The sequence below is a fragment of the Rhodoplanes sp. genome, assembly GCF_013377085.1.
GTDB lineage: Bacteria > Pseudomonadota > Alphaproteobacteria > Rhizobiales > Xanthobacteraceae > Rhodoplanes.
Map to the genome: position 1 here is coordinate 1 of NZ_JACAAX010000040.1, position 57,671 is coordinate 57,671.

The window sequence follows — 57,671 nt, forward strand, 5'->3', positions numbered from 1 at the left end:
GGCTGCCGCTCGCCGCCGCTGCCGCGGTCGTTGCGCTCGGGACGGTCGCCGCGTGCCTCGACCCGTTCCGGAGCGGGCGCATCGGCGGGGGCGGGGGCGCCGTCGGGCGTCGCGGCTTGCTCGCCGGGCTGGGCGCCCGGACGGCGGCCGGCGCCGCCGCGGTGATGGCGCTTCGGCCCGCGCCGCTCGTCGTGCGGCCGACCCGGCCGCCAGATCTCGATGAACTGCGGCTCCTCAACGGCCGGTGCCGCTGCGACAGCCTCGCCGGCCTCGCCGGCCTCGGCGCTGCCGTCCGCGTCGCCGGTGGCTTCGACGGCGGGCGCCTCGATCGCAGACTCGTCGGCCGCAGGGGCCTCGCCGGCGTTCGACTCGGCCGGCGTAGCCTCGACGGTCTCTTCGGCCTCGGGCTCGCCTGCCGGCTCCTCGGCCGCCGTCTCCGGAGACGTGACGGCCTCCTCGGCTGTGGTCTCGTCTGCGGCGATCTCCTCCGCAGGAGTCTCGTCCGCAGCGGGGTCCTCATGCTGCGCCTCGACGCCCTCGCCCTCGGGCTCCGGCGCGATCGGAACATGCTCGGCGGCGGTCTCGGCGCCGACCTCGGGCGCCGTCTCACCGTCGCCGACGGGTTCGCCCGCGGCCTCCACGACGGCCTCGGCAGCCGGCGTCTCGGTCCCCGCATCCACGGCCGTCGGCTCGGCAGCCGCCGGCTCGGCCGGCTTCGGCCGCCGCTCCACCCGATAGCCGAGCGCCTTGAGGATCGAGGCGAGATCCTCGCCGGACGAGCCGGTGAGCGACGTCATCGCCTGCGTCACCGTGAAGCCGCTGCCGTCGATGGCGCCGGCCGGCTTCTCGCCCGGGGCGTTGGGCCGCCAGCTCAGCGCCGGGCGGATCAGGTCGGCGAGCCGCTCCAGGATGTCGACCCGGACGGCGCGCTCGCCGCACACCCGGTAGCCGATGGTGCGATAGAGGGTGCGCGACACCGCTTTGTCGACCGCGAAGGACGTGCGGCCACTGGCGGCGAGGCGCTGCAGGTCGTCGATCCCCGAGGTGTCGACGTCGCCGTGCTTGAGGGCCCACAGCTCGGCGGCGAGCGCGCGGGGCGCAGGCTTGAGCAGGGCCGGCACATAGACGTGGTAGGCGCCGAACCGCACGCCGTGCTTGCGCAGGGTCGCGCGCTGCGACTGGTCGAGACCTTTCAGCTCCTCGGCGATCTTGAACCGCTCGAGCACGCCGAGCGCCTCGACGAGCTGGAACGCGATGCCGCGGCCGATGCCGGTGATGTCCTCGGCGGCGCCGAGCACGAACAGCGGCGCCAGCACCCGCTCCATATGGGTGCGGGTCCACAGATCGAGCCGCGTCTGCACGTGCTCGTGCGACGCCCCGGTGAGGTGCTCGTCGGCGAGGATCTTCACCCGCGGGCGCAGGATATTGTCGCCGGCCAGGAGCTTCGCCACCGGCTCGCCCATCCAGCGGATCAGTCCGTTGGAGGCCAGCACGAACTGCGAATCCGGCGCATGGGCGAGCCGCGCGGCGCGCGCGTCGATCTCGCCCGCCAGCGCCTTCTGGGCGGCGGCGGACAGCGCCTTGCTGTCGGTGCTGCCGGTGGTCGCCTCCGGCGCGAAGCGGAAGCCGTCGAGCCGGCCGATGATGTGGCCCTCGACGACGACCTCGCCCGTCTTGGTGATCTCTGTTTCCAACATCGCGTTCTCTCGCAGGCGGCGCATCAGCACGCTGGTGCGACGGTCGATGAATCGTTCGGCCAGGCGTTCGTGCAAGGCATCGGAGAGCTTGTCCTCGATGGCGCGAGCGACGCCCTGCCAGTGCTCTGGATCGCCGAGCCAATCCGGACGGTTGGCGACGAAGGTCCAGGTCCGGATGTGTGCAATTCGGGTAGACAGAGTATCGATACCGCCCTCGGTGTGATCCGCAAGGGCCACCTGCCGGGCAAACCAGTCGGTCGGTATCGTACCGTCGCGCGCCACAAAACCAAAGAGGGTGACGACCATCTCGGCATGGGCGGCCGGGGAGATTTTCCGATAGTCGGGAACCTGGCAGGCCTCCCACAGTCGCGCGATGTCGGCCGGACGGTTGGCGATGTCACGCACCGCGCTGTCGCGCATCGCGTGCTCGAGCACCAGGATGTCCTCGGCGATCGGCGCGCGGGTCAGGCCCGGCAGCGTCGGTGTCGTCGCCAGCGAGGCCGACAGCGCCCCGAGCGAGGAGAAGTCGAGGTCGGTGTTGCGCCACTGCAGGACCTTCACCGACTCGAAAGCGTGGCTCTCCAGCGCGTGGACCAGCTCCTGCTCGAAGGGCGGGCAGCGGCCCGTGGTGCCGAAGGTGCCGTCGCGCATCGCCCGTCCGGCCCGGCCGGCGATCTGGCCGAACTCGGCCGGGTTGAGCTGGCGGTACTGGTAGCCGTCGAATTTTCGGTCGGACGCGAAGGCGACGTGGTCGACGTCGAGATTGAGGCCCATGCCGATCGCATCGGTGGCGACCAAATAGTCGACGTCGCCCGACTGGTAGAGGGCCACCTGGGCGTTTCGGGTCCGCGGGCTCAGCGCCCCCAGCACCACGGCGGCGCCGCCGCGCTGGCGCCGGATCAGCTCGGCGATGGCGTAGACCTCCTCGGCCGAGAAGGCGACGATGGCGCTGCGCCGCGGCAGCCGCGACAGCTTTTTCTCGCCCGCGAAGGTGAGCTGGGAGAGGCGCGGCCGGCTGACGACGTTGGCGCCGGGCAAGAGCTTGTCGACCATGCCCCGCATGGTCGAGGCGCCGAGCACCAGGGTCTCCTCGCGGCCGCGGCGGTTGAGGATGCGGTCGGTGAAGACGTGGCCGCGGTCGAGATCGGCGCCGAGCTGGACCTCGTCGATCGCCACGAAGGCGACGTCGAGATCGCGCGGCATCGCCTCGACGGTCGACACCCAGAAGCGCGGATTGGCCGGCTTGATCTTCTCCTCGCCGGTGATCAGCGCGACGGCGTCCGGACCGACCCGATCGACCACCTTGTTGTAGACCTCGCGCGCCAGCAGGCGCAGCGGCAGCCCGATCAGCCCCGACGAATGGCCGAGCATCCGCTCGATGGCGAGATGCGTCTTGCCCGTATTGGTCGGCCCGAGCACGGCGGTGACGCCGGAGCCGCGGGCGCGGGCGTCGCGAACGGAAGGAGACGAGAAGCTGATGGGCATCGGATGTCTGGAAAAGCCGTCGTGTCAGAGCCTGGCGCAGCGGCAGGAGCGCCGGTGCGAGCGGCGGATTGCCGCCCCGGTTGCGGCGGTTCGAGGCGAAGCCTCGTGAGGCGGAAACTGGGGCGTCATGTCCGGGTCCGTTCCTGTCCGGGGCGGCGCGGTCGCGCCGGCCGTGCCCCCGCGGGGCGCCGGCCACCCGCGTGAGCCTGCGTCCTTCCACCGGGAGGCGTGCGCCGACGGTCTCTCTTAGCCGCTTTCCGCCGCACACCCAAGCCCGGCCTCGGCCCACTTCGCTCGCTCGTCGTCTGTTTCTGTCCCGAATTGCGACGCTTCGGCCACAACCGGGGGCCTCCCGTTAAGTCCTTGGAACGACTCCCGAACGAATCGCGCCCGAATCGCTGACTCGGGCCGAGTCGAGATTCGTTCTCGTCCACATCTCGGTGTCGGCCGACCGGGCCGCCCACATCGTGTGTCGGGCCGTCGGCAGCGCCCGGTTGTGCCGGTCGCCTTCGTTAACGGGACGGCCGCGGCCGTCGTTTTGGGTGTCAAGGAATTCGCGCGCTGGTCGGCGTGGGCCGGGTCGGGCCACCCGGGGTGGAGACGAACTGGGTGGCCTCGAGCACGCCCAGCCCGAACGGCGTCGGGATCACCATCTTGAAGGGGACCACCACGCGGGTCCCGGCGAGGGGCGCCAGCCACAGCTCGATGTCGCGCTGGCGGACCAGATAGGTGATCGCCGGCCGGTCCGGAATGTAGCCGGCGATCGGCATGAAGGCGACCGCGCAGACCGCCACGGGCCCCTCGTAGCCGCGCTCGGCCCGCACCATCTCCAGCCGCTTGAAGGCGAGCTGTAGGTCGAAGCGCATCCGTCCGTCGAAGATCGACAGGGTTCGGTTGCAGGCCTCCGGAGCGACGGTCTGACCGCTGCCCGGCACCCGCAGCAGCGAGGCGCTCATCGGATCGGTGACGCCGCGCCGGTGGGCGTCGGTCACCGGCAGCCGCTCGGGCTGCGGCGGCGACGGCGGCTCGACCGAGACGTCGCGGACGACGCCGTTCTGCAGCACGATGCGCAGCTCTTCCGACTTCTTGTCGGAGACCAGGTTGGAGGCATAGGTCGAGGGCAGCAGGTTGCCGTTCTTGACATAGCCGCGCGAGGCGCTCGACCCCTGCCCGCTGGCGAACAGCCGGACGATCCCGGTGGTGGTGCCGCTGGCTGCCGCCGTGTACTGGTCGTCGGCGATGTCGATCACCCAGGCGCCGCGGCCGATCGGAATGCCGGCGAGCGTCGCGGTGTAGCGGGCATCGAGCTTGCCTTGGGCGGCCGCCTGATCCGGAGCGACGCCGGCGCCGAGCAGCACGGCCAGGACGCACAGAAGCGAAGGGGTGGCGAGACGGCCGGACGACACGTGGTCGGATCCTCGCTGGCGGCGTTGGCGATGGGCGGCAGCAAGGCCCTGTGTCGAGGCCGAATACGTCGTTTCTATGATGTTTCCGGGGGCGCACCGCTTCCCCGGGATCGTCGCGCGGCGCCCGCACACGAGGCGCGCCTCCGCGCGCCTTGACGCCCCAGGCGGGTGTCTCTATACGTCCGCGGTCCCGCTCAAGCTCGCCTCGCGGCTCCGCCACGCGCGTGCGTGAGTCAGAGGTATTATAGAGATCATCGAGGTTTCCATGTCGCGACGATGCGAACTGACCGGAAAGGGGGCGCTCGTCGGCCACACGGTCAGCCATTCGAATATCAAGACGAAGCGGCGCTTCCTGCCGAACCTGGTCAACGTCACCCTGACGTCTGACGCGCTCGGCCGCGGCGTGCGGCTGCGCATCTCGGCGAACGCGCTCAAGAGCGTCGATCACCGCGGCGGCCTGGACGCCTTCCTGCTGAAGGCCGGCGACGCCGAGCTGTCGCCGCGCGCGCTGCTGCTGAAGAAGCAGATCGCCAAGAAGGTCGCCACCCCGGCCGTGGCCGCGGCCGCGAGCTGATCGGCGTCGGCGATCGAACCGGGACGATGCCGGGACGATCCTGAGCTCGACGAGCCTGCTACGATCCAGACGACGACGCCCCGGCGGTTTTCCGCACGGGGCGTTTTCTGTTTCTTGATACCGGTGTGCGTCTAAACGGCTTCGTTCCGCCCTCACCCTGATGAGCCCGCGCAGCCGGCGTCTCGAAGGGCCGGGCGCGGAGCGAAGTCGGGCCTGCCCGACCTCGGCATTCATGTGTGCACACGTCGGCTATAGCCGACTTGTGTGTTCGAGACGCGATCCTGCGGATCGCTCCTCACCATGAGGCCGAGATAGTCAGTGGAGTGGGCTTCGGTACGAGACGATTGTGGACGAACGCCCACGTTCCCGGGTTGATCGCTCCGCCGCTCCCGGATGTCAGAGCACCGCCGTACTCGTTTTACCGCCGCGGACGGGCGGCGGCGCGGACCGGAGCGGTGCGCAACCGCGCGGAATGGTCGTCCTCCGCCGTGCGGTCGAGCGAGACCGTCATGGTGGTGCCACCGGCGCGGATCACCCGACGGACGATCACCGGCTCGGGCTCGGGCGCAGGCGCAGGCGCAGGCGCAGCAGTGTCCGCGGCGCCGTCCGCAGCGGCCTCCATGGCGGTGTCGCTGTCGGCGCGCGTGGCGGCCCGTCGGCCGGCCCGGCGCGAGCCGTTGCGGCGCGGATCGAGGCGGCGGAACCATTCGCGCGACTTCAGGCCCCAGCGCCACAGCGGCACCACCGACATCGGCAGCACCAGGAACCAGTGCTCCAGGATGGCGAGCGCCATCAGGGTGGCGACGAAGGTGAGGCCGGCCGCCTGGTGCGGATCGGTCGCGGCGAGCGCGGACGCCTGATAGACCAGCACGGTGACGACCGCGGTCGCGGCCGTCACGGTCCACGGGAACAACCAGTTCATCGGCCGCTTGCGGAAGAAGCCCTTCATGTAGGCGAGATGATCGGGCAAAAACTCCTCGGCGAGATTGGGCACGCCGAGGAAGATGTTGAGCTTGGTCGAGAGCCGCATCAGCCACAGGATCACGAAGGTCCAGGTGCCGACCTGGTTGGGCTCGCCCCAGGTCACGGCACAGACCAGCACGGCCGAAACGACGATGCCGAGCTCGTGGTACAGGATCGTCTCGACCGCGTGGACGAAATGACGGAACCCCTTGCAGTCCGGCGGGCACGGCTGCGTGCGCGGGCCGGTGACCCAGCCCATCAGGAACGTGATCTCGTTGAAGCCCCAGACGATGATCCCGCACGTGAAGGTGCAGTAGGCGCCGAACACCGAGGCGTCCCGGCTCGACGCCGACATGCCCCACAGCGCCAGCCCGTACAGCACCGCCGCACCAGCGACGCTGAACGGGAAGGTTTTCCGCGGCAGCCCGTCGAGGAACATGATCAGGCCCGTGCTGAACCACCACACGAACAGCGTGTAGAGGATCGGGATGCCGTAATGGGCCACGCGCCGGACCTCCGGACCTAGAATGCGGGGGCGAGACTGACCCGCTCCGGCAAGGTATTGGGCTTGGTCGGCAGCAGATAGAGGCGCAGCAGCGTCCAGGCGCCGGAGATGCCGAGCCGGACCCGGTCGATCGCACCGCCGACGCCGCCGCGCGCGCGCGCCGCCGCGCCCTCCTCGGCGATCCGCCACAGCCTGTCGAAACCGGCGCGGAACTCCGGCCGGTCGATGTCGAGCTCGAGCGGGAAGACCTGGCGGGAGATCGCGGTGGTCTTGCGGAACACCTCGAAATCGTAGTCGGCGGGATCGACCCCGAGCGCCTTGTAGAACTCGGGCCGCATGTGGTCGCGCACATACATGGTGGCGAACACGGCGAGCAGGAAGAAGCGGATCCACAGCTTGTTGAGGCCGCTGATCAGGCTCGGCTCGGAGCGCATCAGCAGCGCGAAGGCCTCGCCGTGGCGGAACTCGTCGTTGCACCACTTCTCGAACCACTTGAAGATCGGGTGGAAGCGACGGTCCGGGTGCTTCTCGAACTCGCGAAAGATCGTGATGTAGCGCGCGTAGCCGATCTTCTCGGACAGGTAGGTCGCGTAGAAGATGAACTTCGGCTGGAAGTAGGTGTACTTCTTGGCCCGGCTGAGGAAGCCGAGATCGACCCCGATGCCGAAATCCTTCAGCGCGTCGTTGATGAAGCCGGCATGGCGCGCCTCGTCGCGGCTCATATAGGTGAAGAGATCGCGCACCTCGGGATTCTTGATGCGCTTCTTGATCTCGGCATAGAGCACGCAGCCGGAGAATTCGGCGGTCAGCGACGACACCAGGAAGTCGACGAACTCCTTGCGCAATCCTTCGGGAAGGGACGCGAGGTCCGCCTTCCATTCGGCGTCGCGGGTGAAGTGGCCCTTGTTGTGGTCGGCGCGCAGCTCTCCGAGCATCGCGTCCCACTCGGCGCGCACGCCGCTGACGTCGATGCGGTCCATCGCGGCGTAGTCGGTGGTGTAGAAGCGCGGGCTGAGGAGCGTGTCCTCCTTGGCCAATTCCGTCGTGGTCAGGTCCGTCTTGATCGGGTTTTGTCCCGCGCCGCCTTCCATTGGAATCATGGTGTCCTCCCAGGGGAAAAGCTGACTTCGTAGAGTTCGGTCAGCTCGAAGTAGCCGGCGAGGCGCGCCATCAGGCGCTCCAGCCGTCCCGCCAGGATCACGGTGGCCCGGCAATGGACGATGCTGCTTTCGCCGAACGGGATCGATGTCGGGGCGTCGTGGACGATCACCTCGTCGCCCGGCTCGATCTCGATTCCCTGAAGGTCCACGTGAGCGTGCAGGCTGTCCGCCGTCCGCTCGATTTCAACCGTGCACGGCACGACGATGACGCGCCGCCCGCTCGTCCATGATCCGATCATCGCGTCCCGTCCTGCCGCTTGAGGAGCCGGCCGAAAGATTCGGCGTTGGTTTGCCCAAAGGCCGACAGCTCGACATGGCGTCCGGTGGAGGCATCGTCGAGCGACAGGCGCCCGTCGGTCCACCCGGTCAGCAGGAACGGCGGCTCGGCGCCGATATCCTGGCGCCGGCGCTCGCGGGCGAAGCCGCGCAGCACCCCGCGCACGAAATTCTCTTGTCCGGAAGCGATCACCTCGATGACGCGCGCGTCGGCCGCATCGAGCACGGCGACGGTGCCGTCCGCCTGGTCGACGAAACGCAGGCCGCGGCTCGCCACCGCGGTCGCGCTCGCCGGATCGGGCGGCGCCCCGGTCGGCACGGTCCCGATTCCGCGGGACACGCCGATCGCGAGCAGCACGAAAGCCACCAGGGCCGCCACGCCCAGCAGCGGGCCACGCGGGAACGGCCGTCGCGGGAGGTCGCTCATCGAGGCGCTCCGTGTCACGCCGCAGCGCTCGAGGTCTGCGGCAGGTCAGGCGTATCGGTGGTCTCCTGGTCGGAGCCCGCAGCAGCCTGCGGGCGCTCGGTGCCGCGGCGCGCCAAGATGGCGCGGGCGAGGATCTCGGCGACATGCTTGGCGTCGGCGACGACGCGCAGCATCGGCTCGGTCCGCCTCACCCGCCACGGCCGGGCGTGCGGCCACAGCACCGGATAGGCGATCTTGGTGCCATCCGTGAGCGTGACCGGAATGTCGCCCGAGCCGTCGCGGTAGAGGCGCAGCGCCGCCGAGCCGATGTGCTTGAACGGCAGGTTCAAGGTCATCGGGAAGGCAACGCCGTATTGCAGGATGAGCCGGCGGGACGTGATCGTGTAGGTCGTCGTCCGCCGGACCAGCCAGGCGAACAGCCCCAGGATGCCGATCGCGGCGAGCGCGAGCGGCACCACCCACAAGGCCGCGACGAGCGCTCCCGTAATGGAGCCCTTGTCGACATACGTGGACGCGCCGAGCCACAGGACGAGCGCCGCGAAATAGACGGCGATCTTCCGGATGTGGAAGACGCGCACGGCCAGTGGCCAGGCGAGCGGCCCGGCCCGCCAGAGAATCTCCTCCCCTTCGGGAAGAGGCTCCGGCAGGGGCCGGGGAACCCAGGGCCGAGGCGCCATCACAGCAGCGGCTCCGCCCGCGCCGGGGTGGCGTACAGCTTGCCGCCGCCGAAATAGGCCGAGACCTTGTCTTCCTCGAGCGCCGTGATCTGGCTCCCGCTCTTGATCGACGGCACGCCGGCGAACTGGCTGGCCAGCACGGCGTTCACCGAGAGCTGCTTCTGGGTCGCGTCGACATAGGCGAACACGGCCGGCAGCATCACGCTCTTCTTGGCGCCGGTGAGCGCCACCTCGTAGTAGCGCACGATCGGCTCGGCCCGATCGATCCACAGCTCGGTCACCGTGCCGGCAACCTCGCCGTCGGCCGCGACGACCTCGTAGCCGCGCGGATCGGGATCGTTCTCGTCGACCCAATGATCGGTCGCGACGCGCAGCGGCACGATCCGAGCCTCACCGGCCCAGGTGAGGTCCGGCTTGTCGGCACGCAGGGCATAGGAGGCCGGGCCGACGCCGTCACGCATCGGATCGCCGACCGGCTCGAAGGGCGAGCCGAGATGCGGGCCGGGCTTCACCCGGGTCTCGGCCGGAACCGGCGCGCTCGACGGCACCGTCACGGTCTCGCCGTCGGGCAGCAGGTAGGTCTTGGGCGAAGGCGGCGTCGGCCAGCCCTGCACGGTGATCTGGCCGCCGGAGGCGACGGTGCGGTCGGAATCGAGCGGGTAGCCTTCCCGCTTGTCCTCGCGCCGGAGATAGAAGATCAGGCCGGCAAAAAAGATCCAGAAGGCGTAGAGAACGACTTGAGCGACGTCCATGTAGCCAGTGAAGGCGCCGGTTTGCATGAAAGACCTCCGCGCAATAATGGCTAGCCGGGAAATTCGGCCAGACCAAACTTCAGGGAAGATTGCCCCTTCTCGCCCGCTGGTCGAACGAGCGGTCCGATGGCAATCAGGGTGATGAACAGCAGTCCAATTTCGATGTGGTAGACGACGCCGTAGGCGGCCGAGACATCGGAGAGCGCCGCCCCCAGCACGCCCTGCGCCGAGAGGCTGCCGACGACGTCACGGATCGCCCCGCCGAGCGCGATGGCGACGCCGGAAGACGTCGCCTGCACGGCCCCCCAGGCGCCGAGCGCGAGCCCGCTCTCGCCCTCGCGGCCGAGCGCCATCGCGGCCGTGAGGGTGCCGACCGAGAACAGTCCGCCGCCAAAGCCGATCAACGCCGTGCCGATGCGGAACAGCACCGGCGATTCGGTCGGCGCCGAGAACACAACGGCCGAGAAGGCGACAACGCCGGCGACTGCGCCCCAGCCGGCGAGCCGGTAGGGATCGACACCGCGCGAGAGCAGGCGGGCGGCGAGCGCGAAGCCGACCAGGCTGCCGGCCGACATCAGCGCGGTGAGCAGCGTGGTGGCGCCGACAGACAGATGCAGGACCTGCCCGCCATAAGGCTCGAGCAGGATGTCCTGCATGCTGAACCCGGCGGTTCCGCAGCCGACGGCGATCAGCATCCGGGTCGATCGTCCGCCCTGGCTGAACGCCTGCCAGGACTCGCGGAACGACGGCTCCTTTCCCTCGAGACGAGCATTGCGCGAGGGATCGCGCGGCTCCTGTTTCCACAGCGCCACGCTGTTGAGGATCATGGTGACCAGCGCGGCGCCCTGGATCATCTGGATCAGCCGGAACGGGCTGAACTCGGTGAGCCACTGGCCGTAGACGAGCGACGAGCCGACCATGCCGACCAGCAGCATCACATACAGGAAGGCGACGACGCGCGGCCGCTTGTCCTCGGGGGCGAGGTCGGTGGCGAGCGCCAGGCCGGCCGTCTGGGTGGTGTGCAGGCCGGCGCCGACCAGCAGGAAGGCGAGCGCCGCGCCGACATGGCCGATCCAGGTCGGCCCATGCGAGTCGCCGGTGAGGATCAAGAGCGCGAACGGCATGATGGCGAAGCCGCCGAACTGCAGCATGGTGCCGCCCCAGATGTAGGGGACGCGGCGCCAGCCGAGCGCCGAGCGGCGGTTGTCCGACTTGAAGCCGATCAAGGCGCGGAACGGTGCGAACACCAGCGGCAGCGACACCATCAGGGCGACCAGCCAGCTCGGCACGCCCATCTCGACGATCATGACCCGGTTGAGCGTGCCGTTGAGCAGCACCATCGCCATGCCGACCGACACCTGGAACAGCGACAGCCGCAAGAGCCGGCCCATCGGCAGCGCCTTGGTGGAGACGTCGGCGAACGGCAGGAACTGCGGTCCGAGCGTCCCGAGGATCCCGAGGAACGAGCTGCCGAGCTTTCCGGGTCGCTTTTGTTTCGTCATGTCGGCAGCAACTCCAGGGCTTGCGACGTGTAGAACCCGACCGCGATGCGGCGTGTCCGGCCCGGCCGCCAGCCGGCGAGCTCCGGCTCGGCCATGAGCAGCTCACGCAGCCGCTCCTCGCGCACCGGCTCGATCGACGGCGCCCGGTCGCCGCGCGGGAAGAAGCCGCCGACGAAATGCATCAGCGCCAGCGCCCTCGTGCGCGGCGCGAAGGTGAACACCACCGACTTGTCGGCCCGGCTGGCGAGGCCGGCAATGGCACGCGAGGCGTCCTCGGCGCGGTAGTGGATGATCGAGTCCATCGCGACGACGTGATCAAATCGGCCGAACGCCGGCGACAGCATGTCGCCGGCGATGAACTCGACCCGGCCGGCGAGATCCGGCGGGATGCGCTCGCGGGCGAGGTCGAGCAGGGTCGGCGAGAGATCGACGGCGACCACCTCGGCGCCGCGCCGCGCCGCCTCGATCGACAGCATGCCGGGGCCGCACCCCGCATCGAGCAGGCGGCGGCCGGTGAGATCGGCGGGCAGCCAGTCGAGCAGCGTGGCGCGCATGGCGTCGCGCCCCGCCCGCACGGTCGCGCGGATGCCGCTGACCGGCGCGTCCGAGGTCAGTCGCGCCCAGGCGGCGGAAGCCGTACGATCGAAATACGCTTCGATCTCGCCGCGTCGCTCCTGGTAGGTCTCGCCCTGCATCAGTCGAAGCCCAACAGATCGAAGATGTCGCGATCCTTCATCGGGATCGCCGTGAGCGGCTCTCCCCCGGCCCACAGGGCGGCGGCGAGCTTGAGATATTCATTCTGCACGGCCTCGATCTCGGGCGAGGGCTCCATCTCGAACAGGGTCGCCTTCTTGAGCCGGCTCCGCCGGATCACGTCGAGGTCGCGGATATGGGCGAGCGTCTTGAGGCCGACGACGCCGTTGAAGCGGTCGATCTCGTCGGTGGCAGCGCTGCGGTTGGCGATGACGCCTCCGAGCCGCACCTTGTAGTTCCGCGCCTTCGCCTGGATGGCCGCGACGATGCGGTTCATCGCGAAGATCGAGTCGAAGTCGTTGGCCGTGACGATGAGGGCGCGGTCGGCATGCTGCAGGGGCGCCGCGAAGCCGCCGCACACCACGTCGCCGAGCACATCGAAGATGACGACGTCGGTGTCGTCGAGCAGGTGGTGCTCTTTCAGGAGCTTGACGGTCTGCCCGACCACGTAGCCGCCGCAGCCGGTGCCGGCCGGCGGACCGCCGGCCTCGACGCACATCACGCCGTTGTAGCCCTCGTAGACGAAGTCCTCGACGCGCAGCTCCTCGGAGTGGAAGTTGACCTGCTCGAGCACGTCGATGACGGTCGGCATCAAGCACTTGGTGAGCGTGAAGGTGGAATCGTGCTTGGGATCGCAGCCGATCTGCAGCACCCGCTTGCCGAGCTTGGAGAACGCCACCGACAGGTTGGACGAGGTGGTGCTCTTGCCGATGCCGCCCTTGCCGTAGACGGCGAACACCTTGGCGGTGCCGATCTGCAGGCGCGGATCCATCTGGACCTGGACGCTGCCCTCGCCGTCCCCGCGGGATGGCGGAGCAGCCCCGGCAGTCTTGATGGGCTCGCCGGCGAGGTCCGACGGTCGCGGGATCACGGTCATGCGGCGGCTCCTTGGTCGACACCTTCCAGGCGGTCTTCGAGCTCCTCGCCCGCGCGCCGCAGCGCTTCGAGCGTCGCCTCGTCGGGAGCCCAGTAGCGACGCTCGTGGGCCTCGAGGAGGCGGTGTGCGACTTTCGCCGATGCGACCGGATTGAGGGCCGCGAGACGCCGCCGCATCGTTTCGTCCAGCATGAAGGTCTGGGTGAGCTGCTCGTAGACCCAGGGCGCCACCTGGCCCGTGGTCGCCGACCAGCCGAGCGTGTTGGTGACCTGCGCCTCGATGTTGCGCACGCCTTCGTAGCCGTGCGCGAGCAGCGCCTCGTACCATTTCGGATTGAGGGCGCGGGTGTGGGTCTCCAGCGCGACCTGCTCGGCGAGCGTGCGCACCGTGCCGTCGCCGCGGGTCTGGTCGCCGATATAGACCGACGCCGAGGTGCCGCGGGCCCGCTGCACGGCGCGGGTGATGCCGCCGAGCGTGTCGAAATAGTGATCGACCGTGGTGACGCCGAGCTCGACCGAGTCGAGGTTCTGGTAGGTCAGGTCGACGCTCTTGAGCACATGATTGAGCACCGCGTCCTGCCGGGCCGGCCGGCCGTTGACGTCGTAGGCGAAGCCCTTGCGCCGCACATAGGCCTCGGCGAGCTCGTCCTCGTCGTTCCAGCCGCCGGCGTCGATGAGCTGGTTGACGTTGGAGCCGTAGGCGCCGTCGGCGTTGGAGAACACCCGCAGCGCCGCCTGGGCGATGTCGCCGCCATTGGCCGCCTGATAGGCGAGCGCGTGCTTGCGCACGAAGTTCGTCTCGGCCGGCTCGTCGGCGCTCGCCGCCAAGAGCGCGGCTTCGGCGAGCAGCTTGGTCTGCATCGGCAGGAGATCGCGGAAGATGCCGGACAGTGTCACGATCACGTCGACGCGCGGCCGCCCCAGCTTTTCCAACGGCACGAGCTGCGCGCCGGCGACCCGGCCGTAGCTGTCGTGGCGCGGCTCGGCGCCCATCAGCCACAGGGTCTGGGCGATCGGTCCGCCCTCGGTCTTGAGGTTGTCGGTGCCCCACAGGACCATGGCGATGGTCTCAGGCGTCCCGTGGCCGTCGGCCGCGTAGCGGGCGAGCAGGCGGTCGGCCTGGCGGGCGCCGTCCTTGATGGCGAACGCGCTCGGGATGCGGAACGGGTCGAAGCCGTGCAGGTTGCGCCCCGTCGGCAGCACGTCGGTGGTGCGCATCAGGTCGCCGCCCGGGGCCGGCTGGATGTAGCGGCCGTCGAGCGCCTTGACGATCGCCGGCAGCTCGTGGTCGGCGGCGAGCAGCTTGTCGAGCTGGGCGAGCTTGTCCTTGTCGGTGACGCCGGCGGCCTCCAGCATCTCGGTGCGCTCGGGCGCGGTCGGCGGCGAGCCGACGACGTGCAGGCCGTGCGGGATCAGGGTGTATTCGAGCTCCAGCACCTTGTTGGCGAGCTTGGCGATCTCGGCGTCCGCGGCATCGCCCCAGGCGGGCTCGGCGGGCGCCAGGTTGACGGTCGCGGCCTGGGCCTGGACGAGCTGGGCCAGCGTCGCCCGCGGCTCGGCGTCGGTGTCGGGCTCCTGGGTCCGCCAGCGGTCGAGCGAGGACTTGAGGTCCAGCAGGCCGCGATACAGGCCCGCATTGGTGATCGGCGGCGTCAGATAGCTGATCAGCGTGGCGCCCGAGCGGCGCTTGGCCAGCGAGCCTTCCGACGGATTGTTGGAGGCGTAGAGATAGAGGTTCGGCAGGTCGCCGATCAGCCGGTCGGGCCAGCACTCGCCCGACATGCCGGCCTGCTTGCCGGGCATGAACTCGAGCGCCCCGTGCATGCCGAAATGCAGCACCGCATGGGCGCCGAAGTCTTCCTTGATCCAGCGGTAGAAGGCCGAGAAGGCGTGGGTCGGCGAGAAGCCGCGCTCGAACAGCAGCCGCATCGGATCGCCCTCGTAGCCGAAGGCGGGCTGGACGCCGACGAAGACGTTGCCGAAATGCTCGCCCAGCACGAAGATGCTGCGCCCGTCGGAGAGCGCGCGGCCGGGCGCCGGCCCCCACTGCTTCTCGATCTCGGGCAGCCAGCGCTCGCGGCGGACGTGCTCGTCGGCGCCGATCTTGGCCGCGACATTGGCGTCGGTGCCGTGGCGGGCGGAATTGCCCTGCAGGATGCGCTCCCGCAAGTCGTCGACCGTCGCCGGGACATCGACCGTGTAGCCGGCGTCGCGCAGCGCTTTCAGGGTGTTGTGCAGCGAGGCGAACACCGACAGGAACGCCGCCGTGCCGATCGCGCCGGCATTGGGCGGGAAGTTGAAGATGACGACCGCGATCTTGCGCTCGGCCCGCTTCGAGCGGCGCAGCGCCACCAGCTTGGCGACGCGGGCGGCCAGCATGGCGGCGCGTTCCGGATGGGCCGTCATCTCGCGCTGGCCCTCGACCGCGAGCGCCGAGCGTCCGCCGAAGGTCATCGGCCAGATGGCGCCGTCGAGCTCGGGGATCGCCACCATCATGGTGGCCTCGACCGGCAACAGGCCGCGCGGGTCGCTCTGCCACTGCTCCAGCGTCTGGAATTCGACCGGGTGGGCCGCGATATAGGGCACGTCGAGCGTGCCGAGGAGCTGGGTGGCGGCGTGCGCGTCGTTGTAGGCGGGCCCGCCGACCAGCGAGAAGCCGGTGAGCGACACCACCGTGTCGACGACCGGCTTGCCGTTCTTCATGAAGAACGCCTCCACCGCCGGACGGGCATCGAGCCCGCTGGCGAAGGCGGGGATCACCCGCAGCCCCTTCGCCTCCAGCGCCGCGATCACACCATCGTAGTGGGCGGCGTTGCCGGCCAGCACGTAGGAGCGCATCACCAGCACGCCGACCGTGCCGGCCTTGCCGGCGGACGGCAGGTCGGACAGCTTCTCGGTGACCCGGGTCTCGAGCCGCGGGTGGTAGAGGCCGGTGTCGGGGAACTCGACCGGCGGCGCCGCCTCGAGCGTGCCGCGCAGGCTCTTGCGCGGACCGTCGGCGTAACGGTTCACCAACAGCCGCACCATGTTGGCGACATTCTCGTCGGTGCCGGCGAGCCAGTAGCTCAGCACCAGGAAATAGGCGCGCAGATCCTGTGCCGTGCCGGGAATGAAGCGCAGCAGCTTGGGAAGCTGGCGCAGCATCTTCATCTGCCCGTGGCCGCTCGAGCCGGTGCCCGAGCTCTTGCCGCGCAGCCGCTTGAGCAGATTGAGGATGCCGACCGTCTCGCCCGACATGCTGAACTTGTTCATGCGAGTGAGGTGGACGACCTCGCCGGCCGACAGCGCGCACACCATCGCATCGCACGAGTCGCGGCGCGCCTGCAGGGCGGGCAGCACCGGACGGATGTGATCGTCCATGAACAGCATGGTCGCGACGACGATGTCGCCGGTGGCGATGTCGGCGATGCAGCGCTGCAGCTTGACCGGATCGGAGGCGAACTCGTCGGCCGAATGGATCGCCAGATCGAGGCCGGGCAGCTCGCGCGCCAAAGCGGCGCGCGCGCGCAGGACCGAGCCCACGAGATGGCTGTCCATCGTCACGATGGTGACGCGGATCGGGGTCTTGTCAGCGAGCGTAGTGCGCTTTCGCATCATACAGCGTCTCGACTGTGATCAGGGACACACCGCGATCCTGCGCGAAGCGCTCGGTGTTGCGGCGGGCTTTTCCACGCACGAAGAAGGGGATCTTGTGCAGTTCCTTCTCGGCGTCGGCGGCCCAGCAAAGCGGGGGTGAAACCGGCTGACCGCCTGCCGACGGCGCCGGTGAGTCTTGCACGGCGGTGCTCGCGGCCGGCGCGGCCGCGACGGGTCCGGCCATCGCGGCGACCGGTTCGACGACGGGGGTGGTCGGCGCCTCCGCCGCGAGCGGCGGGGCGTCGCCGCGCGCCGGCGCGGCATGCGAGCCGAGATGCGAGGGCGCCGCATCCGCGTGGAACTCGAAGTCCTCGCGGAACATCGCCAGCAGATGCTCCTCGAGCCCCATCATCAGCGGGTGCACGAAGGTGTCGAACACCACATTGGCGCCTTCGAAGCCCATCTGGGGCGAGTAGCGCGCCGGGAAATCCTGCACATGCACGGGCGCCGAGATGACGGCGCAGGGCACGCCGAGGCGCTTGGCCGTGTGGCGCTCCATCTGGGTGCCGAGCACCAGCTCGGGATGCAGCGCCGCGATCGCCTCCTCGACCTCGAGATAGTCGTCGGTGATCAGCGGCTCGACGCCGTATTTGGCCGCGGCGGCCCGGACCTCGCGGGCGAACTCGCGCGAGTATGTGCCCAGCCCCACCACCTCGAAGCCGAGCTCGTCGGCGGCGATGCGGGCGGCGGCGACCGCGTGGGTGGCGTCGCCGAACACGAAGACGCGCTTGCCGGTCAGATAGGTCGAGTCGACCGAGCGCGCATACCACGGCGCCCGGCTCGGCGCGCCGGCCAGCACCGGCGCCGGATCGACGCCGGCGAGGGCCGCCACCTCGGCGACGAAGTCGGTGGTGGCGCCGAAGCCGATCGGCACCGTCCTGGTCGACTTCTGGCCGAAGTTTTTCTCCAGCCACTGCGCCGCCTGGTAGCCGATCTCGGGATACAGCACGACGTTGAAGTCGGCCTCGCCGATCCGCGCGATGTCGGCCGGCGACGCCCCGAGGGGCGCGACGACATTCACGGTGACGCCAAGCCGGTGGAGCAGGCCGGTGACTTCGTGAACGTCGTCGCGGTGCCGGAAGCCGAGTGCGGTCGGCCCGAGGATGTTGCAGCGCGGGGCCTCGCCGGGTCCGCGCGCCGTCCGCTTGGAGCCGGGCGGCGGCGCGACGGGTCCTGCGAGCGTGCGGACGATCCGATAGAACGTCTCGGCCGCACCCCAATTTTCCTTGCGCTGATACGCAGGCAGCTCGAGCGGAATCACCGGCACCGGCAGACCCAGCGCGTGGGCGAGCCCGCCCGGATCGTCCTGGATCAGCTCGGCCGTGCAGGACGCGCCGACCAGGAGCGCCTGCGGACGGAACCGCTCGTACGCCTCCTTGACGGAGGTCTTGAACAGCTCGGCGGTGTCGCCGCCGAGATCGCGGGCCTGAAACGTCGTGTAGGTGACGGGCGGACGCTTCGCGGCGCGTTCGATCATGGTGAACAGCAGGTCGGCATAGGTGTCGCCCTGCGGTGCGTGCAGCACGTAGTGGACGCCCTCCATGGCGGTGGCGACGCGCATCGCGCCGACATGGGGAGGAGCCTCGTAGGTCCACACGGTGAGCTGCATGGCCCTAGACCTTCAGCCGGCTGCGGCGCACCAGCGGCCGCGCGAACAATTCGGCGAGATCCGCCGCCTGCTCGAAGCCGTGGACGGGCGTGAACAGAAGCTCGATCGACCATTTGGTCGCCAGACCCTCCGCCTCCAGCGGATTGGCGAGGCCGAGCCCGCACACCGTCAGGTCGGGCCGCGCCGCGCGGCAGCGGTCGAGCTGCTTGTCGACGTCCTGGCCCTCGCTCAGCATGGTGCCGGGCGGCAGCAGCGCCAGCTCGGCGGCGAGATGCGGCCGGTGCAGATAGGGCGTGCCGACCTCGACGAGCCGCATGCCGAGCTCGCGTGCCGCGAAGCGGGCGAGCGGAATCTCGAGCTGCGAGTCGGGGAAGAAGAAGATGCGGGTTCCGGCGAGCTTTTCGCGCGCCCGGGCGAGCGCCGCGCGGGCACGCTCGGCGGCCGGCGCGATCGCCGCGTCGAAGCGCGCCTCGTCGACACCGAATTCCTTGGCGGCAGCACCGAGCCAGCCGATCGTGCCCTCGACGCCGAGCGGGAACGGGGCCAGGAGCCGCGTGGCGCCGCGCTTCTCCAGAAGGCGCGCCGTCTCGGCGAGGAAAGGCTGCGCCAGCAAGAGCCGCGTCGCCGGCCCGACCGGCGGCAGATCGTCGGAGCGCCGCGGCGGGAAGAAGCGCACCCGATCGATGCCGAGCGCCGCGAACAAGCGGACGAACTGATCCTCGACCACCTCGGCGAGCGCGCCGACGACCAGCAGCGAGGGCGCGGCGTCGGCCGCCTCCTCGGGCATGCCGGGGACGAGCGAGGCGAGGCAGGCGTCCTCGCCCTGCGTGAAGGTGGTCTCGATGCCGCTGCCGGAATAGCTGAGGATCTTCACCGTCGGCGCGAACGCCTGCGACAACCGCTCCGCCGCGCGGAAAAGATCGAGCTTGATCACCTCGGACGGGCACGAGCCGACCAGGAACAGGAGCTTGATGTCGGGCCGGCGCTCGATCAGGCGGGTGACGACCCGGTCGAGCTCGGTGTTGGCGTCGGCGAGGCCGGCGAGGTCGCGCTCCTCGATGATGGCGGTGGCGAAACGCGGCTCGGCGAAGATCATCACGCCGGCGGCGGATTGGAGCAGATGCGCGCAGGTGCGCGAGCCGACCACCAGGAAGAACGCATCCTGGATTTTGCGGTGCAGCCAGACGATGCCGGTCAGCCCGCAGAACACCTCGCGCTGGCCGCGCTCGTAGAGCACCGGCGCATCGGCGCATCCGGCCCCGGTCGGGGCAATCGGCGGGATCGCGTTCATGGCGCCGCTCCGACCATGTCGGAGGCGACGGCCCGCGCCTGCTGCAGGCGCGCAGCCCGCAGCTTCAGCACGAACTGTGTGGCATTGACCAGGTAGGACGCATAAGCGGCGAGTGCGAGCGCCATCTGGGTGGTGACGGGGGCGTCGGTCGCCAGCGCGACCAGATAGGCCGTGTGCAGTGCCAAAACCAGCATGCTGAACACGTCTTCCCAGAAGAACGCCCGCGCGAACAGGTATTTGCCGAAGACCACCTTCTCCCAGATCGAGCCCGTGATCATGATCACATAGAGAACGAACGTCTTGATCACGACCGAGACTGTCGCCGCGAAGTATCCTTCTCCGGTCAGCACGAACCGCAGCACCAGGGCGAGGCTCACCAGGAAGACGAGAAACTGAAGCGGGGCAAGAATTCCCTGCACGAGCGTCCACGGTGAGGCATCGCGACGACGACGTTCCTCGGGCGTGTAGAGGCCGCCTGACGGAGGTTGCGCGCTGTCGTCTGAGGAAACCCGCATCGCACCAGAATCCGGTTGTCCCGACAATCGGTAATGACACGGACTGTCAACCGCCCTTGACGGACGAGACGCCGGGTGGTGCTGTGATTTTCCCGAAACGTCGCGCCCTGCCGCATCTTGCGTTGCAAGCGATGCAGACCGGACCGACCCTTCGGTGTCACCTTTTTGCATCGCGCCGCTCCTTGCGCGTGCCACTGTGAAAGGCAGCCTAGGATGCTTCCCCGACAGTGTCAACAATTCTGTACGTAAACTAAACTTGACTGTTCGTCCCCACGGGCTTTAACTTGTTGAGAGGGCGTGTCCATGGCCGAAGCGAGACCCCAATTGGCGGCGAGGGATTTGTGGGACAATACGAACGCCTACGTGTCGGGTGACGGCTCGGCCGCCGATCCGCACCATGCCGGCGAGCAATATCGATCGGCCGACCTGTCCCGCTTCGATCCGCACCGCATGGGCGAGGCCCATCGCACCGCATCGGGGACATCGCCGGTGAACCGCGCCGTCGAGTTCCACATCGTCCCGAAGCTCGTGCTGGCCCATACGGGCCGCTGCGACGCCGGCCCGCAGGCCCATCCGCTCGGGTCCGAGGAGGTCGCCGAGCTGACCGACCGCGTGCTCGCCGGCGACGACGCCGGGGCGCTTGCCTTCGTCGAAGCCGTGCTGGCCCGCGGCATGCCGGTCGAACGGATCTATCTCGACGTGCTGGCGCCCACGGCCCGCCGGCTCGGCCAGATGTGGCACGACGACGCCTGCGACTTCACCCAGGTGACGCTCGGCCTGTGGCGCCTGCACCGGGTTCTGCGCGAGTTCAGCGCCGCCTTCGGCAGCGAGGTCGAGCACCAGCAGGACGGCCTGCCGGTGCTGCTGGTGCCGGTCCCGGGCGAGCAGCACACCTTCGGCCTCGCCATGGTGGCGGAGTTCTTCCGCCGCGCCGGCTGGCTGGTGTGGGACGCCCCGGTCCCGGCCCGTGACGATCTCGTCACGATGGTGCGCTCCGAATGGTTCGCCGTGGTCGGTTTCTCCTTGAGCTGCGAATCCCGGCTGGAGGCACTCGCCTCTTGCATTCAGCTTGTTCGCCGCGAATCCTGCAATCGCTCGGTCGGCATCCTGGTGGGCGGCCGAGTCTTCGCCGAGCATCCGGACTATGTCGCCCGGGTCGGCGCCGATGTGGCGGCGTCCGATGCCCGGCAGGCACCCATTCAGGCGCAGAGTCTCGTCGCCGCGCTGGCACACCGGATCTGATCGGAGCGACACGCCACCGACCAGGACGGACTGCCGGCCGGCGACGGCCCGAAAGAGGAACTGGTCGGACGTGAGCGGCTTCAGAGCGCCGACAGAGTCGTTGGGTGATCTCGACGTGAAAGCGGCGGCGATCCTGGTCGCGGCCGCTGCCGACGTCGCCCTGGTCGTCACCGGCAACGGCGTCATCCGCGACATGGCCTGCCAGAGCGAGGAGCTCCTGGCGGCCCTCGAAGGCCAGCGCCCGTGGCTCGGCCAGTCCTTCGCCGACACCGTGACGGTGGAGAGCCGGCCCAAGGTCGAGGCGCTGCTGCGCGATGCCTCCGACCAGGCGACCCAGCGCCGGCAGGTGAACCATCCCTCCACCCGCGGCGCCGATGTCCCTATTCTCTATTCGGCGGTGCGGATCGGCTCGCTCGGGCCGCTGGTCGCGGTCGGCCGCGACCTGCGCCCGGTGGCCGAGCTGCAGCAGCGGCTGGTCGAGGCGCAGCAGGCGATGGAGCGCGACTACACGCGGCTCCGCCACGCCGAGACGCGCTACCGCCTCTTGTTCCAGATGTCGCCCGAGCCGGTGCTGATCGTCGACGCCGCCTCGCAGCGCGTCGTCGAGGCCAATCCGGCCGCCACCCAGATGTTCGGCGATGTCGGCCGCCGGGTGGTCGGGCGGCCCCTGCTCGAGGCCTTCGAGTCCGACACGGTGCCGGCCGTGCAGGCGCTGCTCGCCGGCGTGCGCTCGGCCGGGCGGGCCGACTCGACGCGCGCGCGCCTCGCCGACTCGTCCCGCGCCGCCTTCGTCTCCGCCTCGCTGTTCCGCCAGGAGAACGCATCGCTGTTCCTGGTCCGCCTGTCGCTGGCCGAGCGCGACGGCGCCCCCGCCGGCACCGAGGGCAAGGTCAAGCTCCTGCGCTTCATCGAGCATGCGCCCGACGGCCTCGTCGTCACCGACCGCGACGGCCACGTGATATCGGCCAATCCGGCCTTTCTCGACCTCGCCCAGCTCGCCAGCGAGGAGCAGGCGCGCGGCGAGTCGCTGGAGCGCTGGCTCGGCCGCTCCGGCGTCGACCTCAACGTGCTGATCGCCAATCTGCGCCAGATCGGCTCGGTGCGGCTGTTCGCCACCACGCTGCGGGGCGAGCTCGGGGCGCAGGCCGATGTCGAGATCTCCGCCGCCGCGGTCGCCAACGGGGCCGAGCCCTTCTACGGCTTCACGGTCCGCAATGTCGGGCGGCGGCTGCCCGCGGACGCCCGCGCCGGCCGCGAGATGCCGCGCTCGGTCGACCAGCTCACCGAGCTGGTCGGGCGGGTGTCGCTGAAGGAGCTGGTGCGCGAGGCGACCGACGTGGTCGAGCGCCTGTGCATCGAGGCGGCGCTCGAGCTGACCGGCAACAACCGCGCCTCGGCCTCCGAGATGCTGGGCCTGTCCCGGCAGAGCCTCTACGTGAAGCTGCGCCGCTACGGCCTCGCGGACGCCGCCGACCAGGGCGAGAGCGACGCATGAGCATATCGACCACCGCGCAGGTGCCGGCACCGTCTGCCGTGCTCGAGCTCTTGAAGCCGATCACCTGGTTTCCGCCCATGTGGGCGTTCGCCTGCGGCGTGGTGTCGTCCGGCGTCGCCGTGTCGTCGCGCTGGCCCGTGTTGGTCGCCGGCATCGTGCTGTGCGGCCCGCTGCTGGTCGCCACCAGCCAGGTGATCAACGACTGGTTCGACCGCCATGTCGACGCCATCAACGAGCCCAACCGGCCGATCCCGTCGGGCCGCATCCCGGGCCGCTGGGGCCTCTGGCTCGCCGTCCTGTGGACCGCGATGTCGCTCGCCCTGGCGAGCCAGCTCGGCGACTGGGTGTTCGGCGCCGCCGCCGTCGGCCTGGTGCTCGCCTGGATCTACAGCGCGCCGCCGATCCGGCTGAAGCAGAACGGCTGGTACGGCAACGCCGCCTGCGCCGTCACCTATGAGGGCTTCGCCTGGTTCACGGGCGCCGCCGTGATGATCGGCGGCCTGCCGGACTGGCGCATCGTGACGCTGGCGTTCCTCTACAGCGCCGGCGCCCACGGCATCATGACGCTCAACGACTTCAAGTCGATCGAGGGCGACATCCGCACCGGCGTGCGCTCGCTGCCGGTGCAGCTCGGCGTCGACCCCGCCGCGCGGCTCGCCTGCATCGTCATGGCGGTGCCGCAGGCGATCGTCATCGCGCTGCTGCTCGCCTGGGGCCGGCCGCTCCAGGCCGCGATCGTCACGGCCGTGCTGATCGCACAGGGACTCCTGGCGGTGCGCTTCCTGCGCGCGCCGATCGCCAAGGCCACCTGGTTCAGCGGGCTGGGCGTGGCGCTCTATGTCCTCGGCATGATGGCGAGCGCGGTCGCGGTCGCGGCCTTCGGAGCACCCGCATGACCCCTGCCCCGCTCGGCTTTCTCGGCATTGTCCGGCTCGGGCTGGTGCAGACGGCGCTCGGCGCCATCGTGGTGCTGACCACCTCGACGCTCAACCGCGTCATGGTGGTCGAGTTCGCACTGCCGGCGATGCTGCCCGGTGCCCTGGTGGCGATCCATTACGCCGTCCAGGTGCTGCGACCGCGCTGGGGCTACGGCTCCGACACCGGCGGCCGGCAGACGCCGTGGATCATCGGCGGCATGGCGACGCTCGCCGCCTCCGGCGCCCTCGCCGCGGTCGGCACGGCGCTGCTCGGGACCAGCCCGCTCGCCGGCATCGCCGTCACGGCGCTCGCCTTTCTCGGCATCGGCATCGGCGTCGGCGCGGCCGGCACCTCGCTGCTGGTTCTGCTCGCCAAGCGGGTCCATCCGGAGCGCCGCGCCGCCGCCGCCACCATCGTCTGGGTGATGATGATCGTCGGCTTCATCGTCACGGCCGGCGGCGCTGGCCATCTGCTCGATCCGTTCTCGCCGTCGCGGCTGGTCGTGGTCGCCTCCAGCGTGTCGGCGATCGCCATCGTGCTCTCGACCGTCGCGGTGTGGGGCATCGAAGGATCCGCGCCGCCAGCCCCGGCCGCCGTCGACGAGGGCCGCAAGACCGCCTTCCGCGAGGCGCTCGCCCAGGTCTGGGCCGAGCCGGAGGCGCGCCGCTTCTCGGTCTTCGTGTTCGTCTCGATGCTCGCCTACAGCGCCCAGGACCTGATCCTCGAGCCGTTTGCCGGCACGGTGTTCGGCTTTTCGCCGGGCGATTCCACCAAGCTCTCCGGCGTGCAGCACTCGGGCGTGCTGATCGGCATGGTGACGGTCGGTATCGCCGGCACGGGCCGCTTCGGCCGGACGCTGGCCTCGATGCGGGGCTGGTGCATCGGCGGCTGCATCGCCTCGGCGGTGGCGCTGTCGAGCCTGGCGCTCGGCTCGCTCGCCGGGCCGGGCTGGCCGCTGCGCGCCTGCGTGTTCATGCTCGGCGTCACCAACGGCGCCTATGCGGTCGCTGCCATCGGCTCGATGATGGGGCTGGCCAGCGAGGGCCGCGAGCACCGCGAGGGAGTGCGCATGGGCCTGTGGGGCGCCGCCCAGGCGATCTCCTTCGGGCTCGGCGGCTTCGCCGGCACGCTGGCGAGCGACGTCGCCCGCGCGCTGCTCGGCTCCCCCGTGTCCGCCTATGCCACCGTCTTCGCGCTGGAGGCCGCGCTGTTCCTGGTGTCGGCCGTGCTGGCCGCCCGGGTGCATCCCGGTCGCATCCGCGAAGACACCATCGACTTGAGCCAGGGCGACGTCGTCTACGCGCCCGCCGAGGCAGGGAGGTAGGGACCATGCCCGCACTGGAGACTTACGACACCGTGGTGGTGGGCGGCGGACCAGCCGGCGCCACCGCGGCGACCGATCTCGCCCGGCGCGGCCGCAGCGTGCTGCTGCTCGACAAGGCCGGCCGCATCAAGCCATGCGGCGGCGCCATCCCGCCGGTGGCGATCCGCGACTTCGACATTCCTGATCACATGCTGGTGGCGAAGATCACCGGCGCCCGCATGATCGCGCCGTCCGAGCGCCGGGTCGACATGCCGATCGACGGCGGCTTCGTCGGTATGGTCGACCGCGGCCCGTTCGACGAATGGCTGCGCGAGCGCGCCGAGAAGGCGGGCGCGACGCGCCGCACCGGCACGTTCGAGCGCCTGTCGCGCGACGACGCCGGCCTGTCGCTCGTCCACTACCGGCCGCGCGCCGCCAAGGACTCCGACATGACCCTGTGCGTGCGCGCCCGCACCGTGATCGGCGCCGACGGCGCCATCTCGCAGGTCGGCCGCCAGGCCGTGCCGGGCGCCGACAAGGTGCCGCATGTCTTCGCCTATCACGAGATCGTCCGCTCGCCCGCCGCCGGCGTCGGCGACTTCGATCCGGCGCGCTGCGACGTCTACTACCAGGGCCCGCTGTCGCCCGATTTCTACGCCTGGATTTTCCCGCACGGCGACACCACCAGCATCGGCACCGGCTCGATGCGCAAGGGCTTCGGGTTGCGCGAGGCGGTGGCGGCGCTGCGCCGGACCACCGGGCTCGACGCCTGCGAGACGCTGCGCCACGAGGGCGCGCCGATCCCGCTGCATCCGCTCCGGCGCTGGGACAACGGCCGCGACGTGCTGCTGGCGGGCGACGCCGCCGGCGTGGTGGCGCCGGCCTCGGGCGAAGGCATCTTCTACGCGCTGACCGGCGGGCGGCTTGCCGCCGAGGCGGTCGACGAGGCGCTCGTCACCGGCGACGCCCGCGCGCTCGCGCTCGCGCGCAAACGATTCATGAAACAGCACGGCCGGGTGTTCTTCATCCTTGGACTGTTGCAGCGCTTCTGGTATCGCAGCGACTGGACGCGCGAGCGTTTCGTCGGGATGTGCCGCGACCCGGACGTGCAGCGGCTCACCTGGCAGGCCTACATGAACAAGGAGCTGGTCCGGTCCAGGCCGGCCGCTCATGTGAAGATCTTTTTCAAGGATATTGCAACGCTGTGCGGTCTCGCCCACCCCTGACGCTGAGCGTCGATCTGAAGCCGGAGCCGCGCCTGCGCGGCTTCCTGGCTCCTCTTGCGCTCGCCGCGCTGTTCACCGCGGTCGTCGCCGCGATCGGCGGCGAGCTCACCCAGCTCGGGTCCTGGTACCTGGCGCTGAAGAAGCCCTGGTGGCAGCCGCCCGACTACGCGTTCCCGATCGTCTGGACGACCGTCTTCGCGCTGTCGTCGATCGCCATGGCGTTTGCGTGGCGCGACATTCCGTGCGCGATGCGGCGCGGCTGGATGATCGCCTTCTTCATCGCCACCGGCCTGCTCAACATCGCCTGGAGCTACTTGTTCTTCCACCTGCAGCGGCCCGACTGGGCGCTCTGGGAGGTGGGAGCGCTGTGGGTGGCGGTGCTGCTGACGGTCGTGGTGCCGTTGCGCGACTCCAAGACGGCGAGCCTGCTGTTTCTTCCGTATCTCGTCTGGGTGTCGATCGCCTCGTATCTCACCTGGACCGTGGTCCAGCTCAACGAACCGTTCGGGTGAGCTCGCCGGAATGCGGGATCTGTTCGCCAGCGGACGCATCGTCGACGTCATCCTGACGTTGGTCGTCGTGGAGGCGATCGCGCTCGCCGGCTATCGCCGGCTCACCGGCCGCGGCCTCGCACTGCGGACCTTGGCGGCCAATCTGCTGGCCGGGGGGTTCCTGCTGCTGGCCGTGCGGGCCGCCCTGGTCGGCGCCGAATGGATCTGGGTGGCGGCGAGCCTGCTGGCCGCCCTTCTGGCCCATGTCGCGGATCTCACGGCGCGGCTGACCACCCGCCCTGTTCCGTCCTCGCGAACATCCTGAGGTTCCGACACGCCAGCACGACAACTTCTGTCAAGACGGCACCACATTGACTCCGCACTGGTTGTGGCGCTGGTCGAAAAATGACCGGCTGTATTGACGCTGCGCAACTTGATTTGCGGGGCAGTACGCAATAGTTCCATTGACGGACGCCGGTGACGGGTCCAATTGACATTCGAGGAATGTGAAGTCGACGAGATAGTGATTCGCCCCGGGTGAGCGAACCCCTGTGCCGCCGGGCTCCCGCTGAGACCACCGTCGTGGTCGTAGATGTCGTGATCGACGAGGGCAGCGTGCGGTCGCCTTTATAGAAATTTTGGTGCGACCATGACGGCTGTCAACATTTCCCAACCCGACGTGACCCTGTTGCTCGACATGACAGGTGTGATCCGCGAGGTCACGCTGTCCGACGCCATTTCCGAAAAAGGCGTCGAGGCGTGGCTCGGTCGGCCCTGGGTCGACACGGTCACTGAGATGGGCGGCGACAAGATTCGCCGGATGGTCGAGGACGCGCTCAAGACCGGCGTCTCTGCATTCCGCCAGGTCACCCAGCGCTTCCCGAGCGGCCGCGAGCTGCCGATCGAGTACACCACCGTGCTGCTCGGCGGCCGGCCCGGCCTGCTCGCCATCGGCAAGAACCTGCAGGCCGTCGCCGAGCTGCAATCGCGGCTGATCGCCGCCCAGCAGACCATGGAGCGCGACTACTGGAAGCTCCGCGACGTCGAGACCCGCTACCGGCTGCTGTTCCACACCTCGACCGAGGCGGTGCTGCTGCTGCGCGCCAGCAATCTGCGGATCATCGAGGCGAACCCGGCCGCCATGCAGGCGCTCGGCGCCGTCGGCCCGCGTCCAGACAGCGTCGCCGGGCGCGACTTCCTCACCGACGTGATGCCGGAGGAGCGCGACCTCCTCCAGGCAATGCTGCTGCGGGTGCGCGAGCAGGGCAAGGCGCCCGGTATCGTGATGCATTTCGGGCAGACCCGGAAGGCCAGCCTGGTCCGCGCCTCGCTGATGACCTCCGACCCCGGCCCGATCTTCCTGATCCAGCTCTCGCCGGTCGGCGCACCGCTGCCGATGCCGGCCCAGCCCGATCGCCTGTCGGTCGAGGACCTGATCGAGCGGATGCCGGACGGCTTCGTCGTCATCAACCAGGACGGCGTGATCCGCCGCACCAACCAGGCGTTTCTCGACCTGGTCGAGGTCGGCGCCAAGGGCCTGGTGGTCGGCGAGCGCCTCGGCCGCTGGCTGTGGCGGCCCGGTGCGGACCTCACGGTGCTGCTCGCCAATATCCACCGGCAGCGCTTCGTGCGGCTGTTCTCCACCACCATCCATGGCGAGCTCGGCGCCTCCACCGAGGTCGAAATCTCGGCGGCCGGCACCGGCGACGCGGCCAATCCGCATATCGGCGTGCTGCTGCGCGACGTCGCCCGGCGGCTGCCCCCGGCCGAGGACGCCAACCGGCTGATCTCGGCGCTGGGCCCGCTCACCGAGCAGATCGGCAAGACCTCGCTGCGCAAGCTCGTCCGTGACACCATCGGGGTCGTGGAGCGTCATTACGTTCGGGCGGCGCTCGATCTGGCCAACGGCAACCGGACCGCCGCGGCGGAGATCCTCGGATTGAGCCGGCAAAGTCTCTATGCCAAGCTCAATCGCTACGATCTGGGCGTCGACCATCCCGCCGGCGGGGCCGGAAAAGTCTGAAATTTGACTCTTCTCGACGGATTTCCAGGCGACTTCCTCAAAAGCTGGACGGATCAGCGTTTTTTTCGGCTAGATTGGCTCGCGAACTAGATTGGCTCGCGGATTTGTCCGCCCGGCGGACACACCTCGGCGGGATCGCGCGCGGCCACCGAGCCGATCGGAACCGCGGGCAGCAAACCGGAGCACCGAGACTTGGGCGAGCCACTCTCGATTCCGCCGTTCGGGCAGGCCGACCTCTCCAATTGCGAGCTGGAGCAGATCCACCTCGCCCAATCGATCCAGCCGCACGGCGCCCTGATGATGATCCGCGAGAGCGACGGCCTCGTCGTTCAGGCGAGCGCCAACGCGGCGGCGTTCCTGGGGCTCGACGAGCCGGTGCTCGACCGCAGGCTCGCGGAGATCGCGCCCGAGCTCACGGCGGCGATCGCGCCGCATCTCGACGAGGCGCTCGACACCATCCCGAACGCGGTACGGGTCCGCATCGGCGCCGAGACCTTCGACGTCATGCTGCACCGGCCCCCCGGCGAAGGACTGGTGATCGAGATCGAGCGGGCCGGCGCCGTCCTCCCGCTCGCCACCCAGATCGAGAAGGCCTTGCAGACCGTCCTCGGCGCGCCGTCGCTGCGCGCGCTGTGCGACGAGGCCGCCCGCATCTACAAGTCGATCGCCGGCTACGACCGCGTGATGGTCTACCGCTTCGACGAGCTCGGCCACGGCCAGGTGTTCTCCGAGCAGCGCGAGCCCGAGCTCGAGCCTTATCTCGGCAACCGCTATCCGGCCTCCGACATTCCGCAGATCGCGCGCCGGCTCTATCAGCGCAACCGCGTCCGCGTGCTGGTCGACGTCGCCTACACGCCGGTGCCGCTGGTGCCGCAGGCGTCGCCCCTCTCGGGCACGGACCTCGACATGTCGCTGTGCTCGCTGCGCAGCATGTCGCCGATCCACATCCAGTACCTCAAGAACATGGGCGTCGGCGCGACCCTGGTGGCGTCGCTGATGGTCGGCGGCAAGCTCTGGGGCCTGGTCGCCTGCCATCACTATGTGCCGCGCATCGTGTCCTTCGAGGTGCGCGCCGTCTGCGAGCTGCTCGCCGAGGCGATCGCCACCCGCATCGCCGCGCTGGAAAGCTTCGTGCAGGCCCAGGCCGAGCTGTCGGTGCGTCGGCTCGAGCAGCGCATGATCGAGGCGATTGCCCGCGAGGGCGACTGGCGGATGGCGCTGTTCGACAACTCGCAGGCCCTGCTGGTGCCGGTCAATGCGACCGGTGCGGCACTCCTCTACGAAGGACAGATCCTGACCACCGGCGAGGTGCCGGGCACGCCGGATCTGCGCGCCATCGGGGCGTGGCTCGACAGCAAGCCGCAGGTGCCGCTTTACGCGACCTCGGCGCTCGGCGCCGAGATGCCGGACTTCTCGCGAATCGCCGCGGTGGCGAGCGGCCTGGTGGCGACGCCGGTGTCGCATTCGCCGGGCGAATATCTGATCTGGTTCCGGCCCGAGCGGGTCCGGACCGTCACCTGGGGCGGCGACCCGCTCAAGCCCGTGCTGGTCGGGGCGACGCCGCATGACCTGTCGCCGCGACGCTCCTTCGCCAAATGGCATCAGCTCGTCGAGGGCACCTCCGACGCCTGGACCGCGGCCGACCTCACGGCGGCACGGCTGATCAGCGACACCGTCACGGACGTGGTGCTGCAGTTCCGCGCCGTCAGCGTCCTGATCGCCCAGCACCAGCTCGACACGGTTCGCAGCCAGGTGCTGGTCTCCGACCAGCCGGTGATCATCGCCGACGCGGCCGGCGGGATCCTCGTCTGCAACGCCGCCTTCAACCGGCTGCTGCCGCTGACCCGCGGCAAGCTGGCCAGCATCGACGATCTCGGGCCGCTGTTCGTGCAGGCCGACGAGGTGCGCCAGCGCATCGCCGATCTCGCCGCTCAGCACCGCACCTGGCGCGGCGAGGTGCAGCTCGCGGTCGGCCAGGGCGAGCCGCGGCTGCTGCTGGTGCGGGCCGACCCGGTGTTCTCGTCCCCCGGCAAGGTGCTCGGCTTCGTGCTGCTGTTCATGGATCTGACCGAGCGCAAGGCGGCCGAGAGCGTCCGCAGCCGTTTTCACGAGAGCGTGGTCGACCGCAGCGCGCTGTACTCGGCGCGGCTCGATCCCAAGGCGGATCAGCTCTACCGCACGCTGCTCTCGCCCGTGGTGGAAAACGCGCAGCTCGCCGCGCTGGAGATCAGCGACGGGCTCGACACCACCCGGATGGCCGACATGCTCGGCAGCGTGCAGGCCTCGGTCTACCGCACCGCCGAGGTGCTGGCCCATCTCGCCGCCCATGCGGCGCGCTCCGAGGACGGTGACAAGGACTGACGGGCGGCCGACGCGGCTTTGGGCGGCCCGGCACCAAAAGTGCGCCGGCGCGACGCAGCCGCCGCGTGCGTGCGCTCAGGCGGAGCCGACCGGCGCCGGATCGTCGGCCGGCGCGGACGCGCCGCCGACCGCATTCTGCACGGCCCAGAACAGCGCGATGTTGAGATCGAACGCCCGCATCGCCGCGGTCAGGATGGCGTCCGGGCGATCGGTCTCGAACGCAGCCCGGTCGAGGGCCTCGCGATAGCGGATCTTGAACGGCTCGAGCGCGCCGAGCGACGCAAAGTCGTAGAGATTGCGCGCGTCCGCATCGAGCCCGAGCGTATCCGCCAGGACGCGGCTCACGGTCTGGCCGCCGCTCATGTCGCCCAGATAGCGCGTGTAGGCGTGGCCGATCAGACCGACGCCATCCCCCTCCGCCGCCTCGGCCACCACCTCGGCGTAGTGCTCGCCCTCCGGCAGCAACGGGACCGCCTGCGCCGCCTCGGCGCCGCCGTAGAGGGTCGCGATATCGCGCCCGATGGCGCCGGCGCGGTACATCTCGGGCAAAGCGATCAGCCGCACGGCCGGCGACGCCTTGTGGCGTTCGAGCCCGCGCTCGATCGCGCCGTAGACGGCGTGGAAGTTGCGCAGCAGCAGCGCGTAGCCGGCCCGGGTGGCGCGGCCGCGAACGACGTCGCTGATCACGCCGGACTTCTCGGCGCGGCGGTGATGTGGCGCCGTCACCTCGCGCAGCGCTTTCGCCAGACCGATGCGGCGGATCTCGTCAGGGGCCGGAACCCAGTCCATCTGATCGTCGTCGCGGCCGGTCGGCCCGGGATCGTGTGGCATGCGTCCTCCTGACAGGGCCGAACTAGACGTCAAGAGACTGCGAAAATCAACGGGACGCGGCGTCGCCGCATGCCCGGCATCGCTCTGCCGCGCATCTGCGCCGCGGCGTTCCGCCAGCCGGTGTCGCGGGGCCTGCGGGGCCGGCAAGCCGTGTCGGCAAGCAGGCGGCGGTGGACAGGCGGCGGGCGCCGGTGTCGGCGGGTCCGGATGTCGGACCGCGCCGATGCCGACGAGTGCGGATACCGGCGCCGCCAAAAAATTCGGCGCTGTCGGCCCTTTGCGGCCGACAGCGCCGGTGTTGATGCGATCCGCCGCATCGCCGGCGAGCCGCCCGTGGGCGACCCGCGCGGCCATGCTCAGCGTCTCACTTCGCCCCCACGGGAGCGGCCGAAGCCGTCCGTGCCGGTGCCGGGCCGACCAGGACCGGATAGTCCTTGATCATGCTGACGCCGTTGAGCGGCTTGGCGACACCTTCGTGGCAGGTGGCACAGTTCACCTTCGCGACGTCTCCCGTCGGCCCGAGGCGGGACGCGGGGAACACCGGAGTCAGGGGCTCGAGGAACTGCGTGTTGATGTCACGCACCAGTCGAATCCCGTGCCAGGCGGTGAGACGTTGCGGGGTGCTCTCGTTCCACCCGAAGAAGTCCCGCGAGTTGTGGCAGTACGTGCAGTTGACCCCGAGCCCCTTCGAGATGTGCATCATGAGGCTGTAGGTCCACTCGGTCTGCTTGATCGACACCCGGCTGGTCCCCGGCAACGCCGTGCCGGATTGCACCCGAATTTCCTTCCCGTCCTTGATGAAGGGCGTGAACGGATCGACCGGAAGCGCCGTGAGGCCGCCCGCCGCCGAAGCGACGTTCTGGCCGGCGAGATTGCCTGCCGCGCCCTGCGCCGTCCGCGGCGAATCGGCGTACCAGACATTCGCCGGAACCGGCTGCCCACGGTGGCAGGCCCAGCAGGTGACGCCCGTGTCGACCACGTGCGTCTTCCAGCTACCGTTGATGTAGCGGACCATCTCCAGCATGCGGCGGGAGACGATCTTGGTGTAGGGACGATCCGCGGCGAGATCGTTCTCGTCGTGGCAGTAGGCGCAGCCCTGCTCGGGCGACACCCAGGTCGTCATGTCCGTCATCAGCCTCAGGAGCTCGTTGGCGTCCATGTCGCCGAGAACCTTGAGGTTGGTGTAGACCGACGAAGCCTTCTGGCCGGCCTTGTCGGTCGGCGGTGCGGCTTCGGGCAGGACGTTGGCTCGCACCTTGGCCCGGTCGACTCGCGGATTGGAGATTTCCTCCATCGCGAGCCCGCGATATCCGCGCTGAACGCTGTCCACCGGCGGAAACTCGAACGAGTAAAACACCAGAAGAAAAGCGAGGGCGGCGGAGATCCCGGCCAGCAGGCGCATCGTGAAGACGCTCATGACTAGCCTCCCGGAACCAGGGTTGGGTCGATCACCAGCGGGAACACCGCGGGATACGACGGTGCCACGCCGTGCTTGACGGCCCAGAGGTACCAATTGTCGACCACCGTGCCGGTCAGCAGAATGCCGATGCCGCCCGTCAAGGTGACCAGGACCGCGAACCACCAACCCCAGCGATGGATGGATTCCGCCGTGGCGTTGAAGCCCATGGTCCAGCGCCAGAACAGCGCCGCCCGCTCGTATGCGGTGCCGCGATCGACGATCTGCTCGACTTCCCTCTCACCGCCGAAATGACTGACGGCCAGGATGGTCGCGCCGTGCATCGCAAAGAGCACCGCCGAGCCATACAGAAACGCAATCGAGAGCATGTGGAAGGGATTGTAGAACAGATTGCCGTAGCGGATCGAGAACGCCGCCGTCCAGTCGAGATGCGGGAAGATCCCGAACGGCACGGCCTCTGCCCAGCTTCCCATCAGAATCGGACGGAAGAAACCGAGCGAGAGATACAGGAAGATCGCCGACGCGAAGGCCCAGGCGAGATGGGTACCCATCCCGAGTACGCGCGCGCGCCGATAGACCCGCACCCACCACAAGAGAATCGAGAGCGTCAGGAAGAACCCCGCCATGAGCCACCATCCACCCTCGTTCAAGGGCGGGATGTGGAGCCCGTAGGCAGGCGCCGGCGGCTCGAGAGCGAGCCACGGCAGTTGCCGGACGAACTGGATCGGATCCCAGTTCACCGAGGCGAACATGTTCAGACCGATGATCTCGAATGCGATGAAGCCGCAGAGCAGCGAGGCGAGGCCGGTGAATCCGAGATAGACCGGACCGATTTGGGCGTCGCCGAGCTTGCCGAGCCAGTAGGAGTGGAGTCCGTGGCCCACCCTGTGCCCCGAGGGGCCATCCACCGGGACACCCGGATAATGGGGTCCCCGGATCTGCACCTGGGTGAAGATGTTCTGATATTCAGCCATGAGAGCCCCCTCCTAACGCCAGATCGGGAGGTTGAGCCACCAGCTCCACCACTCCGGCCAGCCGCGTGTCCAGAACGGCCCGCTGATGATGATGCAGACGGCGCTCCAGAATGCTGCACTGACCGCCAGGAACAACCCGAGCCGATGAATGCCGAGCGTCCCGATGGAGTAGCCGATCGTGTCTCGGAAGATCGTGTTCTCCTGCTCCGCCCCCTTCACCACCTCACCCGCCTTTGGATTGGCGGCCGAGACGATCAAGGACCCGTGCATGGCGAGCGCGAGCGCGTTCGTGAAGAAGAACGTGATCGCGAGCATGTGCGCGGGGTTGTAGTGGAAGTGCAGGAACTGGTACCCGGTGTTCGACACCCAGTCGAGGTGACTCATGATGCCGTAGGGGAAACCATGCCCCCAGGCGCCCATGAGCAACGGCCGGATGACGACCAACGAGACGTAAGCGAAGATGGCAAAGCTGAACGCGACCGGGATGTGATAGCCCATGCCGAGCTTGCGGGCGATTTCCGCCTGGCGCAATGCCCAGGAACAGAAAGCGCCGAGAGCGCACACGGTGATGAGCTGCCAAAGCCCTCCTTCCTTGAGCGGTGCGAGCGCGAGCCCGTAGCTCAAGTCCGGCGGTGCGATGTTGATCTGCCAAAGGTTCCAGGTCGGCCCGAGGGCCGCGCCCCAAATAATGAGTGCCGTGCCGAGGAAGGTAAAGAAAACCGTCGTGACTCCGAAGAAGCCGACATAAAACGGCCCCACCCAGAAGTCGAAGAGGTCTCCGCCGATCAGCGTACCTCCACGGACGCGGTACTTTCGTTCAAAACTGAGCATGGCCATTGTTGGGATCCCCCGATCGACACCGGCCGGCAGGCTCGCGCGCGGCCTGCCTGCTCATTGCACATCGGCGGCGGACGAGCCGAGCAAGGCGCCGAGGGCTCGTCCGCCGTCCTTTCTGGTCGATCCTACTTCGCAGGCGGAAGCGGAGCGTTCTGGGCCGCCACGGCGGGCTTCGCACGCGGAGACTCGAGCCAGTTGAACCGGTCGGTGCTCAGCAGAATGAAATGAATCAGCAGAGCGAGACCGAACAGGAACGTGAAGAGAGCGACCAGCGTACGACGCGGATCGAAAAGGAGCCAAGCGCGCCACATTGTTCTTCCCTCCTACGAAAGGTACGAGGCCAAGTGGCTGACCGCCACGTTCATGCCGTCGACGACCGAGGCGTTCTTCGCCCACGGACGCCACATCCACGCGAGGACGTGAGCGATCGCGGCGACGACGACGAAGCCGAGGAAGCTGGAGACGAAGACGCTGTGGAACTCCTTCGCTTCCGCTTCTGTCAGACCGGACAGAGACTTATCAGCCATGGAGATACTCTCCGATGATTGGCCTTGCGGCCGTTACCGCGCCCATCCCGCGCGGCTTGGGAAGTCGTGGCAAGCCACGACGATCTCTCGCCCGGCAGCGTCGGGCGAAACTCGTGAAAGCCGTCATCCCATGAAGGCGAACGGAACGTATTTGCAGGCCGCAGCCCTCGCCTCGGCAATGACGGATTTTTCGCCGCCGGACTCCGTGCTGATGCGCGACAGACGCGTCAACATGCGGCGTCCAACGGCTTCCAGCAGGAAGGCGACGAACGCCGCCGCGAAGATCAGGCGATAATCCATCGCCTCCTTCGCCGTGTGGCCTGGCATGAGGCGCTCCGTTCTCTCAGCCATTCGAATGCCCTCCTGTTGAATGGTCGACCGCCGGCGCAAACGCACGACGTGAATGACGTGATGCTGAAATGATCGCTTCGACGATTCCGTGGGGAAGCACGCAGGTCATACCGGCTCCCCCATCGCGGTCGCGTTGACACCCATGACCCGCGCCGCCGTCACCCGCTCCTCGCCGGCGCCGCGGGCGCCGCGCTCGGCGGCGTCGCGCAGCCGCTTGGCGACGGAAATGCGCACCAGCACGGGCTCGCGCTCGACCAGGCGATCGAGCGCGACCTTGGCGGCATCGTCCCACGGCAGCTCGCGATGCAGACGCGACGGCGTCGCCTCCACCCTGTCGAGCGTCGTGCCGAGCGGCAGGATGTTGAACAGCGCATCGAACAATGCGTTGCACACCTCCTGGATCAGATAGGTCGCCCCCGCATAGCCCATGAAGGGCGTGCCGGTGTGGCGCCGCACGATGGCACCCGGGAACGAGGCCGGTATGTAGGCGGCACGACCGCCGATCTCGGACAGATACATGCGCTCGTTGTAGCTGCCGAACAGCACGAGCGGCGTCTGCTCGTGCACGGCCTTGCGGACCGCGGCGTTGTCCGGCTTCACGCCGGCCGAGCGCGAGAAGGCGAAGCTGCAGGGCAACCCCATCTCCTCCTCGAGGAAATGGCGGATGCCGCGCGAATAGGTCTCGGTGGCGACGATGCCGAAGCTCGCCGTGCCGAAGAAGTCCTGGGTCACCGAGCGCCACAGATCCCACAGCGGCTTGACGGTGGTGTGCAGCTCGCGGGCGATGAACGGCTCCGGATCGAGCCCGGTGAGCTCGCCCAGCGCGCGCAAGAACTTGGTGGTCGAGTGCAGGCCGATCGGCGCCTGCAGATAGGGCCGCTCGAGCGTCTCGCACAGCAGCCGGCCGAACTCGCGATACAGGCAGACATTGACGTCGGCGTCGGCGAGCCGCGGCACGTCGGCCAGGTGGCTGCCGAGCGGGAACACCATGTTCACCTCGGCGCCGATGCCCTCGACCAGGCGCCGGATCTCGGCGAGATCGGACGGCATGTTGAAGGTGCCGTAGATGGCGCCGATGATGTTGACGCGCGGCTTCTCGCCCGGCTGGCGCGGCTTGCGGTCCGGCACCTTCTTGGGGCCGAACTCGGTCCACAGCCAATTGATGGCGCGGTTGGCGCTCTGCCACTGGTCCTCGTCGATGGTGCGCGGCAGAAAGCGCCTGATGCCGGTCCCTTCCGGCGTCACGCCGCCGCCGATCATCTCGGCGATCGAGCCGGTGACCACCACGGCCGGCAGATCCGGGTCGAGGGTCTTGTGGGCCCGCGACATCGCAGCTTCAGTGCCGTGCTGGCCGAGCTCGGCCTCGGACAGGCCGGTGACGACGACGGGCAGCTCGTGCGGCGGCAGCGCGTCGGTGTAGTGCAGCACCGCCGTGACGGGCAGGTTCTCGCAGCCGACCGGGCCGTCGATGATCACCTGCAGGCCCTTGATCGCGGTGAACGCGTAGACCGAGCCCCAGTAGCCGCCGGCGCGATCGTGGTCGAGGATGAGCATCAGATCATCTCCTCGGCCTTGCGCTTCTTCGCCTGCGCGGCGAGTTGGCGTCGCACTTTCTCGCGGAACTCGGGACGGGCCTTCGGAACCTCCTCGTGCACGCCGGCGGTGTCGCCGGCGCCGACGCCGCGGAACAGGTCCGTCATCGCGTCGAAGCGCGCCTTGTTGGCCATCGCGGTGTTGACGACCTTGGCAAGCGAGCCGGCGCCGGCGACGCCCATCAGGGGCCGGGCCGAGATCAGATTGGTGAAGTAGAGCGCCGGAATGCCGCGCTCCTTGGCGTATTGCACGACCGGCGTGGTGCCTATGGCGAGATCGGGCGCGAAGGCGTCGACCGCGGCGAGATCTTGCTCCAGCGAGGCGCGGTACTGCACCTTGACGCCCTTCGCCTCCAGCCACGCGCGGTCGTCCTCCGACCAGCGGGTGCGCGGGCAGGCGGTGCCGACATAGGGCACCTCGGCGCCGCTCTCGATCATCAGCCGCGCCACCAGCAGCTCGGAGCCCTCGTAGCCGGACAGCGTGATGCGGCCCCGCACCGGGTTCGCCGCGAGCGCCGCCGTGATGGCGGGCAGCATCCTGTTCTTGACGCCGTCGACCTTGCCCTGGGCGACGCCGCAGGCCTGCCCGATCGCGTCGAGCCATGCCGCCGTGCCGTCGAAGCCGACCGGTGCCGAGCCGACGATGGTGCGGCCGGCCGTCTCGAACTCGCGCAGCGAGGCGGTGTAGAACGGATGGATGGCGGCCACGGCGGCGCAGTCGAGCGCCGCGTAGAGCTCGCGCCATTCGCGGGTCGGCACAACGGGGCCGGCGGCGAGGCCCAGCGGCTCCAGCATCATGCCGATGCCGATCGGATCGGCCGGGAACATCTCGCCCAGCAGCGTCACGGTCGGCTTGTCGCTCTTGCCGCCGCGCGGCGCCTGCACGGGACCCTGCTCGGCCTCGGCGCGGGCATAGGCCAGCATCGCGCCGGAGAGAACGTCCTTGGCCTCGGCATGGGTCGGCACGCCGAAGCCCGGCACGTCGATGCCGATGACGCGCACGCCATTGATGGTCTTGGGCAGGAGCTGCAGCGGCACGCCCGACGCAGTCGGGACGCACAGATTGATGATCACGACGGCGTCGTGCTGGGCCGGGTCGGCGAGATTGTGGACCGCTTCGTGGATGTCCTCGAACAGTTTTCCCGTGACCAGGGTCTCGGAGCTGAACGGGACGTACCCCACACTCCGGCGAGCGCCGTAAAAGTGCGACGTGAAGGTCAGGCCGTAGACGCAGCAAGCCGAGCCCGACAGCACGGTGGCGGTGCGGCGCATGCGCAGCCCCACCCGCAGCGAGCCGAAGGCCGGGCACATGCTCTGCGGCTGATCGTGCGGGCCGACCGGATAGTCGGCGGCGTAGCGGTCGAGCGTCTCCGACTTGCCGGCGGCGGCCGCCGCCTTGCGCATCTCGGCGACGCCGGCATGGCAGCCGGCACCGTCCTGGTGCGCCACCGCCGCGTCCGCCACCGCCGCGTCCGCGGCGACGACACCCGCCTCGGCGGGCCGTGGCGGCGCGGCGTTCGACAGCGCCACCGAAGCGGCGGTGTCGTAGATCACCTCCGCGGTGGCGGCCGTCTCGGCGGCGGTTTCGGGTCGGCTCAGCGACATGGTGCTAACGCGTGTCTCCGGTCAAACGGTGTCGTAAATCACTTCGAGCGACGGCTTCGGCACGAAGGTCCCGCCGCGCATGTCGTCCTGCGTCGCCGGATCGAGCACGACGTCGCGTCCGACGGTGTCGCCGGCGAACAGGCCGAGCAGGCCGTCCTGGGTGAGCGGACGCGGCCGCACCGGCGGCGCCTCCGCGACGTTCAAAGCGAGCGTCTCGAACAGCGGCGCCCATTCGGTGCCGGGCCGGCCGATGATCTGATAGGCCGCGCTCTTGCGGCGGATGTCCTCGTTGGCCGGGATCGAGGCGAGCACCGGGATGCCGGCCGCGTCGGCGAAGGCCTTGGCCTCGCCGGTGCCGTCGTCCTTGTTCACCACCATGCCGGCGACGCCGACATTGCCGCCGAGCTTGCGGAAATACTCCACGGCCGAGCAGACATTGTTCGCGACGTAGAGCGACTGCAGGTCGTTGGAGCCGACCACGATCACCTTCTGGCACATGTCGCGGGCGATCGGCAGGCCGAAGCCGCCGCACACCACGTCGCCGAGGAAATCGAGCAGCACGTAGTCGAAGCCCCACTCGTGGAAGCCGAGCTTCTCCAACAGCTCGAAGCCGTGGATGATGCCGCGTCCGCCGCAGCCGCGCCCGACCTCCGGGCCGCCGAGCTCCATGGCGAAGACGCCGTCGCGCTTGAAGCAGACGTCGCCGATCGACACCTCCTCGCCGGCGAGCTTCTTCTTCGACGAGGTCTCGATGATGGTCGGGCAGGCGCGGCCGCCGAACAGGAGCGAGGTGGTGTCGCTCTTCGGGTCGCAGCCGATCAGCAGGACGCGCTTGCCCTGCTGCGCCATCATGTAGCTGAGATTGGCGAGCGTGAAGCTCTTGCCGATGCCGCCCTTGCCGTAGATCGCGATGATCTGCGTGGCCTTGGCGGCCGCCGCCGGCACCGGATCGGGCTCGATCGCGGCTTCGGCGCGCAGACGTCCGGTCATGTCGAGCGGCACAGAGGCGTTCATGCGTACCCTCTCCAGTCAAGGATCATCTTGAGACAGGTCGGATCGTTGAACGCGGTGCGGTACGCCGACGGCGCGTCCGCGGCGGCGCATCGATGGGTGATCAGCCCGTCGAGCGAGAGACGCCCCTGCTCGATCAGACTCTTGACGGCGACGAGGTCGGGCTCGCGCCACTCGGCGGCGACCCGGATGGAAATCTCGCGCATGAAGGCGGGCGGGAACGCGAAGGCGAGCGGCTCGCTGTAGAAGCCGGCGAGCACGATCTGGCCCTGCGGCGCGAGCCGCCCGATCAGCGTGTCGAGCAGCTTGGAATCGCCGCTCACGTCGTAGATGGCCTTGTAGTCGCGGCGCGGATCGTCGGCCGGGTCGACCACCGTGTAGCCTTGCGCACCGTCCGCCCGGCCGGCATTGCGCTCCCACACGACAGGCGGCTCCCCGCCCGCCAGCAAGGCCAGTCGGGCGAGGAGACGACCGAGGACGCCATGCCCGACGATGAGATCGGGTCGCGCCCGTTCGGCCCCCGACATGGCGTGGAACGCGGTCGCGGCCAACGCCATGAGGACGCCCAGCTCGTTCAAGCTGCCGTCGATGGGAAGGGCGCGGGCGCCGGGCACGACGACCCGGCTCGCGGCGCCACCGAAAAGCCCCCGCACGTCGCCGAAGCAGCGCGCGCCCGGCACGAACACGTGCTCGCCGACCACCCGGCCGGACCGCTCGCCCGCCGACGTGATCCGCCCGACCGACTCGTAGCCGGGCACCAGAGGATATCCGAGCCCCGGGAACGGCGGCATCCGACCCGACCACAACAAGCGTTCGGTACCGGTGCTGATGCCGCTCCAGTCGATGTCGACCACCACATCCTCGTCGCCGGGATGCGTGAGGTCGAGCCGACTGAGCACGAGGCGCTCTGGCTCCTCAAGGACGACCGCAACTGTGTCCATAGCGTCTCTGGCCGTGGCGCAATAAGGCTTTACATGAACTTGAAGTGTCAGCCTACGCTTACTCACCCCTATGTCAAGTCGTATTGTCACGTGCGTTCAGGGGTCTTGGGCGTTGGCAATAACCATCTGCAATAAAAGAGGATTTCTGGTTCTGACGAGGCGCGGCCGGGCGAACCCGGCGGCCTCCAGAAGCGTGTAAAGCGCGCCTGGCGTGCGGGGCCGTCCACGGCCCATCGCGAGTAGGTAGAAACCGAAATAGGCCTCGCCGGCCGGCTCGGCGCCCGGCGTCCCGGACATCGGCTCGGCCACCATCACCAGCCCGCCAGGGGGCAGCGCCCGCCGGGCGGCGCGCAGAATGGTCAGCACGGTCGCGTCGTCGTGGTCGTGCAGCACCCGCACCAGCGAGACCGTGTCGGCGCCGGGCGGCAGCGCATCGGTGCGGAAGTCGCCGCCATGGACAGCCGCCCGGTCGGCGAGCCCGGCGTCCGCGAGTCGCGCGCGGGCCCGCGCGGCGACGGCCGGCAGGTCGAACAGCATCAGGTTCAGGCGGCGGTGGCGCGCCCCGACGGCCGCCAGGAAGGCCCCCTCGCCGCCGCCGACGTCGAGCAGGCAGCGGCGGCCGGAGAGCGGCGCGGCGGCCAGGACCTCGTCGGCGATGAAGGCCTGGGTCGCCGCCATCAGGCGCGAGTAGGACGCCACCTGGTCGGCCGCCAGCGCGCCGGGCTGCGGGTTGCCCGCATACGCCCAGAAGCGCGCCAGCGCGGTGTCGCGGTGCTGGCCGGTCAGCAGCGCCACCGGGTCGGCGAGATCCGCATAGAGGAGCGCATGGTGCTCGATCATGTCGGGCAGGCCGCCATTGCCGCGCAGCGCGGCGCCGAGCATGCCGAGGCCGAAGCGGTCGCCCGGGCGCGCCTCGACGAGCCGCAGCGTCGCCGCCGCGCCGAGCAGGCGCCGCATCGCGTCGTCGGACAGGCCGGTGCGGCCGGCGAGAGCCGCCACCGCTTGCGGCCCATCGGCGAGAAGATCGAAAACCTTCAGCCGGACGCAGGCGAGCAGCACCTGCGAGTAGACGAAGCCGGCGCACAGGTCGAACAGTGTGCGGGTGTGGTGCCGGGCGATCGGGCGGGTGAGCGGAAATGCGGCGGCGAGGCGCTGAAAACGCGGCGAGGCGAGAAGCCGGTTGCGCAGCGCGAACCATCGCTCGCGCCACGCCGACGAACTCTGCATCTGCGGCGCCTGACGTTTCACTTCGCCGCTCGCCTTCGTGCCGGCCGGCATCGGCGTTCGCCGCGCGCGACCCTCTGTCCGCCGTCATGGCCGGGCTCATCCCGGCCATCCACGTCTCGCCCGTCCTGCGTACCGAAGACATGGATGCCCGGCACAAGGCCGGGCATGACGCATTCGTCGTGACAGGATGCCTCGAACGACCGCCTCAGGCGGCCGCCGCGGCCAGACGCTTCGGCACCAGCCGCTTGGCCTCCGAGAGGATGAGCTGCCGGAGATCGCCGGCGCCCGGGCAATCCGGGATTGCCGCGATGGCGCCCTTCACCAGATCCTCCAGCCGATGCATCGCCCCGCCGATGCCGAGATCGCGCACCGCGCTCGGACGGCCGAGCGCCGCATCCTTGCCGATCGGCTTGCCGAGCTCTTCCTCGTCGGCGGCGGCATCGCGCAGATCGTCGGCCACCTGATAGGCGAGCCCCAGCCGCGCGCCGACCACCCGCCACGGTTCCGGATCGGCCCCGGCCGCCGCCGCACCCAGCATGGTCGCCGCCGAGAACAGGGCGCCGGTCTTCTGCTCGTGATACTCGACGAGGTCGCAGAACGGCTCGCATTCCCACGCTTGGCCGGCCGCGATGCCGCTCGGCATGCCGACCGACTGGCCGATGATCCGCATCACGTTGGGCAACCGCTCCGGCGAGCAGCGCACGTAAGATAGCGATTCGAACGCCATCACGATCAGGGCGTCGCCGGCCAGCACGGCGATCCGCTCGCCATAGGCGAGATGCACGGACGGCTTGCCGCGCCGCAGCGCTGCATCGTCGAAGCAGGGAAGATCGTCGTGGATGAGCGAGGCGCAGTGCAGCAGCTCGATCGAGGCCGCGGCCGCGTCGGTCAGGCCCGGCTGGTCGTCACCGCAGGCGTGAGCCGCCGCCAGGCAGAGCCGCGGCCGGACCCTGGCACCGCGGGGAAACACCGCGTAACGCATGGCCGAAGCAAGCTTGGAGGGGGCGCTGGGCGTTTCGGCCCGCGCCATGGCCGCGTTCAAAGCCTGCTCGATGCGTGTGCTACTATCCATGCGGTAGCCCCCGATAACGGCGTGCAAAGATAATGTAATGATGCATTGTCACGATCAACTGTCACGCAGTATAGACACTCACGGATCGAACTCAACGGTATTTCTCCTGACGTGGTGAGCGTGGGGGCCAAAACCGCCATCGTGGTCGGTGCCGGGACGGGTGGGCTGGCCGCCGCACTCGATCTCGCCGCCGCCGGTATTTCCGTGACGGTGGTCGAAGCGGCCGCCGGGCCGGGCGGAAAAATGCGCGCCGTCATGGTCGCCGGCTGCCCGATCGATGCCGGGCCGACCGTCTTCACCATGCGCTGGGTGTTCGACGAGCTGCTCGCCGCCGCCGGCACGACGCTCGAGCGTGAAGTCACCTTGACGCCGCTCGACGTGCTGGCCCGCCATGCCTGGAGCGAGCGCGAGCGCCTCGACCTGTTCGCCGACACGGAGCGATCGGAGGACGCGGTCGGCGTTTTCGCCGGCGCCGCCGAGGCGCGCCGCTTCCGCGGTTTTTGCGAGCGCGCCGCCCGCATCTACAGGACGCTGGAAACACCGTTCCTGCGCGGCGCGCGCTGCCGCAGTCCGCTCGACCTCGTCCGCCGGCTCGGCCTGCGCCGGATCCCGGACCTCGCGGCGATCTCGCCTTTCGCCACGTTATGGGGCGCGCTCGGCGATCACTTCCACGATCCGCGGCTACGCCAGCTTTTCGGCCGCTATGCCACCTATTGCGGCTCGTCGCCGTTCCTCGCGCCCGCCACTCTGATGCTGGTCGCCCATGTCGAGCGGCAGGGCGTGTGGGTGATCGGAGAGGGCATGCACGGGCTCGCCGAGGCGCTCGCCCGCGTCGCGGCGCGTCGCAGCGTCACGTTCCGCTGGACTGCGCCGGTCGCCGCCGTGACGGTCGACGGCGGCCGCGCCACCGGCGTCGTACTCGCCGACGGCGAGCGGCTCGCCGCCGACGTGGTCGTTCTGAACGCCGACGTCGCCGCAGTCGCCGAGGGCAGCCTCGGCGAGGCGGTGCGCGGCGCCGTCCGCGGCGTGCCGCAAAAGTCGCGCTCGCTCTCGGCGCTCACTTGGCTGCTGGTCGGCGAGCCGAACGGTTTTCCGCTGCATCACCACACGGTGTTCTTCTCGGCCGACTACCGGGCCGAGTTCGAGGCGCTGCAGCGCGACCGCAGGCTGCCCGACGATCCGACCGTCTATGTCTGCGCCCAGGACCACGGCCCCGGCAACGGCACGACCGAACACGGCGGACCGGAGCGTCTGTTCTGCCTGGTCAATGCGCCGCCGACCGGCGACACGGCGGTTTTCGACGCGGCCGCGGTCGCGGCCTGCGAGCGTGCGACATTCGCGCGGCTCGCGCGCTGCGGCCTGGAGTTCCAGGTTCGGCCGGAGGCGCGCCGGCTCGTCACGCCGGCCGACTTTCATCGGCTCTTTCCGGGCACCGGAGGAGCGCTCTACGGAAGGGCTTCGCACGGATGGATGGCATCGTTCCAACGGCCGGGATCCCGCACCCGGATTCCGGGCCTCTATCTCGCGGGGGGCAGCACGCATCCGGGACCGGGCGTGCCGATGGCGGCCCTGTCGGGCCGGCTGGCGGCGGCGGCCGTCATCACGGACCGCGATTCGACGAGCCGGTCGGGCCGAATGGTTATCTCTGGTGGTATGTCGACGCGCTGAGCGACGACGGCCGCCACGGCCTGACCATCATCGCCTTCGTGGGCAGCGTGTTCTCGCCCTACTACGCGTGGGCACGGCGCCGCGGCGCCGCCGATCCGCACGATCATTGCGCCCTCAACGTCGCGCTCTACGGCGACGCCGGCAAGCGCTGGACCATGACGGAACGCGGCCGCGGCGCCCTCTCCCGCAACGAGACCAGCATAAGAATCGGGCCGAGCGCGCTCGCCTGGGACGGCACCACGCTGACGATCAACATCGACGAGACCACCGTACCGGTGCCGTCGCGCCTGCGCGGCACCGTGCGGGTGCGGCCTTCGGCGCTCACCGGCGCGAGCTTCGCGCTGGACGAGGCGGGGCTGCACCAGTGGCGGCCGATCGCGCCCTGCGCCGCCGTCGAGGTCGATCTGGCGCGGCCGGACCTGCGCTGGCGCGGCCACGGCTATCTCGACAGCAATCGCGGCGAGGCGCCGCTGGAAAGCGCCTTCGTGCGCTGGGACTGGTCGCGCGCGTCGCTGCCGGACGGCGCCGCCGTGCTGTATCACGCGATCCGACGCGGCAGCGACAGCACGGATAGCGACGGTCGCCAAAACGACGAGCGCGCTTTGGCGTTGCGCTTCGGACGCGACGGCGGCGTGACCTCGTTCGAGGCGCCGCATCGCATCGCGCTGCCCGACACGCTGTGGCGGCTGCCGCGCGAGACCCGCGCCGACACTGACGCCGCCATGACGGTCGCCGCGACCTTCGAGGACTCGCCCTTCTATGCGCGCTCGCTCCTGCGCGGCACGCTGCTGGGCGAGCCCGTCTCGGCCGTCCACGAGAGCCTGTCGCTCGACCGCTTCGCCGCGCCCTGGGTGCAGGCCATGCTGCCGTTCCGCATGCCGCGGCGGAAGTGACGGATTCAGATTGCCCGCGGGGATCAGCGCCAGCGAATCTCGAACGTGCACGCGGGGGCGCCGGACGCCTCGCAGGCGGTCTCCCGCACGGCAGCGTCGCGATGCACCAGGGTGCGGAACAGACGCTCGAAGGTGGCGCCGTAGTAGTCGCACAGCGGCACAGGCGACTGCGCGCCGCGGCAGACCGGGCAGCCGGCGATCCTGAACCGCACCGGATGCCCCCCCACCGCCGCGAAGGCGCCGCTGCCCGCAAAGGTCCAGGCATGCTTGCCGATCGCGGCCAGCAGGATGCGGCCGGCGATCGACGCCGGCAGAATCCTCAGGATCGCCTGCACGGGCTTGGGAATGCGGTTGGCGAGCAGATAGTCGGCGGTGAGCAGGCCGGCCTGCCGCCCAGCCTCACGCGCACGCACATCGCCCATTTCGGCCCGCACCACGGTGTGGAGCGCGACGACGTCGCGCTCGTCGACCATGTGGTCCGGCGCCTGCGCGAGATGGTGCGCCAGACCGGCCAGCACGAACAGCCGCGCCGTCTCGGTGGCGCCGACCTGCTCGCCCAGCGCCTCGATCATGCGAATGATGGCGTTCGGCCCGATGCGGGCGACCGGCTCGCCGGCGTGGTCGTGTTCATCCGCGGCGTGATCGTGGGCGGGCGCGTCGGTCGGCAGGTGTTCAGCAGCACTCGTCACGTCTGCCTCGGCGTCTGAAAGTGGTCATGGCCGGGCTCGTCCCGGCCATGACGAGTCCGAGGCCCGACGGACTGTTCTCAGCAGGCCCGCACGGCCTCCGGCTTCTCGCCCTTCTTCTTGCGGCCCTTCGGGGCGGCCTGAAGGTCGGCGGACTGGGCCTCGGTGATGGTGCGGGTCTCGTCGAACTTGAAGTCGACCTTCTTGGACTGCGGGCCCCAATAGCCGACGCGGCCGAGATCGTAGAACTTCCGCTCGAAGCTGCTCTTCAGATAGGCCTTCATGCAGCCCATCATGTAGCGGCGCTTCTCGCGGTCGCGGATGAACGGATACTCCAGGAACATCTTCCGCATGTAGAAGCGGCGGTAGTTGTTCATCACGGCGTCGAGCAGCTCGGGCCGCGTCATCGCGTCCGGCTTCATGATCGGCGTGACAAAGTTGTACTTCTCGAAGTCGAACACCTCGACCTTGTCGCCCATGTCCTGGAACAGGTCGGAGAACGGCCACGGCGTGAACATGCTCCAGTTGGCCATGTCGCACTTCCAGTCGCGGGCCATCTGGTAGGTCTCTTCCAGCGTCTCGCGGGTCTCGTTCTCCAGGCCGACGATGAACTGCGCCTCGGAGACGATGCCGTGCTGGCGCAGGAGCTCGATGGCGCGCTTGTTCTGCGCCACCGTCGTCTCCTTGTTGAAGAGATCGAGCTTGAGCTGCGCGGCCGCCTCGGTGCCGAGCGAGATGTGGATCAGGCCGGCCTTGCGGTAGAGCGGCAGCAGCGCCTCGTCACGCAGGATGTCGGTCACGCGGGTGTTGATGCCCCACATCACCGGCAGCTTGCGGCGCACCAGCTCCTCGCACAGGGCGACAAACTTCTTGCGGTGGATGGTCGGCTCCTCGTCGGCCAGGATGAAGAAGCCGACGTCGTGCTCCTTCACCAGGACCTCGATCTCGTCGACGACCTTGATCGGATCACGGACCCGGTAGGTGCGCCAGAACTTCCACTGCGAGCAGAACGAGCAGGTGAAGGGGCAGCCGCGGGCGAAGTTCGGTATCGCGACGCGGCAGTTCATCGGGATGTAGTTGTACTGGTTCCAGTTCAGGATGCCCCAGTCGGGGCTCAGCATGTCGAGATTCTCGATCGGCGGGGCCGCCGGCGTCGCCACGATGTTGGCGCCGTCCGAATAGGCGATGCCCTTGACGCTGTTCGGATCTTTCTTGAACTGGCCGGAGTCGATCGCCTGCACCAGATCGAGCAGAATCTGCTCGCCTTCGCCGCGCACCACCACGTCGACCCACGGCGCCTCGGCCAGCACCTGCTTGTACATGAAGGTCGAGTGGATGCCGCCCAGCACCGTGACGGCGCCGGGGTGCTCTTCCTTGGCGATCTGCAGGGCGCGCTCGGCCTTGTAGATGGCCGGCGTGATCGCGGTGGCGCCGATCAGGTCCGGCTTCTCGGCGCGAAGCTCGGCGCGAAGCTGCTCCTCGGTCAGATCGTCCGTCATCGCATCGATGAAACGGACGTCGGTATAGCCGTTGGCCTTCAGCGTGCCGGCCAAGTAAGCAACCCACGCAGGTGGCCAATTACCGGCGATTTCCGCTCCGCCCGAATGATAGTTGGGATGCAGGAGCAGAATGCGCATGTCGACCTCCCGGGGCTTTGTATGCGAGCGATTTCAGTTCGCGTTTGTCAGGCGGGATTAGACACCAGAGACTGACAACAGAAATTGACAATTGTCATGAAGCGCCGTGGTCGTGGCGCTTCATCACGGCTCCAGGCCGGCTAACCGGGCGGGACGCCCCCGTTCGGAGGCCGGCAATCCATCGCGCTGGCCGAGCCGCTCGAACAGGTCGAGCACCCAGACGATGCGCCGCTGCATGTCCCACCACGGCCCGCGCGCCGGGTCCGGCCGGATGCGGCCGAGCGCGTGATCCGTGACGGCATCGACCAGGAAGCGGGTCTCGTCGAGCGGCGGCATCGGGTTTCCGCCCGGCACCAGCGGTGCGGTGGCGAAGGCCTGGGCCAGCAAAGCGAGCTTGCGGCGGCCGCGCACATAGGCGCGGCGCGACACCGAGTCGAGCCCGTGCCGCTCGATCACCCGGCCGATCTCCGCATACATGATGCGGGCAGCCAGGATACCGGGGCGGCAGCCGATCGGCAGATGGGCGATGCCGGCCTCGGAGCGCACATAGAGCGCGTCGGCGGCGGCGAGCAGTCGCGCCACCACGCCGGCGAGCCGCTCGTCGAAGCGCGGCGCGGCGAGCCAGGCGTCCGGATCGATGCCGGCCTCGCGCATCCAGGCGAGCGGCAGATAGATGCGGCCCATGCGGGCGTCCTCGCCGACATCGCGGGCGATATTGGTGAGCTGCATGGCGACGCCGAGATCGCAGGCCCTTGCCAGCACGAGCGGATCGCGCACCCCCATCAGCAGCGTCATCATGGCGCCGACCGTGCCGGCGACCCTGGCCGAATAGGCATAGAGCCCGGACAGATCCTCGTAGCGGCGCCCGTCCGTGTCCCAGGCGAGCCCTTCCAGCAGCGCCTCCGGAATGGTGCGCGGGATCGCGTAGCGCGCCACCATGTCGGCGAAGGCGCGGTCGGTCGCGCTCGGCAGCGGGTCGCCGTCATAGGCGCGCGCCAGCCGGTCGCGCAGCCGCACCACCGCGTCCTGCTCGCGGTCGACGCCGTCGACCTCGTCGTCGGCGAAGCGGCAGAACGCATAGAGCGTGTAGGCCGGTGAGCGGATCGCCGGCGGCAACAGCAGCGACGCTGCGAAGAAGGTCCGCGAGCCCTGCCGGATCATCGCCCGGCAGGCGTCGATGTCGTCGTCGGAAGCGGCGGGGTTCTCAAGCCAGATCGGCACCATGGGGCACCACGGAATCGAGCACGCGGGCGGACGACAGCACGCCTGGCAGTCCGGCGCCCGGATGGGTGCCGGCACCGACCAGATAGAGCCGGTCGACCTCCTCGCTGCGGTTGTGGGGACGGAACCACGCGCTCTGGGTGAACACGGGCTCGAAGCCGAACGCGGCACCGAGAACGGAACGGAGCCGGGTGTGGAAGTCCTGCGGAGTGACGATGCGGGACGTGACGACGTTCTCCTCCAGGCCCGGCAGCACGGTGCGGCCGAGGAAGTCGGAGATCGCCCGCCGATACGGCTCCGCCGCATGGGCCCAGTCGACGCCGCCGGCGAGATTCGGCACCGGCGAGAGAACGTAGAAGGTGTCGCAGCCGGGCGGCGCCAGCGACGGATCGGTCGCGGTCGGGTGGTGGAGATAGAGACTGAAATCGGGCGCCAGCACCTTGCGGTCGAAGATGTCGCGCAGCAGCTCCTTGTAGCGCGGCCCAAGCAGGATCGAGTGGTGCGGCACGCCGCGGTACTGGCGGCGCGTGCCGAAATACCAGACGAACAGGCTCATCGAGTAGCGGGCGCGGCCGAGCTTCTTGTCGGTCCAGCGCCGGCGGACTTCCGCCGGCAGCAGGTGCCGATAGGTCCACGCCGCGTCGGCGTTGGAGACCACGATGTCGGCCGCGAGGGTCTCGCCGGAGGCGAGCTTGACGCCGGTCGCGGCGCCGCCCTCGACCGTGATCGAGGTGACCTCCTGATTGTACCGGATGGTGTTGCCCTGGACCTCGATCAGCTTGGCCAGGCCCTGCACCAGCGCGCCGGTGCCGCCCATGGCGCACCAGACGCCGTACTCCCGCTCGAGGTGAGAGATCAGGCAGTAGATCGACGTGGTGGTGAACGGGTTGCCGCCGATGAACAGCGGATGGAACGAGAGCGCGATGCGGATCCGCGGGTCCTTCACGTAGCTCGCGGCCAGCCCGTAGACGGTGCGATAGCTCTTCAGCCGGAACAGCTCCGGCAGCAGCTTCGCCATCGACAGGATCGAATGGAACGGCTGGTTGGAGAGCTGCTCGAAGCCGACCCCGTAGATCGCCTTGCTCTGCGCCATGAAGCGCTCGTAGCCGTCGACGTCGTCGGGCGCGAGCCGGCCGATCTCGCGACGCATCGTCTCCGGATCGCGGCTCGCCGTGAAGGTCTCGCCGTCGTCGAAGCGCACCCGGTAGAACGGCTCCACCGGCTTCAGGGTGATATCGTCCTCGAAGCGGCGGCCGGCGAGCGACCACAACTCCTCGAACAGTTTGGGCAGGGTGACGATGGTCGGCCCGGCATCGAACGTGAAGCCGTCCTGGCGGAACACGGAGGCGCGGCCGCCGGGCTGGTCGAGCTTCTCCAGCACGGTGACGCGATAGCCGCGCGCGCCGAGCCGGATGGCGGCGGCGAGGCCGCCGAACCCGCTTCCGATGACGATGGCATGCGGCACGCGCGCCCCCGGGCGGACCACGGGTGGGCGCGGCCTGTCAAGTGTCAAGTTGGACATCACGACATGACTGTAACATCCAATTGACAGTCGAGCTAGGCCCGAGGCGGTCCAAACCGCCGCATCGTGCTTTTACGCATGCGACAGGGTGGCTGGGCCCGGCGCGGGCGGCGGGTCAGCCCGCCGACGCCGCCACCCCGACCTCGCGGGAAAACTCCTCGATCAGAGCGGCGATCTCGCCGGGCTTCTCCTCGTGGGCGAGGTGGCCGAGCGTGCGCAGGCAGACGACGCGGGCGCCGGGGACGAGGCCACGGGCCTGGAACGATTCGTCGGGCGGCACCGTGCCGTCGCGGCCGCCGGCGACCAGCAGGAGCGGCACGGCGAGCCGCGGCAGGTCGGCGGTGAGCGGGGCGAGATCCCAGTTCGCCATCATGGCCAGCGCCGCATGGACGTGGCCGGCATTGCGGGCGAGCCGGCCATAGAGCTCCTCGCCGGACGCCGTGATGGTCGAGCCGGTGCTGTTGAGGATGCCGCGGATCAACCCCTTGTTCTCGGCCCGCCAGGCGAAGAACCGGGCCGTCAGGGTGGTGCCGGCGAGAAGGCGGGCGATCGGCGCGAAGGTGTGGCCGGCGACGCCGCGGAACGGCATCAAGGCACCGTTGATGCTGACCAGGCCGCGCGGCGCGATCATCCCGTCGAGCGTCATGCGGATCAGCACGGCGGCGCCGGCCGAATGCCCCGCGGCGAGCACCGGCCGCACCGCCAGCGTGTCGAGCAGCGCCCGCACGGCCGCCGCCATGCCGGGCAGCGACAGGCTCGAATCGTCCTCGATGCGGGTGAAGCCATGGCCCGGCAGGTCGGGCGCCACCACCGTGAAGCCTTTGGCGAGATGGGGCGCGAGGTCGCGCCAGGAATGGGTGGCGGCGCCGGTGCCGTGCAGCAGCAGCAGGATCGGCCCCTGCCCCATCTGCTGGACGTGCCAGCGGATCCCGCCCGCGTCGACGAAGCGGCTCGCCTCCCGGTTCGGCCAGTCGCGGCCGTCCCGCTCCCATACCAAATGATCGCTCATGCTGAAAACGTCACGATTCTTGAAAACGTCGCCAGGCCGCAGCCTTTCCTACGCGCTGCGGCGGCCCCTGGATCACGGATCTCCGATCAGGTCTCCGAACCGGTCGTCGGCCTCGCGGCCCCGGGGGCGAGCCGCCGCCTCGCCGTGACGGCGGAGCCGTTCACTTCGCCGCGGTCGTCGTGAACAGCTCGCTGCTCTTGAACTTCGGCGTCTCGAATTTCCGGCCGCTGTGGTCGCGGTGATAGGCCTCGATCCGCTCGACCTCCTCGCGCGACCCGAAGATCAGGGCGATGCGCTGGTGCAGCTTGGTCGGCTTGATGTCCATGATGCGGTCCTGGCCCGTGGTGGCCAGCCCGCCCGCCTGCTCGGCGATCATGGCGATCGGGTTCGCCTCGTACATCAGCCGCAGCTTGCCGGGCTTGCCCGGATCGCGGGTGTCGCGCGGATACATGAACACGCCGCCGCGGATCAGGATGCGGTGGCAGTCGGCCACCAGGGCGGCGATCCAGCGCATGTTGAAGTCCTTGCCGCGCGGGCCCGACTTGCCCGCCAGGCATTCGTCGACATAGCGCTTCACAGCCGGCTCCCAGAACCGGGCATTCGAGGCGTTGATGGAGAACTCCTGGGTGGTCTGCGGCATGCGGATGCGCGGATTCGTCAGGATGAACTCGCCGAGCTGCGGATCGAGCGTGAAGCCGTGTACCCCGGTACCGACGGTGAGCACCAGCATGGTCGACGGTCCATAGATCGCGTAGCCGGCGCAGACCTGCTTGATGCCGGGCTGCAGGAAGTCCTCGGGACGCGGTTCGACGCCCGGATTGGGGGCGCGCAGGATCGAGAAGATGCTGCCGACCGGAGCGTTGACGTCGATGTTGGAGGAGCCGTCGAGGGGATCGAACAGGAGCAGATACTTGCCGCGGGGATAGCGCGCCGGGATCGCCCACGGCATGTCCATCTCCTCGGAGGCCATGCCGGCGAGCTGACCGCCCCACTCGTTGGCCTTGATGAACATGTCGTTGGCGATGACGTCGAGCTTCTGCTGCGACTCGCCCTGAATGTTGGTGCTGCCGGCCGCGCCGAGCGCGCCGCCCAGTGCACCGTTCGCCACCCGTCGGGCGATCGCCTTGCAGGCGAGGCCGACATCGATGATCAGGGCACTGAAATCCCCGGTCGCCTCCGGGAACCTGCGTCTCTCTTCGATCAAAAATTGCGACAGCGTCGTGTGATCGGTGAGCATTGGTCGTCTCCCAATCTCAACTCATAACGTCCACGACGAGCAGGCTGCAAGCGGAGAAGGCCTCGACACCGAAGCTGCCGGCCTTTCGGAAAACATCCGCCGGCATCGCTTGCTCGCGTCTATGAACTATAGTCTCGCGCCTGCACAAAAACCAAGGTGATATCGCATCACGATCAAAAAACTCGTACCCGGTTCTTTACGGAGGCCGTGCCGGGCGGCGTGGTCATGCATTCAATCGACAGGATCTGCGAAGCGAACGGGCATCGATCCGGCGACGAACGAATCGTAGGCGCGGTCGACCTCGTCCGGCACCTCGAAATGCGGGAACGCGCCGGTCGGAAACACCCGGACTGTCCAGTTCGGACGGGCCGCCATCATGTCGAGCTGCCCATAGTCCGTGAAGTCGCCGCGTATCCCGCGGATGACCAGCACGGGCAGCCGAAGTTGCCGGTAGACCCGGGTGATGTCCCGGCTGAACAGAAAGCCGCTGACGAAGTAGAACGGCGCGTGCTCGGCGCCGGGCTGATGCGCCGTGACGTAGTCGTAATCGCGCAGACCTTCGTCGATGTTCTTCGATCCCCACGCCTTCTCGAGAAAGTACCGGGCGCTGGGCCGGGTGTTCAGGAGGTCGAACACGGCGCGGCCCCAGACCGGGAACGAGAACGCACCGTAGAGCGCGGACTTGCCGCGGGTGCTGCCGGGCGGGCCATCATAGGGGCCCCGTGAGTCGAGGCCCGTCGGGCTGACCAAGGCGATGCTGCGGAAGGTATCGGGTGCCTCCACGGCGGCGCGGGCCAAAAACTCCGCGCCGAGCGACAGCGCGATCGCGTCGATCGGCCCCTCGCCGTGGACGCGGCGGATCTCCTCCACCATGGCGTGGATCGCGTCGGTCATCAGACGCGGCGTGTACTCGCGCCGGCTGCGCTCCGAGAAGCCGAAGCCCGGCAGGTCGAGCGCGTAGACGGTGCGCTTGGCGCGCGCCGCCTCATAGAGGGGCCGCACCTCGTAGGCCGAGGCGGCGGCATTGACGCTGTGGATCAACAGCAGCGGCGGAAGGCTCGCCTCCGCGACCGGGGCCGTCGTCACCGCGGGCCCGGCCGTGTAGTAGCTCAGCCGGCCGGCGACGCTGTCCATGTCGCGCTGGTCGCCCGGCAAAGCCGGCGGCAGCCGCATCCGGTTTGGGATCAGGAAAGTGCTGCAGGCGAGCCAGCCGAGCGCCGCCGCGGCCGGCAAAGCGGCGAGGCCGAGCGCCAATCGACCGCCGCTCCCGCGACGGATCGGAGCCGGGCGGCGGGGGAGCATCGACGTCATGCGCATCGGGGGTGACCTCATCTCGAGGCGCGATGCGCCCGGGAACACCTCAATAACGTCCGGCGCGGCCGCTTGGTTCTCCGCTCCGGCCGTTTTGCCGCATGAGGTGTTCACCTCCCCCTGGAGGGGGGAGGTCGGCGGACGAAGTCCGCCGGGTGAGGGTGACAGCGCCCGCCGGTGTCCGGGGCCTTCACCCCACCCCGGAGCGCGCCTTTGGCGCGCCCCGACCCTTCCCCTCCAGGGGAGGGTGACGGCCTCGCCTACCCGGCCAGCGACTCGCGGGGCGGCGTCACCGCCTTGATGGCGCCGGAGATCGCGGCAGCGTCCGCATGGGGCAGCGGCAGATACATGGCGTCCATCTCGGCCGCGATCTTTCGCGCCAGCGGGCGCGGATGCGGGGCGGTGTCGACCAGGAGCGCCGTCAGGCCGGCGGCCCGCAGCGCGCGGGCGGAGGCGAGCGCATCCTCCTCGGCCTTGGGCCGGCCGGGGGCGCCGTCGCGGGCGATGTTGGCCGAGCCGTCGGTCAACAGGATCACGAACGGCGTCTGGCCTTTTCGGCGGATCTGGTCGGCCAGCATCACGGCGAGGTCGATCCCGCAGGCGAGCGGCGTGCCGCCGCCGCCCGGCAGGCCGGCGAGGTTGCGCTTGGCGCGGACGAGAGACCGTGTCGGCGGCAGCAGCAGCTCGGCCGCCTTGCCGCGGAACGACACCATGGCGACCTGGTCGCGACGGACATAGCATTCCGCCAGCAACAGCTCGACCGCGCCCTTGGCCTCGGCGAGGCGATGCAGCGCCGCCGAGCCCGACGCGTCGACGACGAAGATGGTCGTCGTCTCGGTCTTCTGCTTGAAGCGGGTGATGCGGAAATCGTCCTTGCGGACCTCGACCCGGGCGGTGCGCTCGGCAAGCCCGCTCTGTCCGCCGCTCTGCTCGCGCTCGCGCCGGCGCAGCGGCTGCCACGGCGCCGCCGCCCGCAGCGTCTCGATCACGTTGAGGCGGGCGCCGCCGGAGCGCGGCTCGCCGCGCCGCACGCCGGCCGGTCGTCCGCGCAACTTCGTTTTCTGGAGATGGCCGGCGCGGCCGGCCGAGGGGGCGCGCGGCTTGATGCGGCCGGCGAGCTTGAGCTGCTCCAGGATGCCGGCCGGGATCGCCGCCTTGACGGCCTCGAGGATCATGTCCTCGAGCGGGCGGTCCTCGACATTTTCCGGCTGCTCGTTCTCGCCCTCGGGCGGCGGCTGGTCGGGCGGCTCGTCGTCCTGGGGGGGCTGCTCCTCCTCGGGCGGCGGCATCGGCAGGCGGGTGGCGCGCGGCGCCAGCACCAGGCGGGCGGCGATCGCCGCGTCCTCCTTGCTGATCTCCCAGCGGCCGGCAAGCGCCGCATGAGCGCGCGCGACCGCGAGCGCCAGCAGCGGCGCGCGGAGCGAGTCGACGCCGAGCGACAGCGCCGTGCCGCACAGCGCCTCGACCACCTCGTCGGGCGCCGTGACGTCGGCGAGGCGTTTTCGCGCTGCCGCGACGTCGTCGGCATCGGGACAATCGTCGGCCGGCGGCTCCGGCGACACGCCCTCGAAATCGAGCCGGAAGGCGAGGCGGTCGGCGAGCGCCGCGGGCGGCCGCTCGTCCTCGGTCATGCCCTCGTCGAGGGCGACGACGCCGAAGCGGGTCGGACTGTCGATGCGGATGCCGTCGCGCTCGACCGTGACGCCGCCATTGTCGAGCACGGCGGCGAGCCTGGCCGCGGTGCCGGCCGAGACCCGCTCGGCCATGGCGACCAGCAGCACGCCGCCGTCGGTCTCGGCGAGAATCCCGCGCTCGGCGATGGGCTTGCCGGCCCGCAGCGTCGCCGCGAGATCGAGCCCGCCGAGCAGCCGGCTGTCGTCGATATGGAGCGGCAGCCGCCGCACCGGCACGCCGGGCGGCAGCAGACTTTTAAGCGTGGCGAGCCAACGGTCGCGGGCCAGCCCCGGCAGCGAGCGCAGCGCCACCCCGACCGTGCCGGCCGGATCGACCGCGACCAGCGCCGCCGCCAGCACGGCGTCGGCCCAGGGAGAGCGTTCGGTTTCTGTCTTGTCCGTCATGGCGAACCCGGAAAACTGATGCCTCGCGGCGCTTCACTTCACCCTCCCCTGGAGGGGGAGGGTCGACGCGCGAAGCGCGTCGGGGTGGGGTGAAGCCCCGGGGCGCCAACTCATCTTTTTCGTCCGGCCTGTCGGCCGGGTCACCCCCACCCGCTCCGCTCCGCGGACCGACCTCCCCCCTCCAGGGGGAGGTGAAGGACAGAGCGGGCGTTAGGCCCCGAAATGCTCCTGCAGGGCGCGCTCGACCCGCACGGTGGAGCCCGCCTCGTCGAGCGGATTGCGCCGCAGCCGATGGCGCAGCGCCGACGGCGCCACCCGGCGCAGATGCTTGTCGCCGACGGTCGCGTCGCCATCGAAGGCGGCGAGCGCCCGGCCGGCGCGGATCAGCGTCAGCTCGCCGCGCAGCCCGTCGGTGCCGAGCCCCATGCACAGCTTGGCGGCGCTTTCCAGCGTCGCATCCGGCACCTTCACGGAGGGCAGCTTCTCGCGCGCCGCCAGGAGGCGGCGGCGGAGCTTGTCGTCGTCCTTCTTCCACTTGGCGACGAAGGCCTCGGGGTCGCGCTCGAAGGCGTCGCGCCGCCGCACCACCTCGATGCGGGTCGCCAGATCCTCGGGCGTGCGCACCTCGACCGACAGGCCGAAGCGGTCGAGGAGCTGCGGGCGCAGCTCGCCCTCCTCCGGGTTGCCGGTGCCGACCAGCACGAACCGCGCCGGATGCCGGATCGAGATGCCCTCGCGCTCGACCACGTTCTCGCCCGAGGCGGCGACGTCGAGCAGCAGGTCGACCAGGTGATCCTCCAAGAGGTTCGCCTCGTCGATATAGAGAAAGCCGCGATGGGCGCGGGCGAGCAGCCCGGGCTC

49 protein-coding genes (1 of these 49 running past the window's edge) are annotated in these 57,671 nt (G+C 69.6%); 12 read left to right on the forward strand and 37 right to left on the reverse strand.

Annotated elements, in window-relative coordinates:
- Together HXX10_RS22820 and HXX10_RS22825 are read right to left on the reverse strand one after the other, a co-directional pair.
- The coding region (locus HXX10_RS22820; RefSeq protein ID WP_296525564.1) for a helicase-related protein at positions 1 to 3,182 on the reverse strand (3,182 nt) is incomplete at its 3' end.
- Between the two features lie 545 nt (positions 3,183 to 3,727).
- A complete protein-coding gene (locus HXX10_RS22825) occupies positions 3,728 to 4,588 on the reverse strand; it encodes a DUF3108 domain-containing protein (protein ID WP_296525565.1) in 861 nt (286 codons plus the stop codon).
- A 265-nt stretch (positions 4,589 to 4,853) separates the two neighbouring features.
- Between HXX10_RS22825 and rpmB the strand changes: the two genes are divergently transcribed.
- A complete protein-coding gene (rpmB, locus tag HXX10_RS22830; protein ID WP_296525566.1) occupies positions 4,854 to 5,162 on the forward strand; it encodes a 50S ribosomal protein L28 in 309 nt (102 codons plus the stop codon).
- Positions 5,163 to 5,580: 418 nt separating this feature from the next.
- Here rpmB and puhE read toward each other — a convergent pair whose 3' ends face one another.
- The 13 genes from puhE to bchF all read right to left on the reverse strand — a co-directional run bounded on the left by puhE (position 5,581) and on the right by bchF (position 20,104).
- On the reverse strand, positions 5,581 to 6,630 hold the full coding sequence (gene puhE / locus HXX10_RS22835; protein ID WP_296525567.1) for a putative photosynthetic complex assembly protein PuhE: 1,050 nt from the start codon (positions 6,628 to 6,630) through the stop codon (positions 5,581 to 5,583).
- Positions 6,631 to 6,647: 17 nt separating this feature from the next.
- Positions 6,648 to 7,730 (reverse strand): magnesium-protoporphyrin IX monomethyl ester (oxidative) cyclase, encoded by a 1,083-nt coding sequence (gene acsF, locus HXX10_RS22840; RefSeq protein ID WP_296525568.1) that lies wholly within the window; start codon positions 7,728 to 7,730, stop codon positions 6,648 to 6,650.
- Entirely contained in the window at positions 7,727 to 8,029 is a 303-nt protein-coding gene (locus tag HXX10_RS22845) for a hypothetical protein (protein ID WP_296525569.1), read from the reverse strand. The genes acsF and HXX10_RS22845 overlap by 4 nt, the downstream gene beginning before the upstream one ends.
- Positions 8,026 to 8,493, reverse strand: coding sequence for a photosynthetic complex assembly protein PuhC (gene puhC / locus HXX10_RS22850; RefSeq protein ID WP_296525570.1), 468 nt, complete (start codon positions 8,491 to 8,493; stop codon positions 8,026 to 8,028). The genes HXX10_RS22845 and puhC overlap by 4 nt, the downstream gene beginning before the upstream one ends.
- A 14-nt stretch (positions 8,494 to 8,507) precedes the next feature.
- Positions 8,508 to 9,170, reverse strand: a complete 663-nt coding sequence (gene puhB, locus HXX10_RS22855; RefSeq protein WP_296525571.1) for a photosynthetic complex putative assembly protein PuhB — start codon at positions 9,168 to 9,170, stop codon at positions 8,508 to 8,510.
- Positions 9,170 to 9,949 carry a photosynthetic reaction center subunit H gene (gene puhA, locus HXX10_RS22860; RefSeq protein ID WP_296525572.1) on the reverse strand — a complete coding sequence of 260 codons (780 nt, stop codon included), beginning with the start codon at positions 9,947 to 9,949 and terminating at the stop codon, positions 9,170 to 9,172. Before puhA ends, puhB begins: the two co-directional genes overlap by 1 nt.
- 23 nt (positions 9,950 to 9,972) lie before the next feature.
- Positions 9,973 to 11,313, reverse strand: coding sequence for a BCD family MFS transporter (locus HXX10_RS22865; RefSeq protein ID WP_296525612.1), 1,341 nt, complete (start codon positions 11,311 to 11,313; stop codon positions 9,973 to 9,975).
- 107 nt (positions 11,314 to 11,420) lie between these two features.
- Positions 11,421 to 12,119, reverse strand: a complete 699-nt coding sequence (bchM, locus tag HXX10_RS22870; protein ID WP_296525573.1) for a magnesium protoporphyrin IX methyltransferase — start codon at positions 12,117 to 12,119, stop codon at positions 11,421 to 11,423.
- Complete coding sequence (bchL, locus tag HXX10_RS22875) at positions 12,119 to 12,949, reverse strand: ferredoxin:protochlorophyllide reductase (ATP-dependent) iron-sulfur ATP-binding protein (protein ID WP_296525613.1); 831 nt, start codon at positions 12,947 to 12,949, stop codon at positions 12,119 to 12,121. Before bchL ends, bchM begins: the two co-directional genes overlap by 1 nt.
- Before the next feature lie 101 nt (positions 12,950 to 13,050).
- Positions 13,051 to 16,647: a magnesium chelatase subunit H gene (locus HXX10_RS22880; protein WP_296525614.1), complete on the reverse strand. Its 3,597-nt coding sequence runs from the start codon at positions 16,645 to 16,647 to the stop codon at positions 13,051 to 13,053.
- Positions 16,622 to 18,298, reverse strand: a complete 1,677-nt coding sequence (bchB, locus tag HXX10_RS22885; RefSeq protein ID WP_296525574.1) for a ferredoxin:protochlorophyllide reductase (ATP-dependent) subunit B — start codon at positions 18,296 to 18,298, stop codon at positions 16,622 to 16,624. Before bchB ends, HXX10_RS22880 begins: the two co-directional genes overlap by 26 nt.
- A gap of 4 nt (positions 18,299 to 18,302) precedes the next feature.
- On the reverse strand, positions 18,303 to 19,589 hold the full coding sequence (locus HXX10_RS22890) for a ferredoxin:protochlorophyllide reductase (ATP-dependent) subunit N (RefSeq protein WP_296525575.1): 1,287 nt from the start codon (positions 19,587 to 19,589) through the stop codon (positions 18,303 to 18,305).
- Positions 19,586 to 20,104, reverse strand: a complete 519-nt coding sequence (gene bchF, locus HXX10_RS22895) for a 2-vinyl bacteriochlorophyllide hydratase (RefSeq protein ID WP_296525576.1) — start codon at positions 20,102 to 20,104, stop codon at positions 19,586 to 19,588. The genes HXX10_RS22890 and bchF overlap by 4 nt, the downstream gene beginning before the upstream one ends.
- Positions 20,105 to 20,407: 303 nt before the next feature.
- On the opposite strand from bchF, the gene HXX10_RS22900 reads away from it, so the two are divergent.
- The 9 genes from HXX10_RS22900 (at position 20,408) to HXX10_RS22940 (ending at position 31,163) form a co-directional block, all read left to right on the forward strand.
- The gene (locus HXX10_RS22900; protein WP_296525577.1) at positions 20,408 to 21,346 is read left to right on the forward strand and encodes a cobalamin-dependent protein; all 939 of its coding nucleotides are present in this window, start codon (positions 20,408 to 20,410) and stop codon (positions 21,344 to 21,346) included.
- Between the two features lie 100 nt (positions 21,347 to 21,446).
- Entirely contained in the window at positions 21,447 to 22,841 is a 1,395-nt protein-coding gene (gene ppsR, locus HXX10_RS22905; RefSeq protein WP_296525578.1) for a transcriptional regulator PpsR, read from the forward strand.
- The gene (chlG, locus tag HXX10_RS22910; RefSeq protein ID WP_296525579.1) at positions 22,838 to 23,737 is read left to right on the forward strand and encodes a chlorophyll synthase ChlG; all 900 of its coding nucleotides are present in this window, start codon (positions 22,838 to 22,840) and stop codon (positions 23,735 to 23,737) included. Before ppsR (HXX10_RS22905) ends, chlG begins: the two co-directional genes overlap by 4 nt.
- Positions 23,734 to 25,083 (forward strand): BCD family MFS transporter, encoded by a 1,350-nt coding sequence (locus HXX10_RS22915; RefSeq protein ID WP_296525580.1) that lies wholly within the window; start codon positions 23,734 to 23,736, stop codon positions 25,081 to 25,083. The genes chlG and HXX10_RS22915 overlap by 4 nt, the downstream gene beginning before the upstream one ends.
- 5 nt (positions 25,084 to 25,088) lie before the next feature.
- Positions 25,089 to 26,288 carry a geranylgeranyl diphosphate reductase gene (locus HXX10_RS22920; RefSeq protein ID WP_296525581.1) on the forward strand — a complete coding sequence of 400 codons (1,200 nt, stop codon included), beginning with the start codon at positions 25,089 to 25,091 and terminating at the stop codon, positions 26,286 to 26,288.
- The gene (locus HXX10_RS22925) at positions 26,267 to 26,800 is read left to right on the forward strand and encodes a TspO/MBR family protein (protein ID WP_296525582.1); all 534 of its coding nucleotides are present in this window, start codon (positions 26,267 to 26,269) and stop codon (positions 26,798 to 26,800) included. Before HXX10_RS22920 ends, HXX10_RS22925 begins: the two co-directional genes overlap by 22 nt.
- A gap of 10 nt (positions 26,801 to 26,810) precedes the next feature.
- Positions 26,811 to 27,104 carry a hypothetical protein gene (locus tag HXX10_RS22930; protein ID WP_296525583.1) on the forward strand — a complete coding sequence of 98 codons (294 nt, stop codon included), beginning with the start codon at positions 26,811 to 26,813 and terminating at the stop codon, positions 27,102 to 27,104.
- A gap of 324 nt (positions 27,105 to 27,428) precedes the next feature.
- Entirely contained in the window at positions 27,429 to 28,802 is a 1,374-nt protein-coding gene (gene ppsR, locus HXX10_RS22935; protein ID WP_296525584.1) for a transcriptional regulator PpsR, read from the forward strand.
- Between the two features lie 192 nt (positions 28,803 to 28,994).
- Positions 28,995 to 31,163: a GAF domain-containing protein gene (locus tag HXX10_RS22940; RefSeq protein ID WP_296525585.1), complete on the forward strand. Its 2,169-nt coding sequence runs from the start codon at positions 28,995 to 28,997 to the stop codon at positions 31,161 to 31,163.
- A gap of 75 nt (positions 31,164 to 31,238) precedes the next feature.
- On the opposite strand, the gene HXX10_RS22945 is transcribed toward HXX10_RS22940, so the two are convergent.
- From HXX10_RS22945 to HXX10_RS23005, 13 genes are all read right to left on the reverse strand, one after another.
- Positions 31,239 to 31,994 (reverse strand): heme oxygenase (biliverdin-producing), encoded by a 756-nt coding sequence (locus HXX10_RS22945; RefSeq protein WP_296525586.1) that lies wholly within the window; start codon positions 31,992 to 31,994, stop codon positions 31,239 to 31,241.
- A 364-nt stretch (positions 31,995 to 32,358) separates the two neighbouring features.
- Positions 32,359 to 33,411, reverse strand: coding sequence for a photosynthetic reaction center cytochrome PufC (gene pufC, locus HXX10_RS22950; protein WP_296525587.1), 1,053 nt, complete (start codon positions 33,409 to 33,411; stop codon positions 32,359 to 32,361).
- 2 nt (positions 33,412 to 33,413) lie between these two features.
- Positions 33,414 to 34,385: a photosynthetic reaction center subunit M gene (gene pufM / locus HXX10_RS22955; RefSeq protein WP_296525588.1), complete on the reverse strand. Its 972-nt coding sequence runs from the start codon at positions 34,383 to 34,385 to the stop codon at positions 33,414 to 33,416.
- Between the two features lie 12 nt (positions 34,386 to 34,397).
- Complete coding sequence (pufL, locus tag HXX10_RS22960; protein WP_296525589.1) at positions 34,398 to 35,222, reverse strand: photosynthetic reaction center subunit L; 825 nt, start codon at positions 35,220 to 35,222, stop codon at positions 34,398 to 34,400.
- Positions 35,223 to 35,347: 125 nt separating this feature from the next.
- Entirely contained in the window at positions 35,348 to 35,533 is a 186-nt protein-coding gene (gene pufA / locus HXX10_RS22965; protein ID WP_296525590.1) for a light-harvesting antenna LH1, alpha subunit, read from the reverse strand.
- A gap of 12 nt (positions 35,534 to 35,545) precedes the next feature.
- The gene (gene pufB, locus HXX10_RS22970; protein ID WP_111417949.1) at positions 35,546 to 35,749 is read right to left on the reverse strand and encodes a light-harvesting antenna LH1, beta subunit; all 204 of its coding nucleotides are present in this window, start codon (positions 35,747 to 35,749) and stop codon (positions 35,546 to 35,548) included.
- A gap of 123 nt (positions 35,750 to 35,872) precedes the next feature.
- Positions 35,873 to 36,049 (reverse strand): hypothetical protein, encoded by a 177-nt coding sequence (locus tag HXX10_RS22975; RefSeq protein ID WP_296525591.1) that lies wholly within the window; start codon positions 36,047 to 36,049, stop codon positions 35,873 to 35,875.
- A gap of 156 nt (positions 36,050 to 36,205) precedes the next feature.
- On the reverse strand, positions 36,206 to 37,654 hold the full coding sequence (bchZ, locus tag HXX10_RS22980; protein ID WP_296525592.1) for a chlorophyllide a reductase subunit Z: 1,449 nt from the start codon (positions 37,652 to 37,654) through the stop codon (positions 36,206 to 36,208).
- On the reverse strand, positions 37,654 to 39,297 hold the full coding sequence (bchY, locus tag HXX10_RS22985) for a chlorophyllide a reductase subunit Y (protein WP_296525593.1): 1,644 nt from the start codon (positions 39,295 to 39,297) through the stop codon (positions 37,654 to 37,656). The genes bchZ and bchY overlap by 1 nt, the downstream gene beginning before the upstream one ends.
- A gap of 21 nt (positions 39,298 to 39,318) precedes the next feature.
- Complete coding sequence (locus tag HXX10_RS22990; RefSeq protein WP_296525594.1) at positions 39,319 to 40,311, reverse strand: chlorophyllide a reductase iron protein subunit X; 993 nt, start codon at positions 40,309 to 40,311, stop codon at positions 39,319 to 39,321.
- Entirely contained in the window at positions 40,308 to 41,249 is a 942-nt protein-coding gene (gene bchC / locus HXX10_RS22995) for a chlorophyll synthesis pathway protein BchC (RefSeq protein ID WP_296525595.1), read from the reverse strand. Before bchC ends, HXX10_RS22990 begins: the two co-directional genes overlap by 4 nt.
- Before the next feature lie 96 nt (positions 41,250 to 41,345).
- Positions 41,346 to 42,476, reverse strand: a complete 1,131-nt coding sequence (locus HXX10_RS23000) for a methyltransferase (protein ID WP_296525596.1) — start codon at positions 42,474 to 42,476, stop codon at positions 41,346 to 41,348.
- A 205-nt stretch (positions 42,477 to 42,681) separates the two neighbouring features.
- Positions 42,682 to 43,548, reverse strand: a complete 867-nt coding sequence (locus tag HXX10_RS23005) for a polyprenyl synthetase family protein (protein ID WP_296525597.1) — start codon at positions 43,546 to 43,548, stop codon at positions 42,682 to 42,684.
- A gap of 120 nt (positions 43,549 to 43,668) precedes the next feature.
- Here HXX10_RS23005 and crtD point away from each other — a divergent pair, with 120 nt between their 5' ends.
- Both crtD and HXX10_RS23015 read left to right on the forward strand, forming a co-directional pair.
- On the forward strand, positions 43,669 to 45,216 hold the full coding sequence (gene crtD / locus HXX10_RS23010) for a 1-hydroxycarotenoid 3,4-desaturase CrtD (RefSeq protein WP_296525598.1): 1,548 nt from the start codon (positions 43,669 to 43,671) through the stop codon (positions 45,214 to 45,216).
- Between the two features lie 38 nt (positions 45,217 to 45,254).
- Positions 45,255 to 46,109, forward strand: coding sequence for a carotenoid 1,2-hydratase (locus tag HXX10_RS23015; RefSeq protein WP_296525599.1), 855 nt, complete (start codon positions 45,255 to 45,257; stop codon positions 46,107 to 46,109).
- Between the two features lie 23 nt (positions 46,110 to 46,132).
- On the opposite strand, the gene bchJ is transcribed toward HXX10_RS23015, so the two are convergent.
- The 9 genes from bchJ to bchI form a co-directional block, all read right to left on the reverse strand.
- On the reverse strand, positions 46,133 to 46,798 hold the full coding sequence (gene bchJ, locus HXX10_RS23020; protein WP_296525600.1) for a bacteriochlorophyll 4-vinyl reductase: 666 nt from the start codon (positions 46,796 to 46,798) through the stop codon (positions 46,133 to 46,135).
- A 77-nt stretch (positions 46,799 to 46,875) separates the two neighbouring features.
- The gene (gene bchE / locus HXX10_RS23025; protein WP_296525601.1) at positions 46,876 to 48,432 is read right to left on the reverse strand and encodes a magnesium-protoporphyrin IX monomethyl ester anaerobic oxidative cyclase; all 1,557 of its coding nucleotides are present in this window, start codon (positions 48,430 to 48,432) and stop codon (positions 46,876 to 46,878) included.
- Positions 48,433 to 48,555: 123 nt separating this feature from the next.
- Positions 48,556 to 49,653: a phytoene/squalene synthase family protein gene (locus HXX10_RS23030; protein ID WP_296525602.1), complete on the reverse strand. Its 1,098-nt coding sequence runs from the start codon at positions 49,651 to 49,653 to the stop codon at positions 48,556 to 48,558.
- Positions 49,637 to 51,118, reverse strand: a complete 1,482-nt coding sequence (locus HXX10_RS23035; protein ID WP_296525603.1) for a phytoene desaturase — start codon at positions 51,116 to 51,118, stop codon at positions 49,637 to 49,639. Before HXX10_RS23035 ends, HXX10_RS23030 begins: the two co-directional genes overlap by 17 nt.
- 172 nt (positions 51,119 to 51,290) lie before the next feature.
- Positions 51,291 to 52,184: an alpha/beta fold hydrolase BchO gene (gene bchO, locus HXX10_RS23040; protein ID WP_296525604.1), complete on the reverse strand. Its 894-nt coding sequence runs from the start codon at positions 52,182 to 52,184 to the stop codon at positions 51,291 to 51,293.
- Between the two features lie 160 nt (positions 52,185 to 52,344).
- A complete protein-coding gene (locus HXX10_RS23045; RefSeq protein ID WP_296525605.1) occupies positions 52,345 to 53,421 on the reverse strand; it encodes a class 1 fructose-bisphosphatase in 1,077 nt (358 codons plus the stop codon).
- A 231-nt stretch (positions 53,422 to 53,652) separates the two neighbouring features.
- Positions 53,653 to 54,723 carry an alpha/beta fold hydrolase gene (locus tag HXX10_RS23050; protein WP_296525615.1) on the reverse strand — a complete coding sequence of 357 codons (1,071 nt, stop codon included), beginning with the start codon at positions 54,721 to 54,723 and terminating at the stop codon, positions 53,653 to 53,655.
- A 269-nt stretch (positions 54,724 to 54,992) separates the two neighbouring features.
- Positions 54,993 to 56,810 (reverse strand): magnesium chelatase subunit D, encoded by a 1,818-nt coding sequence (locus tag HXX10_RS23055; protein WP_296525606.1) that lies wholly within the window; start codon positions 56,808 to 56,810, stop codon positions 54,993 to 54,995.
- A 210-nt stretch (positions 56,811 to 57,020) separates the two neighbouring features.
- Positions 57,021 to 57,671, reverse strand: partial view of a magnesium chelatase ATPase subunit I gene (gene bchI / locus HXX10_RS23060; RefSeq protein ID WP_296525607.1) — the 3' portion only. It continues 372 nt past the right edge of the window; only the last 651 of its 1,023 coding nucleotides appear in the window; its start codon lies off the right edge, out of view; its stop codon occupies positions 57,021 to 57,023.

Bases quoted from the DNA above. Each gene is read 5' to 3' on its own strand.
- acsF (WP_296525568.1), bottom strand. From the start codon at position 7,730: ATGATTCCAATGGAAGGCGGCGCGGGACAAAACCCGATCAAGACGGAC.
- ppsR (WP_296525584.1), top strand. From the start codon at position 27,429: ATGACGGCTGTCAACATTTCCCAACCCGACGTGACCCTGTTGCTCGAC.
- pufB (WP_111417949.1), bottom strand. From the start codon at position 35,749: ATGGCTGATAAGTCTCTGTCCGGTCTGACAGAAGCGGAAGCGAAGGAG.
- HXX10_RS22890 (WP_296525575.1), bottom strand. From the start codon at position 19,589: ATGAACGCGATCCCGCCGATTGCCCCGACCGGGGCCGGATGCGCCGAT.
- HXX10_RS23055 (WP_296525606.1), bottom strand. From the start codon at position 56,810: ATGACGGACAAGACAGAAACCGAACGCTCTCCCTGGGCCGACGCCGTG.
- pufM (WP_296525588.1), bottom strand. From the start codon at position 34,385: ATGGCTGAATATCAGAACATCTTCACCCAGGTGCAGATCCGGGGACCC.
- HXX10_RS22865 (WP_296525612.1), bottom strand. From the start codon at position 11,313: ATGGGCCGGCTCTTGCGGCTGTCGCTGTTCCAGGTGTCGGTCGGCATG.
- bchC (WP_296525595.1), bottom strand. From the start codon at position 41,249: ATGGACACAGTTGCGGTCGTCCTTGAGGAGCCAGAGCGCCTCGTGCTC.
- HXX10_RS22845 (WP_296525569.1), bottom strand. From the start codon at position 8,029: ATGATCGGATCATGGACGAGCGGGCGGCGCGTCATCGTCGTGCCGTGC.
- bchO (WP_296525604.1), bottom strand. From the start codon at position 52,184: ATGAGCGATCATTTGGTATGGGAGCGGGACGGCCGCGACTGGCCGAAC.
- chlG (WP_296525579.1), top strand. From the start codon at position 22,838: ATGAGCATATCGACCACCGCGCAGGTGCCGGCACCGTCTGCCGTGCTC.
- HXX10_RS22975 (WP_296525591.1), bottom strand. From the start codon at position 36,049: ATGGATTATCGCCTGATCTTCGCGGCGGCGTTCGTCGCCTTCCTGCTG.
- pufA (WP_296525590.1), bottom strand. From the start codon at position 35,533: ATGTGGCGCGCTTGGCTCCTTTTCGATCCGCGTCGTACGCTGGTCGCT.
- bchL (WP_296525613.1), bottom strand. From the start codon at position 12,949: ATGGATCCGCGCCTGCAGATCGGCACCGCCAAGGTGTTCGCCGTCTAC.
- HXX10_RS22945 (WP_296525586.1), bottom strand. From the start codon at position 31,994: ATGCCACACGATCCCGGGCCGACCGGCCGCGACGACGATCAGATGGAC.
- HXX10_RS23050 (WP_296525615.1), bottom strand. From the start codon at position 54,723: ATGCTCCCCCGCCGCCCGGCTCCGATCCGTCGCGGGAGCGGCGGTCGA.
- bchE (WP_296525601.1), bottom strand. From the start codon at position 48,432: ATGCGCATTCTGCTCCTGCATCCCAACTATCATTCGGGCGGAGCGGAA.
- bchB (WP_296525574.1), bottom strand. From the start codon at position 18,298: ATGCAGCTCACCGTGTGGACCTACGAGGCTCCTCCCCATGTCGGCGCG.
- bchZ (WP_296525592.1), bottom strand. From the start codon at position 37,654: ATGCTCATCCTCGACCACGATCGCGCCGGCGGCTACTGGGGCTCGGTC.
- HXX10_RS22990 (WP_296525594.1), bottom strand. From the start codon at position 40,311: ATGAACGCCTCTGTGCCGCTCGACATGACCGGACGTCTGCGCGCCGAA.
- HXX10_RS22915 (WP_296525580.1), top strand. From the start codon at position 23,734: ATGACCCCTGCCCCGCTCGGCTTTCTCGGCATTGTCCGGCTCGGGCTG.
- rpmB (WP_296525566.1), top strand. From the start codon at position 4,854: ATGTCGCGACGATGCGAACTGACCGGAAAGGGGGCGCTCGTCGGCCAC.
- pufL (WP_296525589.1), bottom strand. From the start codon at position 35,222: ATGGCCATGCTCAGTTTTGAACGAAAGTACCGCGTCCGTGGAGGTACG.
- HXX10_RS22880 (WP_296525614.1), bottom strand. From the start codon at position 16,647: ATGCGAAAGCGCACTACGCTCGCTGACAAGACCCCGATCCGCGTCACC.
- puhB (WP_296525571.1), bottom strand. From the start codon at position 9,170: ATGGCGCCTCGGCCCTGGGTTCCCCGGCCCCTGCCGGAGCCTCTTCCC.
- HXX10_RS23005 (WP_296525597.1), bottom strand. From the start codon at position 43,548: ATGGATAGTAGCACACGCATCGAGCAGGCTTTGAACGCGGCCATGGCG.
- bchM (WP_296525573.1), bottom strand. From the start codon at position 12,119: ATGCAGGGCGAGACCTACCAGGAGCGACGCGGCGAGATCGAAGCGTAT.
- pufC (WP_296525587.1), bottom strand. From the start codon at position 33,411: ATGAGCGTCTTCACGATGCGCCTGCTGGCCGGGATCTCCGCCGCCCTC.
- HXX10_RS22930 (WP_296525583.1), top strand. From the start codon at position 26,811: ATGCGGGATCTGTTCGCCAGCGGACGCATCGTCGACGTCATCCTGACG.
- HXX10_RS22920 (WP_296525581.1), top strand. From the start codon at position 25,089: ATGCCCGCACTGGAGACTTACGACACCGTGGTGGTGGGCGGCGGACCA.
- HXX10_RS22900 (WP_296525577.1), top strand. From the start codon at position 20,408: ATGGCCGAAGCGAGACCCCAATTGGCGGCGAGGGATTTGTGGGACAAT.
- HXX10_RS23000 (WP_296525596.1), bottom strand. From the start codon at position 42,476: ATGCAGAGTTCGTCGGCGTGGCGCGAGCGATGGTTCGCGCTGCGCAAC.
- puhC (WP_296525570.1), bottom strand. From the start codon at position 8,493: ATGAGCGACCTCCCGCGACGGCCGTTCCCGCGTGGCCCGCTGCTGGGC.
- bchF (WP_296525576.1), bottom strand. From the start codon at position 20,104: ATGCGGGTTTCCTCAGACGACAGCGCGCAACCTCCGTCAGGCGGCCTC.
- bchY (WP_296525593.1), bottom strand. From the start codon at position 39,297: ATGTCGCTGAGCCGACCCGAAACCGCCGCCGAGACGGCCGCCACCGCG.
- puhA (WP_296525572.1), bottom strand. From the start codon at position 9,949: ATGCAAACCGGCGCCTTCACTGGCTACATGGACGTCGCTCAAGTCGTT.
- HXX10_RS23045 (WP_296525605.1), bottom strand. From the start codon at position 53,421: ATGCTCACCGATCACACGACGCTGTCGCAATTTTTGATCGAAGAGAGA.